This is a genomic window from Cellulomonas uda (assembly GCF_006538705.1).
In the GTDB taxonomy this organism is placed as follows: Bacteria; Actinomycetota; Actinomycetes; order Actinomycetales; family Cellulomonadaceae; genus Cellulomonas; species Cellulomonas uda.
Map to the genome: position 1 here is coordinate 1 of NZ_BJLP01000006.1, position 57,671 is coordinate 57,671.

A 57,671-nucleotide genomic window follows, 5' to 3' on the forward strand; every position below is an offset into this window, starting at 1 on the left:
GGGCACGCGCCCAGGTTACCCGCGCGTGCCCACCGACCCGCCGCGTCTACCAGCGGGCGAGACGTCGTCGGCGCGTCACCCGCAGGTGAGCGCCAGGGACGACGGCGCGTTGCCCGTCCCGACGAACCCGAACGTCGTCGACGCGCCCGGTGCGAGCGAGCCGTTGTAGGACTCGTTCGCCACGACGAGCGACGAGCCCGACCCCGTCGACCGGCCGTTCCAGACGTTCTGGACGCCCGAGCCGGACGACAGCGTGCCGCGCACCGTCCACCCGGTGACGCCGCTCGACCCGGCCTTCACGGTGACGTTCGCCTGGAACCCGCCGCCCCACGACCCGACGAGCGCGTACGTCGCCGAGCACGAGCCGGACGAGCCGCCCGGCGGCGGCGTGGTCTGGGTAGGCGGCGGGGTGGTCTGCGTCGGCGGCTGGCCGTTGCCCGTGACCGAGAAGTCCGTCACCGCCAGACCCGTCCCGCCGATCCACGGCTCGAAGCCCGCCTGGACGCTCGTAAGGTACCAGGACGACTGCCCGTAGCCGCGCGCGAGCATGTCGTCGAAGAACGTCTTGACCGAGAAGCTCACGGAGCCGGCCGTCGAGGTGCGCACGTAGGAGACGACGTTCCAGCCGGTGTTGCCGAACCACACGTCCCACGTCGAGCCCGCGAGGTTCACGGTGGCCACCTTCGAGCCGATCGGCTGGATCGACCCCTGCCGGTTGAGCCAGATCATCAGCTCCGCGCCGTCGTTCTGGCCCGTCGTCGCGCTCGGTTGCGACCGGTGGAACCAGATGTCGTACGCCGCGTCGTACGTGCCGCTCGACGGGTACGTCATCGACACGCTCGTCTGGATCGACGCGAACCGCGAGTCGGACACCCGCACGCCGTTCGGGCCGATGACCTCTGAGCTCGAGCACGTGCCGTAGTGGCAGCCCGCGTAGATCGTCGGGTAGGACTTCGGGGCGCCGTTCGTCGCGGTCTGCCCGTCGGCGCGCGTGATGCGGAAGCCCCGGTCGTTGACCGAGATGCACTGCGTCGCGCTCGTGCCCCAGCGGTTGTTCCCGACGACGTAGCGGCCACCCTGGACGGTCGTCGTGCCGTACTGCTCGCAGATCTCGGTGTCCGCCGCGGCCGGCTGGGCCGTCGCGAGCGTGAGCAGCGCCAGCAGCGCGGCGAGCGCGACCGAGGCGGCCAGCAGACGTGGGCTGCGACGTGGAAGTGGGCTGATTCGTGGAGCGGGGCTGAGTCGTGGACTGCGGCTCATGGAGGAGTCCTTCCGTGTGACGCCCGCCGTGCACGGTGCCCGGAGACCGGTCCCCGACGGCGGTGTCGGGGCGCGGCGGACGCTCGGACCAACAGGTCCGAGACAAGCACCGCCGCACCCCGACCGCGGGACCCGGAATCGTTTAGCGCGACGCCGCCGCGCCGTCCGCCTCGAGCACGGCCCGCAGCCGCCCGCGCGCCCGCGACAGCCGCTGTCGCGCAGCCGCGGGCGTCAGGTCGAGCACCGTCGCGATCTGGTCGCCGGTCAGCCCGTCCCACGCGTCGAGCCGCAGGATCTCCTGGTCCGGCTCCGACAGGCGCGCGAGGGCGTCCCGCACCTGCTCGCCCACCTCGCTGCCGGGCCGCTGCGCCGCACGCACGACGATCTCGTCGCGCAGCCGTCGCACCAGCGCGTCGCGCCGTCGCGCGGCCCGTGCGCCGTTCGCCAGCGTGAGCCGCGCGACCCCGATCATCCAGGCGAGCGCCTCGTCGTCGTCCGACGGCACGTCGTCGCGGCGACGCCACACCGTCGCGAGCGTCTGCGAGAACAGGTCCGCGGCGTCCTCCCGGTGCCGCACGCGCCGCGCGAGGTAGCCCAGCACGCGCGGCCCGAACGTCCGCACGAGCACCGTGACCCGGTCGTCGGAGCGGGTCACGGCTGCGACCGGGGTCGCCGCCCGCTCGGTGCCATCGATCTCGTCTCGCGGCGCCACCAGGTGGCTGACCTGCGCACTCACCGGCCGTCCCCCGCGAGGCCGGCTCCCGCGGGGTCGAGCCCCGGGAGCTCGTCGGTCGTGGCGGGGTCGCCGTCCGCGCCGATCCGCTCGACGAAGTCCGCGACCCCGTTCGCCTCGAGGTCCTGGAGCATCGCAGCCGCGTCACCCGCGCGCACGTCGGCGACGAGCCGCTCCCGGCCCTTCCACGACTCCTCCTCCCACGCCCACCGCGTCGCCTCGAGCGCCGCCTCCCACGCGTCGAGCGCGCGAGCGGCCGACACGTCGTCGCCCGCCGCGCGGGCAGCGAACCACTGCGCCTGCCACGCGGCGCCCGCGACCGAGTGCAGGGAGGCCGTGATGCCGTCGGCGGACGTCACGCTCGGCTCGTCGACGGGCACGGGCAGGACGTACGCCGCGACCTCGTCCCAGGTCAGCCACGCCGGCAGCGGCTCGTCGCGCGGTGCGAGCGACGCGACCACCGCCGGGGCGTCGGGGTGCGACAGGTCGAGCATCTCGGACGTGTCGGTGCCGCTCTCGTTCCGGTACGTCACGCCGTCGACCACCAGCAGACCGTCGGGCGTGCCGCCCGCGTGCTCGCCGGTCCACGCACCCGACGCGACCCCCGCCGCCGTGAGCGCGAGGGCCACCGCGGTACCGGTGCCCGCGACGGCCCAGCGCCGCGCGTGGCGCAGCGGCAGGCGGGTCACCGGGGCGGGAGCGCGGTCGGCCGTCGCGTGCCGGGCCACGAGCGGGGCCAGCACGTCGTCGAGGTCCGGGGCGGACCACGGGTCCGCGGCCGCGAGGCGGGCGCGCAGGTCGTCGTCGGTCAGGGGCTCGTGCAGCGTCATCGTCGGTTCCTCCTGTGGTCGGTCGTTCACCACAGGGATGTCCGGGTTCGCGCCGCGTGTGACACGGGACCTCGACGACCCTCTCGACACGCCGCCGGGAGGGGCGTCGGACGGGCCGCCGGTCAGCGCTTGCGACCGCGCGCGAGCGCGCGCATCGCCTGCCACCGGGACATGCCGACGCTCGTCACCACGCCCGGCACCGCGGAGGCCTGCTCCGAGCCCAGCAGCAGGTCCTCGAGCACGGGCGGGGCGTCCGCGAGCACGAGCCCCGCGGGCAGCTCGTCGTCCCGTGCGCCACCGACCCACCGCGCCGCGGCGATCTGCCCCTCGCGGCGCGTCAGCAGGACGACCGGCGTCTGGCGCAGCAGCTGCGAGATCGCGGCCGCGCCCGCGTCGGCGGCGGCCGGGTCCCGCAGGACCGCGACCGCGCCCACGGGCGTCGGGACCGCGTCGATCTCGACGTGCGCGATCGCGCACGCGGCCGCGAGCGGCTCGGGCGCCGCGACCTGCGTCACGACGAGCGCGACGGTGGGCTCCTGCGCAGGGTCGTCGAGCAGCCCCGACAGGTCGTCGGGCACGACGAGGTCGCCCAGGCCCTCGAGGTCGTCGCCGGTCGCCGCCGCCTCGTCCGAACCGCCCGACGTCGCGGGCTCGCGTGGCTCGTCGGGTCCGGCCTCACCGGGACGCGGGGTCTGCGACGCGCTCACAGCGCGCCCTTCGTCGAGGGCACGCCCTCCACCCGGGGGTCGAGCTGGACGGCGAACCGCAGCGCCCGCGCCAGGGCCTTGAACTGGGCCTCGACGATGTGGTGCGGGTCGCGCCCCTCGAGCACCCGCACGTGGATCGAGAACGCCGCGTGGTGCGCGATCGACTCCAGCACGTGCCGCGTGAGCGAACCTGTGAAGTGGCCACCGATCAGGTGGTACTCCTGCCCGGGCGGCTCGCCGGTGTGCACGAGGTAGGGCCGCCCGGACACGTCGACCACCGCCTGCGCGAGCGCCTCGTCGAGCGGCACCAGCGCGTCGCCGAACCGCGAGATGCCGCGCTTGTCGCCGAGCGCCTCGCGCAGCGCCTCGCCGAGGCAGATCGCGACGTCCTCGACGGTGTGGTGCGCGTCGATGTGCGTGTCACCCGTCGCCTTGACCGTCAGGTCGATGAGCGAGTGCTTGCCGAGCGCGGTGAGCATGTGGTCGTAGAAGGGCACGGTCGTCGAGATGTCCGTGCGGCCCGTGCCGTCGAGGTCGAGCTCGACCACGACGCTCGACTCGCTCGTGGTGCGCTCGATGCGTGCCGTGCGGCGCGTCCGGCTCGAAGGGTCCGTCGAAGGGCTCACAGTCCTGCCACCTCCACCAGGGCGTCCTTGAACGCCTGCGTCTCGTCCGGGGTCCCGACCGACACCCGCAGCCATCCCGGCGGTCCGACCTCTCGGACCAGGACGCCACGGTCGAGCAGACCCTGCCACACCGCGCGCCGGTCGTCGAAGAGGCCGAACAGCACGAAGTTCGCGTCGGAGTCCGCGACCTGCAGCCCGCGCGCGCGCAGCCAGACGACGAGGGCGTCCCGCTCCTCGCGCAGCGCGCCGACCTGCGCCATCAGCTCCGCCGAGTGCGCGAGAGCGGCCCGCGCGACCGCCTGCGTGACCGCCGACAGGTGGTAGGGCAGCCGGACGACGCGCAACGCGTCGACGAGCGCCGGCGCCGCGGCGAGGTAACCCACCCGGGCGCCCGCGAGACCGAACGCCTTGGACATCGTGCGGCTCACCGCGAGGTGCGGGTACGCGGCCAGCAGCTCGAGCGCGGACGGCGTCCCGGTCCGCCGGAACTCGCCGTACGCCTCGTCGACGACGACGACGCAGCCGCCCGGGACCTGCGCGGCCGCGTCGAGCACCGCGCGGACGGTGTCGAGCGGCAGCGCCGTGCCCGTGGGGTTGTTCGGGCTCGCGAGCAGCACGACCGACGGCGCGTGCTCGGCGATCGCGGCCCGCGCGGCCCGCGGGTCGAGGCTGAAGTCCTCCGCGCGACGGCCCGCGACCCACTCCGTGCTCGTGTCGCGCGCGTACTCGGGGTACATCGAGTACGTGGGCGCGAACGACAGCGCGGTGCGCCCCGGCCCGCCGAACGCCTGCAGCAGGTGCAGCATGACCTCGTTCGAGCCGTTCGCCGCCCAGATCTGCTCCGGGCCGAGAGCGACGCCCGACTCCGCGAGCAGGTACGCCGCCAGGTCCGAGCGCAGCGCCTCGAAGTCGCGGTCCGGGTACCGGTTCAGCCCGCGCGCCGCGTGCGCGACGGCCGCGGCGATGTCGGCCACGACCTCGTCGGACGGCGCGTACGGGTTCTCGTTGACGTTGAGCAGCACGGGCACGTCGAGCTGCGGCGCGCCGTACGGCTCGAGCCCCGCGAGCTCGGGCCGGATCGGCAGGCGCTGCGCGCCGGACGTGCTGGTCGACAGGTCGGTCACGGCGGCGATCCTAGGCCGACCGCCCCCGGGCCGGTCGGCGCGGTCCACGGCGCCCACCGGCGCTCAGAACCGCGCCCGCACGGCGTCGCCGTGCGCGGGCAGACCCTCGGCGTCCGCGAACGCGACGATGCGGTCCGCCACGGCCCCGAGCGCGTCCGCGTCGTACTCGATCACCTGGACCGCGCGCACGAACGAGTGCACGCCGAGCCCGCTCGTGAAGTGCGCGCAGCCACCGGTCGGCAGGACGTGGTTCGAACCCGCCATGTAGTCGCCGAGCGACACCGGCGAGAACGGTCCGACGAAGATCGCGCCCGCGCTCGTCACACGCTCCGCGACCGCCGCGGCGTCGGCGGTCTGGATCTCGAGGTGCTCCGCGCCGTACGCGTTCACCACCGCGAGCCCCGCCTCCAGGTCGTCGACGAGCACGATCGCGGACTGGGTGCCGGACAGGGACGTCGCGACGCGCGCCCGGTGCGTCGTCGCCTCGACGAGGTCGACGAGCTTCGACTCGACCGCCCCCGCGAGCTCGATGCTGGGCGTGACGAGCACCGAGGCCGCGAGCGGGTCGTGCTCCGCCTGGCTGATGAGGTCCGCCGCGACGTGCACGGGGTCGGCCGTGCCGTCGGCGAGGACGGCGATCTCGGTGGGACCGGCCTCGGAGTCGATGCCGACCACCCCGCGCACGAGCCGCTTCGCGGCCGCGACGTAGACGTTGCCCGGGCCCGTCACGACGTCGACCGGCTCGCACAGCACGTCGCCGTCCGCCGCGGTCTCGCCGACCGCGCCGTACGCGAACATGGCGACCGCCTGCGCGCCGCCCACGGCGTACACCTCGTCGACGCCGAGCAGCGCGCACGTCGCCAGGACCGTGGCGTCCGGCAGCCCGCCCCGGTCCTTCTGCGGCGGGCTCGCGACAGCGAGCGCACCCACGCCGGCCTCCTGCGCCGCGACCACGTTCATCACGACGGACGACGGGTAGACCGCGAGACCGCCCGGCACGTACAGACCGACGCGCCGCACCGGGATCCAGCGCTGCCGCACCTGCGCGCCCGGGGCCACCTCGACCGTGAAGTCGGTGGGCCGCTGCGCGGCGTGCACCGTCCGGACGCGGACGATCGTCTCCTCGAGCGCGGCGCGGACCTGCGGGTCGAGCTGGTCGAGCGCGTCCGCGAGCGCCTGCGCGGGGACCCGCAGGTACTCGGGCCGCACGCCGTCGAACCGCTCGGCGAGGTCGCGCAGCGCAGCGGCACCCTGGTCCCGGACCGCCTCGAGGATCGGCGCGACCTGCGCGCCGGCGTGCTCCACGTCGACCTCCGCGCGGGGCAGCTCGGCGAGGAGCTCACGTCGGGACAGCGTGCGACCACGCAGGTCGATGCGGGAGATCATGCCCCCGAGTCTAGGTCGCGCGCGGTGCCGCGTCGGGGCCGTCCGGGCTGCGGTCGTCCGGGCTGCGGTCGTCCGGGCTGCGGTCAGACGTCGTAGCGCGCGCGACGCTCGTCGTACAGCGCGTCCCAGGCCCGAACGGGCCGTCCGGCGCGGTCGTCGTCGAGCTGGTCGAGCACGACGTGCCAACCGCCGCCGTAGCCGCGGGCGGCGGCGGGCTCGAGACCCGTGTGGACGAGCGTGAGCACGGCCCCGTCACCGGCCGCCTCGAGCTGCGCCCGCACGTGCGACGTCCGCTCACCGGGGAAGGACCATGTGAGCTCCAGCACGTGAGGCGGCTCGCACACGAGCACGTCGCCGTGCGCGACGTCGTCCGCGTCGGGGTGGTCCTCTCCCATGCGCAGCTCGTAGGAGCCGCCGGCCCGCAGGTCGCCGTGCAGCGCGCCGAGCCACCGGCGGGCACGCGCCGGTTCCGTGATCGCCGACCACAGGTCCTCGGGCGTGCAGGGGTAGCGGCGCCGGAACTCGACGCGCGCGCCCTCCGCGTCGACGTGCACGGTGCCGTCCGGGCCGAGTGCCTCCGGCGTCGGGTTGCCGGGTGTGCGTGTCATGCGTCCTCCTCGTGCGGTGTGGTGGTGGGGCGCGCCGCGCGCGTGTCGTCGCGGACCCGTGTCTCGCGTCGTCCCCGGGCGACCTCGGTCGCGAGCGCGTCGAGGCGCGGCCGCCACGCCCGGACGAGGTCGTCGGCCCAGCGCGCCACCTCGTCGACGGCCTGCGGCCGCAGCGCGTAGAGGCGGACCGTCCCGCGCGGACGGGACTCGACCAGACCGGCCTCGCGCAGGACGCGCAGGTGCCGGGACACCGCGGGCTGGCTGATCCCGAACTCGTCGCCGACGGCCGTGGCGAGGTCGCCGGCCGGCCGCTCGCCCGTGCTGACGAGCTCCACCAGGCGGCGGCGGACCGGGTCGCCGAGCGCGTCCATCGGGTGCATCCCGCCATATTTGCACGACGCGTTATATAACGCAATGGTGATATGTAGTCGCCCGCCGCGCCGTGCCGCACACTGGGCACGTGGGTACCACCGACGAGCCGATCCGACTCGGCCAGTTCCTCAAGCTCGTGAACCTCGCCGAGTCCGGCGGGCACGCCCGCGCGCTGCTCGACGACGGCGCCGTCACGGTCAACGGCGAGCCGGAGACGCGCCGCGGCCGCCAGCTGCGGCCCGGCGACCAGGTCGAGGTCGACCTCCCCGGGGGCCCGCAGCGCGTGACCGTGGAGCTCTGAGCCGGAACACCCGCCCCGGGGGTCACCCCGTGAGGCAGCCCGGGCCCAGCAACGCCTTGAGGTCGCCGAACAGGGACGGGTTGCGCGTCACGCGCAGGCCGTCGTCCAGCCGCATGACCGTCGCGCGCCCCGGCTGCGTGAGCCGCAGGTGCACCTCGGTGACCCCCGGGTGCGTCGTCAGGACCTCCTTGAGGCGCTCGACGACCGGCTGGGTGCAGCGCGCCACGGGCAGCGTCACGACGACCGGCGCGTCGGCCGCGACGTCGATGTCCGGGAGCGTGACCTCCATGGCCTGCAGCTGCATGGTCTCGTCGCGCCGCCGCACGCGGCCCTTGATGACGACGACCGCGTCCTCCGCGAGGACCGTGGAGTACGCCACGTAGGTCTCGCCGAAGAACATGACCTCGACCGAGCCCTCCATGTCCTCGATCGTGACGGCCGCCCACGCGTTGCCCTGCTTCGACATCTTGCGCTGCAGGCTCGTGATGAGCCCTGCCACGACGACCGTCGAGCCGTCCGGCCGCTGCTCGTCGGCGTTGAGCGTCGCGATCGACACGTCCGCCGACTGCGCGAGCACGTGCTCGAGCCCGGACAGCGGGTGGTCGGACACGTACAGGCCGAGCATCTCCCGCTCGAACGCGAGGCGCTGCTTCTTGTCCCAGTCCGGCAGGTCCGGGATCGCGACCTGGAAGCCCGCCTCGTCGTCGCCCCCGAAGACGTCGGCGAACAGGTCGAACTGCCCCTCGGCCTCCTTGCGCTTGACCCCGATGACCGCGTCGACCGCCTGCTCGTGCACCAGCAGGAGCGCCTTGCGCGCGTGGCCCAGCGAGTCGAACGCGCCCGCCTTGATGAGCGACTCGATGGTCCGCTTGTTGCACACGACCGCGGGCACCTTGTCGAGGAAGTCCTGGAAGGACGTGTACGCGCCCTTCTCCTCACGCGTGCGCACGATCGCGTCGACGACGTTCGCGCCGACGTTGCGGATCGCGGTGAGCCCGAACCGGATGTCCACGCCGACGGCCGTGAAGTTCGCCGACGACGAGTTGACGTCCGGCGGGAGGACCGTGATGCCCATGCGCCGGCACTCACCGAGGTACAGCGCCGACTTGTCCTTGTCGTCGCGCACGCTCGTGAGCAGACCCGCCATGTACTCGGTCGGGTAGTTCGCCTTGAGGTAGGCCGTCCAGTACGACACCAGGCCGTACCCGGCGGAGTGCGCCTTGTTGAACGCGTACCCCGCGAACGGGACGAGCGTGTCCCACACCGCCTGGATCGCCGCGTCGGAGTAGCCGCGCTCGGACATGCCCTGGTGGAAGGGCACGAACTCCTTGTCGAGGATCTCCTTCTTCTTCTTGCCCATCGCGCGGCGCAGCAGGTCGGCCTGACCCAGCGAGTAGCCCGCGAGGATCTGCGCGGCCTTCTGCACCTGCTCCTGGTAGACGATCAGGCCGTACGTCTCGTCGAGGACCTCCGCGAGCGGCTCGGCCAGCTCCGGGTGGATCGGCTCGATCTGCTGCAGCCCGTTCTTGCGCAGCGCGTAGTTCGTGTGCGAGTTCATGCCCATCGGGCCGGGGCGGTACAGCGCGATGACGGCCGAGATGTCCTCGAAGTTGTCGGGCCGCATCTGGCGCAGCAGCGCGCGCATGGGACCGCCGTCGAGCTGGAACACCCCCAGGGTGTCGCCGCGGGCGAGCAGCTCGTACGTCGCCGGGTCGTCGAGCGCGACCTTCTCGATCTCGACGGGGTCCTTGCCGTTCATCACGATGTTCTCGAGCGCGTCGTCGAGGATCGTGAGGTTGCGCAGCCCCAGGAAGTCCATCTTGATCAGGCCGAGGCCCTCGGACGTCGGGTAGTCGAACTGCGTGATGATCGCGCCGTCCTGCGGGCGGCGCATGATCGGGATGATGTCGATCAGCGGGTGACTCGACATGATGACGCCCGCCGCGTGCACGCCCCACTGGCGCTTCAGCCCCTCGATGCCCTTGGCGAGCTCGACCACGCGCTGCGCGTCCGGGTCCGCGGCGTGCAGCTGGCGGAACTCCTCGGCCTCCGCGAAGCGCGGGTCCTCCGGGTTGAAGATCCCGCCCAGGCTGATGTCCTTGCCCATCACCGCGGGCGGCATCGCCTTGGTGAGCTTCTCCCCCATCGCGAACGGGAAGCCCAGCAGGCGCGACGAGTCCTTGAGGGCCTGCTTGGCCTTGATGGTGCCGTACGTGACGATCTGCGCGACGCGGTCCTCGCCGTACTTCTCCGTGACGTACCGGATCACCTCACCGCGCCGACGCTCGTCGAAGTCGACGTCGACGTCGGGCATCGAGACGCGCTCCGGGTTGAGGAAGCGTTCGAAGATCAGACCGTGCTCGAGCGGGTCGAGCTCCGTGATCCCCATGCAGTACGAGGCCATCGACCCCGCCGCGGAGCCACGGCCCGGCCCGACGCGGATGCCCTGCTCCTTGGCCCAGTTGATGAAGTCCGCGACCACGAGGAAGTACCCCGGGAAGCCCATCTGGAGGATGACCTCGGTCTCGTACTCCGCCTGCTTGCGCGACGCGTCCGGCACGCCGCCGGGGTAGCGCCGGTGCAGGCCGCGCTCGACCTCCTTGACGAACCAGCTGACCTCGTCCTCGCCGTCCGGCACCGGGAAGTGCGGCATGTAGTTCGCCTTGGTGTCGAACGACACCTCGCACTGCTCCGCGATCCGCAGCGTGTTGTCGCACGCCTCGGGCAGCTCCGCCCAGATGCGGCGCATCTCCTGCGCCGACTTCACGTAGTAGCCGGTGCCCTCGAACGCGAACCGGTTGCCGCCCTGCTCGTAGCTGGGCTCCGTCAGCGCCGAGCCCGAGTTGATGGCGAGCAGCGCCTCCTGTGACGAGGCGTCCTCCTCGCGTACGTAGTGCAGGTCGTTCGTCGCGAGCAGAGGCGCCCCGATGGCCTCCGCGAGCCGCAGCAGGTCCTTGAACACGCGGCGCTCGATGTCGAGCCCGTGGTCCATGAGCTCGACGTAGAAGTACTCCTTGCCGAAGATGTCCTGCAGCTCACCCGCGGCACGCACGGCCTCGTCCCACTGCCCGAGACGCAGGCGCGTCTGGACCTCCCCCGACGGGCAGCCCGTGGTCGCGATCAGGCCCTTGCCGTACGTCTGGAGCAGGTCCCGGTCCATGCGGGGCCACTTGCCCATCTGGCCCTCGAGCGAGGCCAGCGAGCTCGCGCGGAACAGGTTGTGCAGACCCTCGTTGTTGCGGGCCAGCAGCGTCATGTGCGTGTACGAGCCGCGCGCCGAGACGTCGTCGGACTCCTGCCCCTGCTGCCCGAACCGCACACGCGTCTGGTCGAACCGGCTGGTACCGGGCGTGACGTAGGCCTCCACGCCGATGATCGGCTTGACGCCCGCCGCCGTGGCCTTGGACCAGAAGTCGAACGCGCCGAACAGGTACCCGTGGTCGGTCGTCGCGATCGCCTTCTGCCCCAGCCGCTCGACCTCGGTGAACAGCTGGCCCAGCCGCGCGGCACCGTCCAGCATCGAGTACTCGGTGTGCACGTGGAGGTGCACGAAGGACGGGTCCTGCACTGCTGCTCCTGCTGCCACGCGCCCGAGTCTAGGTCGCGCCGGGGACACCCCGGCCGCCCGCGCCGGGCGAGTCAGCGATACCCGGCGGAGATCACGTCGAGCGCGTGCTGCAGGTCGTCCGGGTACCGGCTCTCGACCTCGAGCCACCGCCCGGTGCCGGGGTGCTCGAAGCCGAGCCGCACCGCGTGCAGCCACTGCCGCTCGAGCCCGACACGGCGCGCGAGCGCGGGGTCGGCGCCGTACGTGAGGTCGCCCACGCACGGGTGGCGCAGCGCCGAGAAGTGCACGCGGATCTGGTGCGTACGCCCCGTCTCGAGGTGCACCTCGACGAGCGACGCCGCCGGGAACGCCTCGAGCAGCTCGTAGTGCGTGACGGACGGCTTGCCGCTCGCGACCACGGCGAACTTCCAGTCGTGGCTCGGGTGCCGGCCGATCGGCGCGTCGATCGTGCCCGACGTCGGCTCCGGGTGGCCCTGCACGAGCGCGTGGTAGACCTTGTCGACCGTGCGCTCCTTGAACGCGCGCTTGAGCGCGGTGTAGGCGTGCTCGCTCTTCGCCACGACCATGAGCCCGCTCGTCCCGACGTCGAGACGGTGCACGACGCCCTGCCGCTCGGCCGCGCCCGACGTCGAGATCCGGTAGCCCGCCGCGGCGAGCGCGCCGACGACCGTGGGTCCGGTCCAGCCCGGCGACGGGTGGGCCGCGACGCCCACGGGCTTGTCGACGACGACCACGTCGTCGTCGTCGTGCACGATCGCCATCCCCGGCACGGGCTCGGGCACGACCTCGGCCACGGCGGGCGCCGCCGACGGGATCTCGACCTCGAGCCACGCACCGGCCACGAGCCGGTCGGACTTCCCGACCGCGCGCCCGTCGAGCTGCACGCCACCGGCCTCGGCGATCTCCGCGGCGCGCGTGCGCGACACGCCGAGCAGCCGCGACAGGCCGGCGTCGACCCGCTCGCCCGCGAGCCCGTCGGGCACCGGCAGGCTCCGGACGTCAGCCACGGGCCCGCTCCGCGTCCTCGGCGGCACCCGGGTGCGCGTCGTGGTCGGACTCGCGTGTGCCGTCGACGCGCACGCCACGGGCGACGAGCAGCACGACCAGACCCGCTGCGACGACGATCGCGATGTCGGCGACGTTGCCCACGAACCAGTCGAGGTACGCGATGAAGTCGATGACGTGCCCGCGCGCGAAGCCCGGCTCGCGCGCCAGACGGTCGACGAGGTTGCCCACCGCGCCGCCCAGCAGCAGCCCGAGCGCGACCGCCCAGGCGGTGGAGCCGATCCGACGCGCCACGCGCACGATCACGACGACGACGGCGACCGCGACGAGCGTCAGCACCCACGTCATGCCCTCGGCGATCGACAGCGCCGCGCCCTTGTTGAACACGAGCTGCAGACCCAGGAGCGAGCCGAGCACGTCACGCCGCTCGGCGTCGAGAACGCTCAGCGCCCACGCCTTCGTGAGCTGGTCGACGACGAGGACGCCGACCGCCAGACCCAGGAGCAGCGCGACGAGCCGACGGCGCCGCTCAGGGGCCGAGACGGGCTCGACGACGCGCTCGGCACCGGACTCGTCCGTCACGGGGGCGACCCCCACGCCCGTGTCGGCGGTGGACTCGTCCGGGAGGTCCCCGTCGGGGAGGGTGGAAGGCACCGCAGGAGTCTACGGGCGCCGGGCCGGCGGACGACGCGTCAGCGCCGCTCCTCGCGCTGCTTGCACTCGACGCACAGCGTCGCGCGCGGGAACGCCTGCAGGCGCGCCTTGCCGATCGCCTTGCCGCACGACTCGCACGTCGCGAACGAGCCCGCGCTGATCCGCTGGAGCGCGTGCTGCGTCTGCGCGAGCATGTCCCGCGTGTTGTTGACGAGCGTGAGCTCCTGCTCGCGCTCGAGCGCCGACGAGCCGGAGTCGGCCTGGTCGTCCCCCGCGCCGTCCCCCGAGTTGCGCAGGAGGTCGGACAGCTCGGCGTCCGCGACGGCGAGCTCGCTCGTCAGGCGGTCGATGTCGGAGACGAGGTCGTCGGCGACGTCCTTGACCTCACGCGCGGTCCACGGCTTCTCGCCGTCCCGGACCGGGAACAGCTTGGCGAGCCGCGAGAGCTCCTTGGTGTCGTCAGGGACGACGACGGTGCTGCTGAGCGAGTCGTTCACCACTGGCCAGCCCCCTGTCTGTGAGGTCACGTGACTGTAGACGTGCATACGGGTCGGCACAACAGGACACGCCGGGTGAAAACCCGGCGTGCCATGGCGCTGACCAGCGCAGACGACCGACAGTACCCCGGCTGTCGGCCGTCCGCGCGGCGGGACCCGCGCGGACCGCGCGAAAGACCCTTTACAGGTTGTGACCCTCGCCCACCGGCTGCGCGGCGGACGAGCGCGGCGGCAGCGCGTTGCCGCGGTTGTCGAGGTCGCCGAGCAGGTTCTCGAGGTAGCTCTTGAGGCGCGTGCGGTAGTCCCGCTCGAACACCCGCAGCTCGTCGATCTTGCGCTCGAGCAGGGACCGCTCCTGCTCCAGCTGGCCGAGCGTGCGCTGCGACGTCTCCTCGGCCTCCCGCACGATGCGGTTCGCCTGCGTCTTGGCCTCGCCGATGAGCCGCTCGGACTCCTCCTGGCCGCTGCGCACGTAGTCGTCGTGGAGCTTCTGGGCGAGCTGGAGCATGCCGGTCGCGGACTCGGGCTCGCTCGAGTGCACGGGCGACGGCGCGGCCGCGACGGGCGCGGGCGCCTGGACGACGGGCTCGGGCACCGGCTCGGGCTTGGGGGGCTGCACGGGCGCGGCGACGGCCTGCTGCGCACCGGCACGGCTCAGCTCGGCGATGCGCCGCTCGGCGGCCGCGAGCTTGGTCTTGAGGTCCTCGTTCTCGCCCTGGAGGTCACGCAGGGTGTTGACCACCTCGTCCAGGAAGTCGTCGACCTCGTCCTGGTCGTAACCCTCGCGGAACTTCGTCGCCTGGAACTTCTTGTTCAGGACGTCGTCTGCGGTCAGCAGTGCCATCGTCGTCACCTCGATCGGTCGTGCGGGGTAGGTGGAGCTGGTGGCCGGCAGTGACTCGTCCACCTCGGCCACCGTAGCGGACGGATCACGTCAGGGACGCGCGTGCACGGTCTCTAGAACCGCGCGGCGAGCGCCGGGAGCACGGACAGCAGGATGCTGCACAGCAGGAACAGCACCAGGAACGCGAGGTCCAGACGGACCGGACCCAGCGTGATCGGAGGCAGCACGCGGCGCAGTGCGCGCAGCGGCGGGTCCGTCACCGTGTACGTCGCCTCCGCGACGACCAGGGCGACCCCGTGGGGTCGCCACTGGCGCGCGAAGAACAGCACCCAGTCCAGCACGAGGCGGACGAGCAGGAACAGGAAGAAGACGAAGACGACGAACGTCAGCAGGTTCAGGACGAGGGCCACGCGTCAGCTCTGGTTGTAGAACCCCGCGCGGCTCGCGGCGCCGGCCGCGGAGTCGCCCGAGACCTCGACGTGCGCCGGCGACAGGAGGAACACCTTGTTGGTGACCCGCTCGATCGCGCCGTGCAGGCCGAAGATCAGCCCCGCGGAGAAGTCGACCAGACGCTTGGCGTCCGCGTCGTCCATGTCGGTCAGGTTCATGATCACGGGCGTCCCCTCACGGAACGCCTCACCGATCTTGCGCGCGTCGTTGTACGAGCGCGGGTGGATCGTCGTGATCCGCCGCAGCTCGGACACCGGCTGCGGCTGCTCGACCGCGGCGACGCGGGTCGGCCGGAACGGCGTCACCTGCGCCTCGTGCTCCTCGTGCTCCATCGGCACGTCCGCCCCCTCGAACTCGTCGGGGTACTCGCCGTTCGCGGCGCCGTCATCGGCCAGGCCGAGGTACAGCATCGTCTTGCGCAGCGCTCCGGCCATGGCCCCGCTCCTCCCCCGGACGTCGTCCGGACCTGCTCGTCGTCCCACCTCTGCCGCGGCCCGTCACCGCGACGACCGTGGGCCGTCCTTCTCCGCTGGTCACGCTAGCAACGTGCGCCGGATCGCTCATCTCGCGACACGCCGTTTCTGATGACGCTCTCGTGCTCGTCTGTCAAGAGCGGATCCGCACAGTCGTCCCATGTCGGACATGTCAGACAAGTCGCACCACTCCGGCGAACCGGCCCGTCCTGCCCCCGTCGGCCGCGTTCGCGCGGTACGAGAACAGCGTGCCGTCCCGCAGGGTGTCGCGCGACGACCGCACCACCCGCTGGACGCCGGCCGCACGCAGCTGCGCCTCGACCCCCGCCGGCAGGTCGAGCGCCGGCGTCCCCCAGGACGTCGTCGCCGCAGCGGCCGGGACCACGCCCACGACCTCGTCGCGCAGCGCCGACGGGACCTCGTACGAGGCGCCGGCCACGGCGGGCCCGATCGCGGCGCGCACGCGCCCGACCTCACCGCCCCGCGCGACGAGCGCGTCCAGCGCCGCGGTGACCACCCCGTCGACGAGCCCCCGACGACCGGCGTGCGCCGCGGCGACGACGCGCGCGGCCGGGTCCGCGAGCAGGACGGGCACGCAGTCGGCCACGAGCACCGCGAGCGCCAGCCCCGGGCTCGTCGTCACGAGCGCGTCCGCCGTCCCGACGGGCTCGAGCACGTCGTCGGGAAGATCGCCGGGCCCCACTACGAGGACGTCCGCGCCGTGCACCTGGTCGACGAACGCGACCCGGCACCCGAGGCGCGCCGCGAGGCGACGGCGGTTCTCCGCCACGGCCCGCGGGTCGTCGCCGACGTGCGCGCCCAGGTCGAGCGCGTCGAACGGCGGCCGGCTCACGCCACCGCGGCGGTCGGTGAACCCGGCGACGACGCCGGGGCCGAGATCGACCTCGTCGAGGTGGATCTCGGCCCCGCCGCGGTCGGTCACGAGCGGGACGTCACTTGAGGAAGTCCGGCACGTCGAGCTCCTCGCGCTCGCGCTCGCGCCGCGGCTCGTCCTCCGTGAAGATCCGCGGCACCTCGAGCGCCCCCGTCACGGGGCGGGGCTCCGCCTCGGTCGAGAGGAACGCCGGCACCGCGGGGACCGGCGCGGTCGCGGCCGGGGCGGGGGCGAACGCGGGCGCCGCGTCGACGACCTCGGGACGCGGCGCGGGCACGTTCGGGACCTGGCGCGGTGCTGCGCCGCTGACCTGGCCGAGCGCGCGGGAGTCGCGCCGCACGACCGGCGAGCCCCCGTCGAAGCCCGCCGCGATCACGGTCACACGCACCTCGTCGCCCAGCGCGTCGTCGATCACCGCGCCGAAGATGATGTTCGCCTCGGGGTGGGCAGCCTCCTGGACCAGGCGTGCGGCCTCGTTGATCTCGAACAGGCCGAGGTCCGAGCCGCCCTGGATCGAGAGCAGCACGCCGTGCGCACCGTCGATGCTGGCCTCGAGCAGCGGCGAGCTGATCGCCATCTCGGCGGCCTGCACCGCGCGGTCGTCGCCGCGCGCATACCCGATGCCCATGAGCGCCGAGCCCGCGCCCTGCATGACCGACTTCACGTCGGCGAAGTCGAGGTTGATGAGACCCGGCGTGGTGATCAGGTCGGTGATGCCCTGCACACCGGAGAGCAGCACCTGGTCGGCCGAGTGGAACGCGTCGAGCACCGACACCGAACGGTCCGAGATCTGGAGCAGGCGGTCGTTCGGGATGACGATGAGCGTGTCGACCTCGGCGCGCAGGGCGTCGATGCCCGCGTCGGCCTGCACGGAGCGTCGGCGGCCCTCGAACGTGAACGGGCGCGTGACGACGCCGATCGTCAGCGCGCCGAGCGACCGTGCGATGCGCGCCACGACCGGCGCACCGCCGGTGCCCGTGCCGCCGCCCTCACCCGCGGTGACGAAGACCATGTCGGCGCCGCGCAGGACGTCCTCGATCTCCTCCGCGTGGTCCTCGGCGGCCTTCTTGCCGACCTCCGGGTCGGCGCCGGCGCCGAGACCGCGCGTGAGCTCGCGGCCCACGTCGAGCTTGACGTCGGCGTCCGACATCAGCAGGGCCTGGGCGTCGGTGTTGACGGCGATGAACTCGACACCCTTGAGGCCGACCTCGATCATGCGGTTCACGGCGTTCACGCCGCCGCCGCCGATCCCGACGACCTTGATGACCGCCAGGTAGTTCTGCGGAGCTGCCACGGTGGGTGCCTCTCGTTTCGTGCCGATCGTGCGAGCCTGTCGGGCGCGGGCCCGGTGGTGTCGTGGGCGGCGAGCCGCTCCACCGACGTCCGCCCCCGCGACACGCCGCGGCGACGACCGCTCAAACCTTCACCCTCTACTTGAGGGTTATAGTTATGTCAGGTGTCCTGTCAGGGCGTGACGCTAGGTCGCGGCCACCGCCGGATCAACGACCGCGCGCGCGTGTCGCGCCGCGGGTTGCGCACATCCGTGCGTCGGGCTCGCGCGGGTCGCGGACGGGCGTCCGCAGGCACCCGCGACCGCGGTCCGACCCGTCACTCGATGATGGGCATGCGGGGTGCCGAGACGTCGACGACCTTCGCCCCCTCGACCGCGTCCGACCCCAGCAGCGTCGTGAGCACCGCCGCCTTCAGCGGCGTCTGCGCCGAGCTCCCCCAGTCGACCCGCAGACCACCGCGCAGCTTCATCGACACCGTGTCCTGCGTCTGCGCCGAGACCGAGCCCACGCGCGCCGCGAGCGGCGCCGGCAGCTGCTCGACGACGTCCAGCACCGCGCCGAGCGTGCGCGCGTCGCCCGCCGGCACGTCGACCACCGGCAGAGACTCGGGCGCCTTGGCGACGTGCCCGACCTGCACGCCCGCCACGTCGAGCAGCGTGAACCCCTTGCGCCCGTCGGCGGGCACGGCGGCCACCGGCTCCCGCGCGACGATCGTGATCGTCAGGCCGTGCGGCCAGTCGCGCGAGACCGCGACGTCCCGGACCCCGGGGACGTCGAGGACGTCCTGGCGGATCGCCCCCGTGTCGAGCCGCGGCAACGGCGTCTCGTCGCGGGCCTGCACCACCGCGCGCACCTCGTCGGCAGCGACGACCGAGTTGGCGCCCTCGATCTCGATGGTCAGCTCGCGCGCGTCGAGCGCCAGCACGGGCGAGAAGAACAGCACCCACGCGAGCGCGCCGAGCACGACCACCGCGCCCGCCAGCCCGACCGCCTGCCGGCGGGCGAGCGTGCGGCGCATGCGGGCCCGTTCCTCGAAGCGGGCGGCCGAGGTGGTGGACACGACCGGCGGGACCCGGATGGCCACGCTCGGCGGGCCCCCGCGGCCCGCCGCTGCGCTCACGGACCGTGCCGGCGTGCGGGCCGGGCTCGGTGCGGTCTCAGGTGCTGCGGTCTCGGGTGCTGCGGGCTGGGGTGCTGCGGGCTTCGGTGCTGCGGGCTTCGGTGCTGCGGGCTTCGGCGCAGCCGTCCGCGCGGGCGTGGACGCCGGGACCGCCCCGTCCGGAGCCGCCGGGTCGGCCGGTCGCGATGTCACGACCCGCGGCGTCGGACGCGGGCGCGGCGACGGGCGCGGGACGGGCGGCCGCGGCGGCCGGGACGGGCTCATGACGCGTCCCGCTCCCTGGCGGCGAGGTGCTCGAGGATCTCCGGGCCGAGCGTCGTGACGTCGCCCGCACCGACCGTCAGCAGCAGGTCACCGGGACGTGCCGCGTCCGCGACCGCGCGCGCCGCGGCGTGCCGGTCCGGGACGAAGCTCGCCTTGCCGGGCGTCGGCACCCGGTCGACGACGAGCGCGCCCGACACGTCCGGGTCCGGGTCCTCGCGCGAGGCGTAGACGTCGGTCACGACGACGAGGTCCGCGAGGTCGAACGCCGCCCCGAACTCGGTCGCGAACGTGCGCGTCCGTGAGTACAGGTGCGGCTGGAACAGCGCGAGCACCCGGCCCGTGCCGGCGACGGCCCGCGCGGTGCGCAGCAGCGCCGCGACCTCGGTGGGGTGGTGCGCGTAGTCGTCGACGACGCGCACGCCCCCGACGGTGCCCCGGTCCTCGAACCGTCGCCCCGTCCCCCGGAACGCGCCGAGCGCGTGCGCGGCGTCGGGCCCGGGCACGCCGAGGCGCACGAGCACGGCCCACGCGGCGGCCGCGTTCAGCGCGTTGTGCGTGCCGGGCACCGCGAGCATGACCGTGGTCGCGCCCGTCGCGTCACGCGGCGTGACGTCGAACGTCCAGCGTGCGTCCTCCTGCGCGACGAGCTCGCCGACACGCACGTCCGCGTCGGCGGACCGGCCGTAGGTCAGCACGTCGACCCCCCGGGACGCGAGGTCGTCGGTCACGCGAGCGACGAGCCGGCGCGAGCCGTCGTCGTCCGCGCAGGCGACGAGCAGCCCGCCGGGGCGCACCCGCGCGGCGAACGCGACGAACGCGTCCTCGAACGCCTCGCGCGTGCCGTAGTGGTCGAGGTGGTCGGGCTCGACGTTGGTCACGACCGACACGAGCGGCGCGTACGCGAGGAACGAGCCGTCGGACTCGTCGGCCTCCGCGACGAACGCCGCGCCGGCGCCGTCGTGCCCGCCGCCCACCGGGCCCGCCTCGGTCAGGACGGTCCCGCCGATCGCGAACGACGGGTCCGCGCCGACCGCGAGGAGAGCCGTCGCGACCATCGCCGACGTCGTCGTCTTGCCGTGCGCGCCCGCGACCGCGACTCCGGCACGGTCCGCCATGAGGGACGCGAGCGCCTGCGAGCGGTGCAGGACCCGCAGCCCCGCGGCGCGCGCGGCGGCCAGCTCGGGGTTGGTCTCGCGCACGGCGGAGGAGACGACGAGCGTGTCGACGTCGGCGACGAGCGCCGCGTCGTGGCCCACGTGCACGTCCACGCCCGCGGCACGCAGGCCGGGCAGGGCGGGTCCGTCGGCCGCGTCCGAGCCGCTGACGGCGAGCCCCCGTGCGGCGAGCAGCAGCGCGACCGCGGACATCCCCGCACCCCCGACGCCCACGAGGTGGACCCGTCCGAGGTCGCCGACTGGGACCGGCGCCGCCTGCTCGGGCGCGGTCACGCGGCACCGCCGTCGACCAGCTGCGCCTCGACGAGGTCGACCACCCGGCCCGCGGCGTCGGGCACGCCGACCGACGCGGCCGCCGCGGCCATGCGCCGGCGCGCCGGCGCGGACCCCGGTCCGACGAGCAGCGCGGGCAGGTGCGCGGTGATCCACGCGGCGTCCAGCTCGTCGTCGGCGACGAGGAGCGCACCGCCCGCCGCGACCACGGGGCCGGCGTTGCGACGCTGCTCGCCGTTGCCGATCGGGAGCGGCACGTACACCGCGGGCAGGCCGAGCGCGGCCACCTCGCACACCGTCCCGGCACCCGAGCGCGCGAGGACCACGTCCGCGCACGCGAGCGCCAGGTGCATCTCGTCGAGGTACTCGAGCACGTGGTACCGCGCGACCTGCTCGGCCGTGAGACCACCCTCCCGCGCGAGCGCGTCCCGCGCCGCGACGACGGGCCCGGACTTGTCGCGGCCCGTGAGGTGCAGCACCTGCACGCCCGCCGCGAGCAGGTCGCCGGCCGCGGACGCGACCGCCGCGTTGATGCTCGCCGCACCGAGCGAGCCGCCGGTGACCAGCAGCGTCGGGAGGTCCGGGTCGAGCCCGAGCACACCCGCCGCGCTGCGCCGCGCGGCCGCCGCGTCCGCCGCACGGTCGGCGACCAGCGCCGCGACGGGAGCGCGCAGCGGGAGCCCCGTGACCACGGCGCCCGGCAGCGACGTGCCCGGGAACGTGACCGCGACCGCGCGGGCCCACCGCGCGCCCAGCCGGTTCGCGAGGCCCGGACGCGCGTTCTGCTCGTGCACCACGACGGGGACGCCGCGCCTGCGGGCCGCGAGGTACGCGGGCGTCGCGACGTAGCCGCCGAACCCGACCACCACCTGCGCGTCGTTCTCGTCGATCGCGCGTCCGGCCGCGGCGATCGCCGCGCGCAGCCGTCCCGGCAGCCGGAGCAGGTCGAGCGACGGCCGCCGGGGCAGCGGCACGCGCGGCACCACCGCGAGCGGCAGACCCGCGGCGGGCACGAGGCGCGCCTCGAGCCCCTCGGCGGTGCCGAGCGCCGTCAGGGTCGCCCCGGGGTGCCGGCGGCGCAGCTCGTCGGCCACCGCGACCAGCGGGTTGACGTGACCGGCGGTGCCGCCGCCCGCCAGGAGAACGGACACGGGGCGTGCGTCAGGCACGTCCACCACCTCTCGACGTCGTGGAAGATGCGGCCGTGCGCGACCGGTCGGCGCGCGCGGGGCCCCGGCCGAGCCCGACGACCGCGAGCGAGCGTCGCACGGCGCCCGCGCGCGCCGCGAGCGCGTCCGCCGCCCCGGGCTCGTCGCGCGCGAACGCGATGACGACGCCGAGCGCCGCGAGCGTCATGATGAGCGCCGAGCCGCCCGCCGACACGAGCGGGAGCGGTACGCCGATCACCGGCGCGAGGCCGATGACGACCGCGATGTTGACGAACGCCTGGCCGACGATCCACGCGAGGACCGCGCCGGTGGCGACCTTGACGAACGGGTCGGGGTGGCGGCTGATGACGCGGATCATCGCGAACGCCAGCAGGCCGAACAGGCCGAGCACGATGAGCGTGCCCACCAGGCCCAGCTCCTCGCCGAGGATCGCGAAGATGAAGTCGTTGTGGGCCGCGGGCAGGTACGACCACTTCTCGCGGCTCTGCCCGAGCCCCAGCCCGCCGATCCCGCCGCTCGCCAACCCCCAGCTGCCGTGCAGCGTCTGGTAGCAGTCGGCCGACGCCGAGCACTCGTCGCCCCCGAGCCAGCTGCCGATGCGCTGCATGCGGTTCGGGCTGAGCAGGACGAGCGCCGCCACGGCGGCCCCGGCGAGCGCGCCCGCCACCGCGAACATGCGCAGCGGCACGCCCGCGACGAACATCGCGCCCGCGACCAGGACGCACAGCACGAGCGCGGTACCCAGGTCGTGCCCCAGCAGGACCGCGCCGATCGCGAGCCCCGCGACCGGGACGGCCGGGACGAACACGTGCTTCCACTGCTCGAGGTACGGCTGCTTGCGCGCGAGCACGGCACCGAGCCAGAGCGCGAGCGCGAGCTTGATCGTCTCCGACGGCTGGGCGGTGATGCCGCCGGGCAGTCGCACCCAGTTGGTGTTCCCGCCCGCGCCGGTGCCCAGCCCGAGGAACACGAGCGACTGGAACGCGACCGCGGCACCCAGCGCCGGCCACGCGATCCGCTTGAAGAACCGCACGGGCAACCGCGACAGCACGATCGCGATCGGCAGCCCCACGAGCGCGAACTTCGCCTGGTCGAGGAACACGGCGTACGCGTTGCCGTTCTTGTCCAGGGACTCGACGCTCGAGCTCGACAGGACCATGACCAGGCCGATCACCAGCAGCAGCGCGCTCGCACCGATGAGCACGTAGTAGCTCGTGACGACGCTGTTCCAGTGGCCGAGCAGCGAACCGCGCGCGCGGGCGGTCGCCGTCTCGGCGGCGGCGTCCTGCGGCACGGCGCTCACGCGCGTCCGCCCGTCCGCTCGCCTCCCTCGCCCACCGCCGCACGTGCGGCCGCGGCGAACGCGTCACCGCGCGCGGCGTACGAGGCGAACTGGTCCATGGACGCGCAGGCGGGCGCGAGCAGCACGGTCGTGCCGGTCGCTGGCCCGGGACGCACGAGGGTGCGCGCGGCGGCCACGGCGGAGGTCATCACGTCCCCAGTCTCACCGGGGACGATCTCGACCACGGGGACCTCGGGCGCGTGTCGGGCGAGCGCGTCACGCAGCGGCTCACGGTCCGCACCGATGAGGACGACTCCCGCGAGGCGGTCCCGACGCGCGCGCACGAGGTCGTCGAACCGGGCGCCCTTGGCGAGCCCGCCCGCGACCCACACGACGCTCCCGGGCGGGAACGCCCCGAGCGACGCGGCCGCGGCGTGCGCGTTCGTGGCCTTCGAGTCGTCGACGTAGCTGACGTCCACGGACCGGCCGTCGACCGTGAGCGCCTGCCTGGCGACCGTCTCGATGCGGTGGTGGCCGGGGGCGAACGCCCGCAGTCCCTCGCGCACGTGCGCGGGCTCGACGCCGTGCGCGAGCGCGAGCGCCGCGGCCGCGAGCGCGTCGGCGACGACGTGCGGCGGCACCGTGGCGTCGGGTCCGGCGAGCGCCGCGAGGTCGTCGAGCGTGCCGAGCTCGGCGGCGTGCGTGTGCCGCAGCCGCGCGAACCCGCGGTCGACGAGCACGTCCTCGACGAGGCCGATCTGGCCCACGGCGGGCGTGCCGAGCGTGAACCCCACGGCGACCGCGCCGTCGACGACGTCCGCGTCCCGCACCATCTGCTCCGTGCGCGGGTCGGCGACGTTGTAGACGCACGCGAGCTGCGCGCGCTCGTAGACACGGGCCTTGTCGGCCGCGTACGCCTCGAGCGAGCCGTGCCAGTCGAGGTGGTCGGCCGCGACGTTGAGGACGGCGGCCGCCTGGGCGGACATGCTGTGCGTGTAGTGCAGCTGGAAGCTCGACAGCTCGACCGCGAGCACGTCGAACGTCGGGTCCGTCACCGCGTGCACGATCGGCGTGCCGACGTTGCCGACCGCGAGCGCGTTGCGCCCCGCGGCCGTCAGGACCGACTCGAGCATCCCCACGGTCGTCGTCTTGCCGTTGGTGCCCGTGAGCGCGAGCCACGGTGCGGGTGCGCCGGACGGCCCGGGCACACGCACCCGCCACGCGAGCTCGACCTCGCTCCACACCGGCGTCCCCTGGGCGGCGGCGGCCGCGAGCAGCGGGTGGTGCGGTGCGAGCCCGGGCGAGGTCACGACGAGGTCCGCACGCGCGAGCCCACCGCCCGCGAGGTACTCGGCGCTCGAGACGGCCTCGTCGGACGCGTCGTCGACCGGCACGACGCGCGCGCCGCGCGCCGCGAGCACCTCCGCCGCCGCGCGCCCGGACACCCCCATGCCGGCGACGACGACGCGAGCGCCCTCGAGGTCGAGCGGGCGCCGCGCCGCGGTGTCGGGCCCCGCCTGGTCAGGTCCCTGCGTCACCTAGCCGGCCACCCACTCGCCGTAGAAGATCCCGACCCCGAGCGCGACGAACAGCCCGGCGATGATCCAGAACCGGATCACGATCGTGACCTCGCCCCAGCCGCCGAGCTCGAAGTGGTGGTGCAGCGGCGCCATCTTGAACACGCGCCGCCCGGTCATCTTGAAGAACCCGATCTGGATGACGTCGGACAGCACCTCGAGCACGAACAGGCCGCCGACGACCGCCGCGAGGATCTCGGTGCGCGTGAGGATCGACAGGCCCGCGAGCGCGCCGCCGAGCGCGAGGGAGCCCGTGTCGCCCATGAAGATCTTGGCGGGGCTCGCGTTCCACCACAGGAACCCGAAGCACGCACCGGTGATCGCCGCGGCGACGACCGCGAGCGCGAGCGGGTCGCGCGTCTCGTAGCAGCGCGGTCCCGCGGAGCCGAGGATCTGGCACGACTGGTTGAACTGCCACACGCAGATGACGACGTACGCGCCGAACACGATGAGCGAGACACCCGTGGCGAGACCGTCGAGACCGTCGGTGAGGTTCACCGCGTTGGACCACGCCGTGATGAGGAAGTTCGCCCAGATCACGAACAGGATCAGGCCGATCGTCGCGCCCGCGAACGCCAGGTCGATGCCCGTGTCGCGGATGAACGAGATCTTGGTCGAGGCGGGCGTGCGGAACAGGTCGTTCGGGAACTGCAGCGCCGCGACGGCGAACGCGACCCCCACGAGCCCCTGACCGACGATCTTCCACCGGGCCTTGAGGCCGAGGCTGCGCTGCCGGCTGATCTTGATGAAGTCGTCGAGGAAGCCGACGAGCCCGAGCCCCGTCATGAGGAACAGCACGAGGATCTCGGACACCGACGGCTTGGTGCCGGTGAGCAGCAGCGCGGCCGCCCAGCCGAGCAGCGTCGCGCCGATGATGACGACGCCGCCCATGGTCGGCGTGCCGCGCTTGGTGAAGTGCGCGGTCGGTCCGTCCTGGCGGATGAACTGCCCGTACTGCCGGCGCACGAGGAACCGGATGAACAGCGGCGTCCCGAGCAGCGCGACGAGCATCGCGACGCCGCCCGAGATGAGGACGGCCCTCACGAGCCGCTCACCCCCGCCGGTTCGCCCGTCCCGGCCGTCGCGGCCGGGTCGGCCGGGTCGGCCGGGTCGGCCGTGAGGATGTCACCGAGCCGCCACAGGCCCGCGCCGTACGACGACTTCACGAGCACGACGTCGCCCGCGCGCAGCTCGTCGGCCAGGAACGCCGCTGCGGCGTCCACGTCGTCCGCGAGCGCGACCTCGTCGCCCCAGCTGCCCTCGTGGTTGGCGCCGTCGCGGATCGCCCGCGCGCCCTCGCCCACCACGACCGTCAGACCGATGTTGAGGCGCACCGCGAGCCGGCCGATCGCGTCGTGCGCCTCGCGCGAGCCGTCACCGAGCTCGAGCATCTCGCCGAGCACGGCGATGGAGCGCCGGTCCCGGCCGGCGACGACCGCGAGCGCCTTGAGCGCGGCGCGCATCGAGTCGGGGTTGGCGTTGTACGAGTCGTCGATGACCGTCACGCCGTCGGCGCGGTCGACGACGTGCATGCGGTGCGGCGACAGCGCGTCCGCGCCGGACAGCCCGGTCGCGACCTCGTCGAGCGTCAGACCAGCGGTGAGCGCCGCGGCCGCGGCCGCCAGCGCGTTGTGCACGTGGTGCTCCCCCACGAGCCGCAGCGCGACGTCCGCCTGCGCGCGCTCGGGCGTCCCGTCGCCGACGACGAGCGTGAACCGCGCACGGCCCGCGCGGTCGACGCGCACGTCGGTGGCGCGCACCCAGGCACCCTGGGACTGGCCGAACGTCACGACCTCGCCGGGTGCGAGCGCGGCCATCGCGACGACGCGCGGGTCGTCCGCGTTGAGCACCGCGACACCCTCGGGCAGGAGCCCCTGGACGATCTCGGACTTCGCCCGTGCGACGTCCTCGATCCCGCCCCCGAACCCGCCGAGGTGCGCGTGGCCGACGACGAGCACCACGGCGACGTCCGGCGGCGCGATGCGGGTGAGGTACGTGAGGTGACCCGGGCCGGAGGCGCCCATCTCGAGCACCAGGAAGCGGGTGCTCTCGTCGGCGCGCAGCACCGTCAGCGGCAGCCCGATCTCGTTGTTGAAGGAGCGCACCGGTGCGACCGTCGGGCCGGCCGCGCCGCACAGCTGCGCGAGCAGGTCCTTCGTCGTCGTCTTGCCGACGGAGCCCGTGACGCCGACGACGCGCAGCCCGGAGCCGCCGGGCGCGAGCGCCGCCTCGCGCAGCTGCGCGAGCACGTCGCGCGCGAGGTCGCCCAGCGCGACCTCGACGTCGGGCACGACGACCGTCGGGAGCGCCGAGCCGTCCTCACCCGTGAGGGGACGCGCGGCCAGCACCGCGGCGGCGCCCGCCGCCACGGCCGCGGCCGCGAAGTCGTGACCGTCCACGTGCTCCCCGGGCAGCGCGACGAACAGCCCGCCCGGCTCGACGTCGCGCGAGTCCGTGACGACGGCGCCCGCCACCACCTGCGCGTGCGCGACGCCGTGCAACGTCCCGCCGGTCGCCTCCGCGATCTGCGCGGCGGTCAGCGCGATCACGCGGCACCGCCCGCGGCGGGCAGCGGCGGTGCGTCCGCCAGGCCGTCGGCGACGGCCTGCAGGTAGACGTCTCGGTCGTTGTACCGGTGGAACACTCCGGCGATCTCCTGGGTCGGTTCGTGGCCCTTGCCCGTGACGATCACGGTGTCCCCCTCGCCCGCGAGCGCGACGCCGAGGCGCAGCGCCTGGGCGCGTGGGGACACCTCGTGCACGTCCGCCAGGTCGGGCCGCACCTGACGCACGCCGGCCAGGATGGCGGCGCGGATCTCGCCCGGGTCCTCCGAGCGAGGGTTCTCGTCGGTCACGACGAGGACGTCGGCGAGCCGGGCGGCGATCTCGCCCATGATCGGGCGCTTGCCGCGGTCCCGGTCGCCGTCGGAGCCGAACACGATGACGAGGCGGCCGGGCGTGATCGGCCGCACGGCCTCGAGCGCGAGGACGAGCGCGTCGGGCGTGTGCGCGTAGTCGACGATGCCCAGGGGGCGGCCGGGGGCGCGCTCGATGACGCGCTCCATCCGGCCGGGCACGGCGTGCGCGCCGCCGACCGCGTCGACCGCCGTCGCCAGGTCGACGCCCGCCGCGTGGGCGAGCACGATCGCGAGCGCGGCGTTGGACACGTTGACGAGGCCCGGCAGCGGGCTCGCGGCCACGTGCTCGGTGCCGTCCGGGCCGCGCAGCGTGAACGTCGAGCCCACGCCGTCGAGCCCGACGTCGGCCGACACGACCGCCCAGTCCGCCTCCGCCGCAGCGGGGTCGCCCACGTGCGTGGCGAGGGACTCCACCGGGATCCGCGCCTCGCGCACGAGCCGCCGGCCCCACTCGTCGTCGACCACGACGACGCCGCGACGCGCCTGACCCGGCTCGAACAGCCGCGCCTTGTCGCGGAAGTAGCCCTCCATGTCCCCGTGGAAGTCGAGGTGGTCGCGCTGCAGGTTCGTGAAGCCGACGACGTCGAACGTCGTGCCCGCGACGCGGTGCAGCGCGAGCGCGTGCGACGAGACCTCCATCGCGACGGCGGTCGCGCCGCGCTCGACGGCGAGCGCCAGGACGTGCTGCAGCACGGGGGCCTCGACCGTGGTGCGCGGGCTCTCGATCGCCTGCGACCCGATGCGCAGCTCGACCGTACCGAGCACGGCCGTGGTGGGGTGGACCGCCCGCAGGGCCGCGTCGACGAAGTAGGTCGTGGTCGTCTTGCCGTTGGTACCCGTCACGCCCACCGTGCGCAGGTGCTGCGCGGGGTCCCCCGCGACGTACGCGGCGAGCGGTCCGGCGAGCGCGCGCGGGTCGTCGGCGAGCAGGACGGGGACCCACTGCGCGAGGTCCCCCAGCTCGGCCACGCCCGCGGCGTCGGTGACGACCGCCACGGCCCCGGCGTCGACGGCCTGCGCCGCGAACCGCGCCCCGTGCACGCGTGCGCCCGCCACGGCCACGAACAGCTCACCGGTGCCGACGTCGTCGGACGCCATGGTCACGCCGTGGACCGTGGTGCCCGCGATGTCCGCCCCGACGCTGACCAGCGAGAACGCGTCCACCAGAGCAGCGAGGGGGAGGTCGGCGGGACGCGTGGGTCGCATCCGTGCCGTCGAGGTCATGGGGAGGAATCTACCGTGGACACCGTCCCCCGACGCGCCGCCGGCCACCGCCGTGGCCGGGCTCACCACGTCGTGGGGAACAGCGTGGCCTTGGTCCCCGAGGGCGGGACGCCCAGCTCGCTCAGCGCGTACGCACCGATCTTGCTGAACACCGGCGCCGCGACGACGCTGCCGTACTCCGAGGTCCGCGGGTTGTGCAGGATCACGCTGATCGCGAGCCGCGGCTCGTCCGCGGGGACGACCCCGATGAACGACGCCGTGATGCCCTGCTTGCCGCCGTTGATCCAGTTCTGCGCCGTGCCGGTCTTCCCGGCCACGCGGTAGCCCGGGATCGACGCCGTCGAGCCGGTCCCCTCGTCGACGACCGACTCGAGCATCGTCATCACCGTCGCCGCGGTCTCCTGGGAGATGATGCGCGTGCGGGCCGCCTTCTTGGACGCGGTGAACGTCCCGTCGGGCGCGGTCCAGCCCCTGACGACGTGCGGCTGCACCCGGACCCCGTCGTTCGCGACGGTCGCCAGCACCTGCGTCGCCTGGATCGCGTTCACCGAGACGCCCTGCCCGAAGAGCACCACGTACGGCGTGCGCGCGTTGTTGCGGTCGCCGAACAGGCCCGCGGACTCCCCCGCCAGGTCGATGCCCGTCCGGGAGCCGAACCCGAACCGCTCCAGCCACCGGTAGCGCTGGTCGACGGTCAGCTTGGAGCCGATCTGCACCGTGCCGGTGTTGGAGGACTCGGCGAGCACGCCCGCGGTCGTCAGGTGCTGCGTCTCGTGCTCGTGCGAGTCCTTGAACGTCTGGCCGTTCTCGACCGTCAGCTTGTACGGCACGGTCCACCGGTCCGTCGGCGTGACGAGACCCTCCTCGAGCACCGCCGCCATCGTGATGACCTTGCCCGTCGAGCCCGGCTCGAACACGTTGGAGACGGACGGTGCGAGCGAGCCGCCCGCCGAGTCGCCCGGCTTGTTCGGGTCCCGCGAGCCGGAGTCGGCGAGCGCGAGCACCTCGCCCGTGCGCACGTCCATCACGACGATCGTGCCGGAGTCCGAGCCGGTCGCGGCGACCTGCTCGTTGAGCAGGCTCTCCGCCTTCCACTGGATGTCGGAGTCGATCGTGAGGGTCGCGGAGTCTCCCTGCGTGGCCGGAGTGCCCTCGAAGTACCCGCCGGGGACCTGCTGGCCCTTGGCGCCGCGCTCGAACACCTCGGTCCCCGGCGTCCCCTTGAGACGGTCGTCGAGCGACGCCTCGAGCCCCTCCAGCCCCTGCCCGTTGGAGTTCACGAAGCCGATGATGTTCCCCGCGAGCGGACCGTTGGGGTACACGCGGTCCGCGACCTTGTCCACGTTGATGCCCGGCAGCCGCATCGCGAAGATCTCGCGCGCCACCTGCGGGAGCACGCCCTTCTGGAGGTACTTGAAGCTCCGCGTGCCGACGAGCTCGCCCCCCAGCACCGCGGCGTCCGCCCCGAGCAGCGGCGCGAGCCGCTTCGCGACGCCCAGCGCGCCGTCCGGGTCGTCGGGCGCACCCTTGCCGCGGTACTCGCCCACCAGGCGCTGGTTCACCGAGATGTCGTACCGCTCCACGGACGTCGCGAGCGCGACGCCGTCCCGGTCCGTGATCTGCCCCCGTGCGCCGATGATCGAGATGGTCGACAGGCGCTCGTCGCGCGCCTGCTGGGCGACGGACGGCCCGCGGACCGCCTGCACGTACACCAGCCGTCCGGCGAACACGGCGACGACCAGGACGACCGCGACGGCGAGCACGACGAGGCGGGCCCGCCGCCCCGCGCGTCCGGGCCGCGGCGGCCGCGGGACCACGATCGGGGGGCTCGTCGCCCCCCTCCCCCGCGGCGCGGCGGCACCCGGACGCGCCCCCGCGCGGACGGTCTCGACCGTCTCGCGCGTGGGCTGACGCCCGGCGGGCGGCCGACGCGCCGTCGTGGAGCTCACGGAGCCACTGTGCCTGCTGGCGGTCCGGGCGCCCGGACCGCCACGCGGGGTACGGGAACCCGGCCGCGCGGAGACGTCCGTCATCAGCGCCCGCCGGCGGCGCCCTGCACCGTGCCGTCGGAGAGCCGGATCCAGCCCGTGCCCTCCGACGGGACCATCCCGAGCGCGCCCGCCGACTTCGCGAGCTCGGCCGGCGAGCCCTTCGCGTCGAGCGCCGCGGACAGGTCCTTGGCGTCCTGGTCGAGGCGACCCAGCTCGATCCCCAGGTCGTACTTCTCGTACGAGTTCTTCGCCATCTGCGTGTTGAGCAGCAGCGCACCGAGCAGCGCCGCGGCGAGGACGCCCATGCACACGAGCACGAACGGCACCCGCGTGCGGGCGTGCGACGGCGCGCGCACGAGCCGCAGGCGCGGCGCCGCCGGCTGACGTGCGGGGGCCGGCGCGGCGGTGGCGCCGTACGGGCGGGCCGGAGCGGGGTACGCGCGTGCTGCGCTGCTGGCGCTCATGCTGCCCTCCTCGGTGCGGGACGCAGGTGGTCCGGTGTGGTGCGAAGACGTTCTGCCGCGCGCAGCCGCACCGACTGCGAACGGGGGTTGCGGGCGAGCTCGGCCTCGTCGGCCTCCTCCGCTCCGCGGGTCACCAGCCGCAGGTACGGCTGGTGCGTGTCCGGGACCACCGGCAGGTCGGGTGGCGCGCTCACGCTCGCGCCGAGCGCGAACGCCTGCTTCACCATCCGGTCCTCGAGCGACTGGTACGCCTCGACGACGATCCGGCCGCCGACCGCGAGGGCCTCGACCGACTCGGGCAGCGCCCGCGCCAGCGCGTCGAGCTCGTGGTTGACCTCGATGCGCAGCGCCTGGAACGTGCGCTTGGCCGGGTGGCCGCCGGTCGCGCGGGCCGCCGCGGGGATCGCGGCGCGCACGAGGTCGACGAGCTCGCCCGTGCGTGCGAGCGGTGCCGTCGCGCGTGCCCGCACGATCGCCCGGGCGATCCGCGGGGCGAACCGCTCCTCGCCGTACGTGCGCAGCACGCGCGCCAGGTCGCGCTCTTCGTACGTGTTGAGGACGTCCGCGGCGGTCGGGCCGGTCGTGGCGTCCATGCGCATGTCGAGCGGCGCGTCCTGGGCGTAGGAGAAGCCGCGCTCGACCTCGTCCAGCTGCAGCGACGAGACGCCGAGGTCCATGAGCACGCCCTGCACCGCGGGGATCGACAGGTCCGCGAGCACGTCGCGGATCTCGTCGTACACCGCGTGCACGCCCGTGAACCGGTCGCCGAACGGCGCGAGCCGCTCGCTCGCGAGCGCGATCGCCTGCGGGTCCCGGTCGAGGCCGACGACCCGCACGTGCGGGAACCGGCGCAGCACGCCCTCGGTGTGCCCGCCCATGCCGAGCGTGGAGTCGACCATGACCGCGCCCTCGACCTCGAGCGCGGGGGCGAGCAGCTCCAGGCACCGCTCGAGCAGGACGGGCACGTGCCGCTCGGCCGCGCCGCGTGCGTCGGGGTTCGTCGGGGTGTCCACGTGCTCCTCCTCTCGTCGGTCGCGGGTGCGGGTGCGGGTGCGGGTCGTGGTTGTGGGTGGGTGATGGTCGGGCGGCCCCTCCGCCGTCCGACCAGATCCCCCACCGGCCCTCTGCCGCGGGGAAGTGCGGCAGAGCGGTCGGGAGGAGATCTCGTCGGGCGGGAGCCGGGCACGTGCGGGACCGGTGGGTCACCACCGCCCTTGCGGGAAGACCTCCTCGGTCGCGTCGGCGTAGCCGGCCTCCTGCTCGGCGAGGTAGGTCTCCCAGGCCTGCAGGTCCCAGATCTCGACGCGCGTCCCGGCGCCGATCACGGCGACGTCGCGGTCGAGGCCCGCGTACTGGCGGAGCATCGGCGGGATCGACACGCGCCCCTGCTTGTCGGGCAGCTCGTCGTTCGCGCCGGACAGGAACACGCGCAGGTAGTCGCGGGCCTGCTTGCTCGTCACGGGCGCCTGCCGGAGCTGGTCGTGGTAGCGGCGGAACTCGTCGAGCGGCAGCAGGAACAGGCACCGCTCCTGACCCCGCGTCATGACCAGACCCTGTGCGAGCTGGGGCCGGAACTTGGCCGGGAGGATGAGCCGCCCCTTGTCGTCGAGACGCGGCGTGTAGGTGCCCAGGAAAGGCATGCCGGAGCCGAGGACGCCGACCGTCTCATGCGACACCACGCCTCCCTCCGAGCAGTCGACGCGGCGGCGGGGGAACCGCCCGGAGGGGACCCGCTCCCCGCCTCACCACGTGCCTCCACGGTACTCCACTTCCCTCCACAAGCACGTCGAAAATCGGCGGTTTCACCCTCGCGGCGCAGCGTTTGCGCAGGTCAGCACGGGTGGTGAGGAGTGGAGGAAGATTTCCGACACGCGTCCTGTTTCGCCGGGCACGTGCACCCCTGGCCTGCCGTCAGGACCGCCTCGTCCCACTCTGTCCGGGTATGTCCCGGGCCCCGGCTGCGTGTCGGGGTGCGCACGTGGAGGGAAGTGGGGACCCACCCCCGGGTGGAAGTCCGCCCGAGTCGTCCCGCGACCGGCGAGCCGCACCGTAGGCTCGGACCCGACCGCAAGGAGGCGCCCATGCTGCAGTCCGTTCCCTCGTCCGACGAGCTCACCGACCTCGTCGGGACGACCGACCGGATGCGTTCCGCCATCGAGCACGTCGTGACGGGACGGCCCGAGCTCGTCCGCACCACGCTCGCCGTGCTGCTGGCCGAGGGGCACCTGCTCCTCGAGGACGTGCCCGGGGTGGGCAAGACCACGCTCGCCAAGGCCCTGGCCCGGACGATCGACTGCACCGTCGGACGCATCCAGTTCACGCCCGACCTCATGCCGAGCGACCTCACGGGCGTCAACATCTTCCGGGCGCAGACCAACGAGTTCGAGTTCCGGCCCGGCCCGGTCTTCGCGCACGTCGTCATCGGCGACGAGATCAACCGCGCATCGCCCAAGACGCAGTCCGCGCTGCTCGAGTGCATGCAGGAGGGCCAGGCCACCGTCGACGGCCGCACCTACCGCCTGCCGCGGCCCTTCTTCGTCGTCGCGACGCAGAACCCCGTCGAGATGGAGGGGACCTACCCGCTCCCCGAGGCGCAGCGCGACCGGTTCATGGCGCGCCTCACGGTCGGGTACCCGAGCGTCGAGGCCGAGCTCGCCATGCTCGACCAGCAGGAGGCGTCCGACCCGCTCGCCGGCCTCAAGCCCGTCACCGACGCGGAGCACGTCGCCCGGCTCGTCGACGTCACGCGTCGGCTGTACGCGTCGGCCGCCGTCAAGCGGTACGTCGTCGACCTCGTCGGCGCCACGCGCGAGGAGCCCGGGCTCCGCCTCGGCGCGTCGCCGCGCGCCGCGATCCAGCTCCTGCGCGCCGCCAAGGGGCTCGCGGCGATCGACGGCCGTGACCACGTGCTCCCCGACGACGTGCAGCAGCTCGCGCCGTCCGTGCTCGCCCACCGGCTCCTGCCCAGCACCGAGTCCCGGCTGTCCGGACGGTCGACCGAGTCGATCGTCGAGGGCCTCGTCGCGCGCGTCGCGGTGCCGACCGCCGACGTCGCGGGCGTGGGCGCGCGGCGCGCGGTCTGACATGCGGCTGCAGCCCACGCTGCGCGGCTGGGCGCTCGGCGCGACCGGTCTGGTCCTCGTCCTGCTCGGGATCGGCGCCGGGTCGCGCGACCTCGTCCGCATCGGCGCGGTCGCGCTCGTCGTCGTCGCGGCGGCCGCCGGGCTCGTCGCCTGGCTCGACGCGGGCGGCACGCGGCGCCCCCTGGGCGTGCGGCGCGTGGTGACGCCCAACCCGGTGCACGCGGGCGAGCGCGTCGGCGTCGAGGTCCACATCACCTCCTCGGACCCGTCGGGACGCGCCCGGCTGGCGGGGCTGAAGTTCGCCGAGCAGGCCGCCACCGAGCTGTCCGCGGGACGCCCGCTGCGCGCCCGGGTGCACCGCTCCCCCGGCTCGGTCGTCGTGTCCTACGGCGTGCAGACGGCACGCCGCGGACGGTGGCCGCTCGGACCGCTCGTCGTGACCAGGACCGACCTGTTCGGCACCCCCGCGAGCACCACCACGCTCGGCGAGCAGGCCGAGGTCACCGTGTGGCCGACGGTCGTCCCGCTGCCGGCGCCGACCGACGTGCTCGTCGGCGAGCCCGACCGCGTCGCGCTCGGCGCCCGCTCCCCGTCGACCGACGACGCGTCCCTGCGCGACTACCGCGAGGGCGACGACCTGCGCCGCGTGCACTGGCGCAGCAGCGCGCGCCGCGGCGAGCTGCTCGTGCGGTCCGACGAGCGCGCCGGGATGCGCCCCGTGTCCGTCCTGCTCGACCTGCCGTACCGCGGCACGCACCTCGAGTGGACGATCTCGCTCGCGGCGTCCATCGCGCTCGCGATGCTCGACGCGGGCCACCCCGTGCGCCTCCTCGACGGCGTCGGCGCGCACAGCACCACGACCGGCGTGCCGTTCCTGCACACGCGGCACGACGGCGCGCGCGCCGCGCTGCTCGACCGCACGGTCGACCTCGAGGCGCCGCGCACCTCCAACGAGGCTCAGGCGCGGCTCGTCGCGGGGGCGCACCTGCTCGAGAGCACCGAGGCCGGGGGCGAGATCGTCCTCGGCGTGCTCGGGCCGCTCGGCGCCGGCGCCCGCAGCGCCCTCGCGCACGTCGCGGACACGGCGCAGGGCTGGGCCGTCGTGCGCAGCGACCCGCAACAGACCGGCGGGCAGCGCGACGCGCGAGCGACCGTCGACGCGCTGCAGCGCGCCGGGTGGCGCGCGTGCGAGGCCGCCCCCGGCGAACCCCTGCCCGACTGCTGGCTGCGACTGCTCGGGAGCGCGCGATGAGCCCCCTGCACACGACCCCGCCGCGCGGGTGGCGCGCCGTCGCCACCACCGCCCTGTGCGTGCTCGGGACGATCGCGTCCCTGCACGCGCTCACCAACCTGCTCGGCACCGTGCCGTGGCGCGGGCCCGTCGTCCTGCTCCTGCTCGTCACCGCCGCAGCGGTCGCCGTCGTGCGGTCCGTGACCCGCACCGTGTGGGTCCCGACCGTGGTCGGGCTCGTCGTCGCCACCGTCGCCGTGCTGCTGCGCTACGGGGCACCGCCCGGACGCCTGCAGCTCGTGCCCGACCTCTCGTCGTGGGAGCGCACCAGCGCCCTGTGGTCGCAGGGTGTGCACCTCGTCGAGGTCGCGGTCGTCCCCGTCGACGTCGTGCGACCGCTCGAGCTGCTGCTCGCGGTCGGCGCGCTGCTCGTGTTCCTCGCGGCCGACCTGCTCGCCGTCGGCCTCGCGATGCCCGCGCTCGCCGGCGTCGCGTTCGCCGCGATGTGGACCCCGACGATCGTGCTCGAGTTCCCCGGCCGCGGCTCCGCGATCCTCTGGACCGGCCTGGTCTACCTGCTCCTGCTCGCCCTGAGCGTCGCGCCCCAGCAGACCCGCGCCGACAACGCCCGGCGCGCGGGGCGGGCGACCGCCTCCGCGGTCGCGGTCGTCGCCGTCGCGCTCGTCGCAGGCCCCGTGCTCGCCGCCCTGCCCGGCTGGTCGGCGTGGGGGCTGCCGCAGTTCGGCTCCGGCGCGGGCGGCCCCGTCGACCTCGCGGCCGACCTCGACGTGCGCGCGAGCCTCGGCGGACGCACCGACCGGGCCGTGCTGCTCTACCAGGTCCACGCGCCGGGCCAGGACGACGACGCACCCGCCCCCACGCCGAGCACCACCGCCGCGCCCGCCGTCAACGCGAACTCCGTCGGCCCGCTGCGCGCCATGACGCTCCTGTCCTTCGACGGACGCTCGTGGCACGCCGACTCCGACTCCGGCCGGTCGCTCGAGATCGGGGCGCTGCCCGGCCTGCTCTCCCCCGACCCGGACCGCCTCGGCACCGAGCCGGACGCCGAGCGCGGGACCCTCGCCGTCGTCGATGTGGAGGTCGGCGCGCTCGAGGACGACCAGCTGCCCATCCCGGTCTTCCCGCGGACGCTCATGATCGACGGTGACTGGACGTACGACCCCGTGCGCGACCAGGTCGACGGGTCGGGCGACACGTACGAGGGCCAGCAGTTCTCCATGGTCGTCGAGATCCCGTCCCTCACCGCCGACGACCTCGCCGACGCCCGCGTGGGCGACCCGGGCGACCCACGCGCTCTCGAGGTGCCCACGAGCTCCCACGCCGGGGACATCCGCGACCTCGCCGTCGAGCTGACCCGCGAGGCCGACACGCCCTACGAGTCCGCGATGGCCCTGCAGTCGTACCTGCGCTCCGCGGCGAACTTCACGTACGACACCCGCGTCGCCCCCGCCCGGACCGACGACGCCGTCTGGGACTTCCTGGAGTCCCGTCAGGGTTACTGCGTGCAGTTCGCGACCGCGATGACCGTGATGGCCCGCTCGATCGGCATCCCCGCGCGCGTCGGCGTCGGGTTCCTGCCCGGCTCCTCCGACGACGGCACCTACGTCATCACCGGTCAGCAGTCGCACGCGTGGCCCGAGCTGTACTTCGAGGGCCACGGCTGGGTGCGGTTCGAGCCGACGCCCGCCATCCAGACCGGCGCGCCGCCGCCGTGGAGCGACCCGCTCCTCAACGCGGGTGGCGGCGCCCGTCCCACGCAGGAGGCGCTGCCCACCGCCCAGCCCGGTCCCGCCGCGACCGGCCAGGCCACCGCCGCACCGCGCACCGGGAGCGCCACGCAGGACGACACCTGGGTCCCCGTCGCCGTGACCGTCGCCGTCGTCCTCGCGCTCGCCGCGCTGGTCGTCACGCTCATCACCCGGCGACGCGCGCGCGTGCTCGCCGACCTCACCCCCGAGCAGGCCTGGGCGCGGCTGCGACGCTCGCTCGGACGGTTCGGGGTCCGCTGGTCCGCCGCGACCACACCGCGCTCCGCCGTGGCGTCCGTGCAGCGCCAGGTCTCCGCGCTCGCCGGGCAGCCGCTCGGCGACGACGCGCTCGCGGCGCTCCATGAGCTCGCGCACGCGCTCGAGCTCTCGCGCTACGCCCCCCAGCCGCCGGTGGCGACCCCCGGTGCTGCGGCCGGGGACGTCGAGCGGGTCCTGGCCGGTGTGCGTGCGGCCGGCGTGACCCGCTCCGGCGCGGTCGCGCACACCGTGCGCTCCCTCCCCGGTGCCGCCTGGCTACTCCGGCGACGCGTGCGGCACTCGCGCGCGGCACAGCGACCGGCCGAGCGCGCCGAGGCGCACACCGGTTGGGGCGACTGACACCGCGCGTCCGCTGACACTGCGGAGCGCCCGCCTCCGGGTCACCGGGGGCGGGCGCTCATGCCCGTCGGTCCGCCGACTCCCAGACGTCCCGAGGGCCGTGAAGAGTGCGGGAAGGAGGTGCGCCGGGTTCAGAGGCCGCCGTGCTCGCCGCGGCGGCGGTCCCAGCGGTCCTCCATGCGTGCCATGAAGCCCTGCCCCTTGGGCCGGCGCCCCTGCGACTGCTTGTGTCCCGACGCCTTGCGCACGGAGCCGTCGTCGGCGACGACCCCGGTGGGCCCCGAGGCGCGGTGCGGGCGCGCGAACGCGTACGCGACCGCCGCGAACATGACGATGAAGCCGAGCACGCCGAGGAGGGGCAGGCTCCCGGCAGCGCCGATGACGAGCAGCAGGAGCCCGAGGGCCGCACCGATCCCGGCCACGACGTAGCGCCCCACGGCCCGCCGACCGCGCTGGGTGAGCGTGTTCGCCAGGCGTGGGTCGTCGGACGCGAGCTGGCGCTCCATCTGCTCCAGGACGCGCTGCTCGTACTCAGAGAGAGGCATCCCGACCCCCGATGGTCTGTGTCGACGAACGTGTCGGGTTCAGGATAGATCCGCCACCTGGAAGGTGGTAGTCGAGCGGTCGGTGGACGGCGCGTCGAGAGCCGCCCCGGAGCGGATCGCGAGCGTCCCGAACCGGTCCCGCACCTCGTCCATCGCGCGCTCGGCCTCCCGCCGCGCCTGCGCCGGACCTGGGCCCTCCCCGGCGACGTCGTCGAGCGTCGGCTGAAGCGCCGCCTCGGCGACCGCGGACAGCGAGTCGACCCGCACACCCACCAGCCGTACGGGCAGTCCCCGCAGGTCCACGCCCGCCAGGAGCGTGCGCGCGGCGAGGTAGATCTCGCGTCCGACGTCCGTGGGGGTCGCGAGCGTGCGCGAGCGTGTGAGCGTACGGAAGTCCGACGTGCGGACCTTCACGGTCACCGTCCGCCCGACCAGCCCGCGCTGCCGCAGGCGACGCGCACACCTGTCGGAGAGGTCCAACGCCTTCGCCTGGACGACCCCGAGATCGTGCTCGTCCGTGACGAACGTCTCCTCCGAGCCGATCGACTTCTCCTCGCGTCCCGGCTGGACCGGCCTCGGGTCCCGGCCCCACGCGAGGTCGTGCAGGTGTGCCCCGGCGACCTTGCCGATCGCCCGCTGCACCGTCGCGACGTCGCAGTCCGCGAGCTCCGCGACCGTCGTGATCCCCCACCGCGCGAGCGCCGACTCGGTGCGCTCGCCGACGCCCCAGAGCGCACCGACGGGGAGCTCGCGCAGGAAGGCGACGGTCGCGGCCTTGGGGACGAGCAGGACGCCGTCGGGCTTGGCGTGCCCCGACGCGAGCTTGGCGACGAACTTGGTCGCCGCGATGCCGACCGAGCACGTGATCCCGTAACGCCGGTGCACGGTCTCGCGCACGGCTGCGGCGATCTGCGTCGGCGGGCCGAGCCGGCGCCGCGCGCCGGAGACGTCGAGGAACGCCTCGTCGACGCTCACCTGCTCCACGAGCGCCGTGACGTCCGACAGCACCTCCATCACGCCGACCGACACCTCGTGGTAGGCCCGGTGGTCGGGTGGCACGACCACGGCCTTCGGGCACAGCCGCAGCGCGGCCGTCATCGGCATCGCCGAGTGGACGCCGTACGCCCGTGCCTCGTACGTCGCGGCGAGCACCACGCCACGCGCGGCGCCGCCCACGATCACGGGTCGGCCGCGCAACTGGGGTCTACGGGCGAGCTCGACCGACGCGAAGAACGCGTCCATGTCGACGTGCAGGACCGAGCACCCGTCCTCGCTCGACCCCCAGTCGCGCCGGACGTGCTCCGCGCGCGGACCGCGGCTCATGACGCCCGCACGGCGAGCATCCGAGGACCGGTGCCGATCTCGGCCTCCGCGTCCTCCGCGAGCACGAGCTCGCGCGCGGCGTCGACGAGGTCCTCCGCGGCGCACAGCGTCCGCTCCGCGCGCTCGTCGTCCACGAGGTCGAACCGGCCGGCGTCGACCGCGGAGCGCAGCGCCGCACCGTCGGCGAAGAACTGCGCGAGCGGGGCGAGCTCCGGGGCCACCCGGGTGAGCATCCCCCAGACGGTCCGCGGCGCGCCGCGCCCGGACGGGGTGCCCCGCCGCGCGAGGACCGCCGCACCGGCACGCAGACCGGCGAGGTGCGCGTGACCGAGCCGCTCCCACGGCTCGGTCGAGTACTGGGCGGCGAGCAGCTCGGCGTCGGCACGCCCCAGCAGCTCCTGAGCGCGTCCGCTGTGGATCACCGCCATGCCCGCCACCTCATCTCTCACCGCCCACCTGTGGAACCAGTATCGAACGCCTGTTCGAGTCCCGTCAACCCCGGCGGTCGCGGTCCGCCCGCCTAGAGTCGGCACCATGCCCGACCGAGCACGACGCCCAGGCTCCCACCGACCTCCGACACCCCGTCCGCTGCCCGGACGCGGTCGCGGCCGCCAGGGTGCCCGCACGCTGCGCGAGACCTGGCCGGTCGGGCCCGTCGAGATCCCCACGGGCACCGTCGAGGTCGTGCCGGACCCGGACCACGCGGCGGGGGCCACGCTGCTCGTCAACGGCGTGCCGAGCTCCTACGTCGACCTCGACGACCCCGGCGTGCTGGCGTTCGAGTACATGCAGCAGATGGCGCTCGTGGTCGACGCGCTGCGCCCCGGCGAGCCGCTCGACGTCGTGCACCTCGGCGCCGCGGGCTGCGCGCTCGCGCGCGCCATCGACTGGACGCGGCCGGGCTCGCGCCAGGTCGCGGTCGAGCTCGACGCGCGTCTGCCGGAGCTCGTGCGCACCTGGTTCGGGCTGCCGCGCTCCCCCGCGCTGCGCATCCGCGCGGGGGACGCACGCGCCCAGCTCGCGCTGCTGGGCGGCGCCTCGGCCGACGTCGTCGTGCGCGACGTGTTCGCGGGCGACACGACACCGGCGCACGTCACGACCGTCGAGATGGTCCGAGACGTGGCGCGGGTCCTGCGTCCCGGTGGCGCCTACCTCGTCAACTGCGCCGACGGTGCCGACCTCGTCCGCGCACGCGGCGAGGCGGCGACCCTCACCGAGGTGTTCGCCGACGTCGTGGCGATCGCGGAGCCCGCGCTGCTGCGCGGACGGGGGTACGGCAACGTCGTGCTGGCCGCGAGCGACGACCCCGACCTGCTGGCCGTCGCCGGGCTGGCGCGCGCGGTCCGCAGCCTCCCGGCCCCCGCGCGCCTGCTGCGCGGCGACGAGCTGCGCGCGCTGGTCGGGGACGCGGCCGTGCTCCGGGACCCACCACCGGACCCGCAGGACGCCGCCTGACGAGCACCGGGCGGGCGGCGAGGGCGCACCCGCTCCGCGGACCCGCTCGGGGGACCTGGCCGAAAGGACCCGTGCGGAGGACGACGAAGGGGCCGCCGTGACGGCGGCCCCTTCGCGGAGTCGTGCACGCGCCAGGGCGCGGCGGCACTCAGAGGGGGCGGACCTCCTCGGCCTGCGGACCCTTCTGGCCCTGCGTGATCTCGAACTCGACGCGCTGACCCTCCTCGAGGGAGCGGTAGCCCTGCGACTGGATCGCGGAGTAGTGGACGAAGACGTCGGCGCCGCCGCCGTCCTGGGCGATGAACCCGTAGCCCTTCTCAGCGTTGAACCACTTGACAGCACCCTGTGCCATGTCTTGCTTCCTTGTCGTTCCACTCGGTGACGCGTGCGGACCTGCTCCGCACGCGCTGCCGCAATGCCTCACGTCCTGCACCGGGTGGGCCAGCCTCGCGGCTGGTGGGACACCCGCTCCCGAGCCGGGCAGACCCCGGGGAGCGAGGGCACCGGTCAAGCGATCACGCCACTGCAACGGCCCGATCCTTGCACCGGGGATGTGTGCTGCGCCACGCCTGGAAGCGCCCGTCCGCCCACGATTCGACAACGATTGGGTAAACACCCGGGGCACGCTGGTCCTATCGGGTGACCAGGCGTGCCGCGCGTCGGGCTCCCTCAGTCGGTCGTGTCGTCGCGCTGCTGCGCCAGGAAGCGCTCGAACTCGGCGCCCAGCTCGTCGGCCGTCGGCAGGTCCGACGCCTGCGCCAGCAGGCTCGTGCGGCCCGCGCTGCGGCTGAAGGCGTCGTACTGCTCCTCGAGCGCGGACACCAGCTGGCGCACCTCGTCGGACTGCTCCACCTGACGCTCGATCTCGAGGGTCGCGTCGGTCGCGGCCGCCTCCAGCTCGCCCGTCCGCAGGTCGAGGCCGGTCGCGCGCTCCACGGCGCGCAGCCCCGCGATGGTCGCCTGCGGGTACTGCGACTGCGCCAGGTAGTGCGGCACGTGCACCGCGAAGCCCACCGCGTCGTGACCGGCCTGCCCGAGCCGGTACTCGAGCAGTGCTCCCGCGCTCGCCGGGACCTGGACGGTGCCGAACCAGGACGGGTGGTCCACGACGAGCTCGTCGCGCGTCGCGTGGGCGGTGAACGACACGGGCCGCGTGTGCGGCAGACCCATGGGGATGCCGTGCAGCCCGACGGTGAGGGGCACGTCGAAGCGCTCGACGAGCTCGCGCACCGCCGCCACGTACCGCTCCCACTGCACGTCCGGCTCGTGGCCGTGCAGGAGCAGGAACGGCACGCCCTCGGCGTCGCGCACCAGGTCGACGACGAGCTCGGGCTCGGCGTACGCCGACCACGTGCTCGCGTCGAACGTCATCATGGGGCGGCGCGAGCGGTAGTCGACGAGCTGGTCGGTGTCGAACGTCGCGAGCCGCGTGTGCGCGAGCTCCTCGACCAGGTGCTCGACCGCGAGCTGCCCGGCGGCGCCCGCGTCGACGAACCCGCGCACCGCGTGCACGAGCACGGGGCCCGAACCCTGCGCCAGGGAGCGGGCGCGGACCTCGGCAGCGACCGCCGGGTCCACCTGGTAGATCTCGCTGGGGTCCAGCATCGTCGTGGGCGCTCCTGTCGTCCTGAGGTCTGCCGGCCGTCGGCCGGACGTCTGCGCACCTCAACGCGTGCGCCCCGGCGAGGATTCCCACCGGGGCGCACGACGAGACCGCGCCCGCGGGGCGCGCGGCGTCAGGAGCGGTCAGTGCTGGGGCAGCCGCACGACCTCGACGAAGAACTCGTCGATCTGCCGGACGACGGTGATGAACGCGTCGAAGTCGACCGGCTTGGTGACGTAGGCGTTCGCGTGCAGCGCGTACGACCGCACGACGTCCTCCTCGGCCTCCGACGTCGTGAGCACGACGACCGGGATCGCCCGCAGCCGCTCGTCGGCCTTGAGGGCCTGCAGGACCTCGCGCCCGTCCATGCGCGGCAGGTTGAGGTCGAGCAGGACCAGGTCCGGCGTGGGCGCGTCCGCGTGCTCGCCCTCCTTGCGCAGGTAGGCGAGCGCGCTGACGCCGTCGGCCATGACGGTCAGGGTGTTGCGCACCTTGTTGTGCTCGAAGGCCTCGCGCGTCATGAGCACGTCGCCGGGGTCGTCCTCGACGAGCAGGACGTCGATGGTCTTGCGTGGCATCAGGTGCTCCGTTCGGGGCCGGTGTTGTGTCAGGTCTCGTCGGCGGCGGGTGCTGCGGACTGTGCCGAGTCGGGCGGCGCGGTCTCGACCAGCTCCCCCGGACGGTTGTGCGGGAGGGTCCAGCACACGCGCGTCCCGATGCCGGAGGCCGGCTGGTCGATCCAGATCCGCCCGCCGTGGAACTCGACGATCTTCTTGCACAGCGCCAACCCGATCCCGGTGCCCTCGTAGACGTCCTTGGCGTGCAGCCGCTGGAAGATCACGAAGACGCGCTCGGCGTACGGCGGGTCGATGCCGATGCCGTCATCCTCGCACGCCAGCTCCCACCCCTCGTCCGTCTCGCGCGCGTAGACGTGCACGCGCGCGGGACGGCCCGGGTGGCGGAACTTGACCGAGTTCGCGACGAGGTTGGCGAACAGCTGGACCAGCAGCGGCTCCTCACCGACGACGACGGGCAGCGGGTCGTGCGTGACGACCGCGCCGGCGTCCGTGATCGCCTCCGACTGCTGCTCGACCGCCTCGGCGAGGGCCGTGGTGAGGTCCACCTCGGTGAGCTCCTTGCCGACCCGCCCCACGCGCGAGAACCCGAGCAGGTCCTGGATGAGCCGCTGCATGCGCTTGGCACCGTCGACGGCGAACTCGATGTACTGGTCGGCGCGCTCGTCGAGCTTGCCGCCGTAGCGCTTCTGCAGCAGCTGCGTGAAGCTCGCGACCTTGCGCAGCGGCTCCTGCAGGTCGTGCGAGGCGACGTAGGCGAACTGCTCCAGGTCGCGGTTCGAGCGGCGCAGCTCCTCGGCCTGGGTCGCGAGCTGCGCGTGCGCGAGCTCGACCTCACGCTGCGCGTCCCGCGTCCGGCCCATCTCGTCGACGAGAGTCGTGCGCATCTGCTCGACGTCGGCGGCCAGCGTGGCGACCTCGCCCGGTCCGCGCACCGTCACGGGGTGGAGCAGGTCCCCCGACGCGACCGCGCGCGCGTCCGCGCCGACGACCTCGAGCGGCTCGATCACCCAGCGTCGCAGCGCGATCCACGTCCCCACGCCCAGCACGACGATCGTCCCGACCAGCACGGGAACCACGAGCGTCGCGAGGCGCGTCCAGGTGGTGAGCTCGTCCGCGACGTCGGCGCGCAGCCCCCGCAGCTCGTCGACGAACGCGACGGCGGCCGCCCGGACCTCGTCGAACCGTGCACGTCCCTGCACGACCTGCGCGTCCTTCACCGACTCCGGGCCACGTGCCTCGATCTGCGCGACCAGGGGTGCGGCGTAGTCGTCGTACCAGGCCTGCGCGAGGTCCTGGGCGCGCTGCGCGGCCGCGGTCGTACCCGGGTCCTCGCGCACGCGCGCCACGTCCCGCGCGATGTCGACGAAGCCGATCGGCCGCTCGCTCGCGGCCTCGTACGGGTCGAGGAACCGCCGCTCGCCCGTGAGCGCGAACCCGCGCAGGCCCGTCTCGGCGTCGATGAGCGCGATGTACGCGGTGTCGGTCTCGGTGATCGCGTCGAACAGGTCCCGCGTGACGATCTCCTGGCGCTGCACCTGCTGGGAGTACGCGACCGCGGCGAGCGCGACGACGAGCACGAGCAGCACGCCGACGACCGAGAACCACCCCCGCAGCCGTTCGCGCAGCGTCTGCTCTCCCCGCGAGCCGGCGGAAGCGGTCGCCGCGGCGGCGAGCGCGGGGCTCACGCGTGCCACCCCACGACGACGACGGCGGCGTCGTCGACGAGGTCGCCGCCGTGCGCGGCGCGCACGCCCTCGATCACCCGGTCGACCAGCGCCGGTCCGTCCGGCTCCCGCGCGCACGCGGCGAGCGACTCGTCCACGACCGCCAGCAGGCCGGCCTTGCCGATCCGGTCGGACGAGCCCGCGAGCGTCGCCTCCATCAACCCGTCGGTGTGCAGCAGGATCCCCCAGTCGTCGCCGAGCTCGAGCCGCAGCGGCTCCCAGCCTCCCCTGACCGGGATGCCCAGCGCACGGCCGCGGCGCGCGCCGCTCACCATCGTCGAGGGCGGCCCGAGCAGGAACGGCACGGGGTGCCCCGCGAGGTACACGTCGGCGGCGGCGCGGTCCGCGTCGACCGCGACCATCGCGAACGTCGTGAAGATCTCGGGCGACGGGCGCTCCGACTCGAGCACCCGCTCGAGGAGGCCCAGCAGCTCCCGCGTGGGCACCTCGGCGAGCACGAGCGTGCGCCACGCGGTGCGCAGCGTGGCGCCGAGCGCGGCCTCGTCGGGCCCGTGCCCGCACACGTCGCCGACGATGGCCAGCACGGTGCCGTCGGGGCGGGCCACCGCGTCGTAGAAGTCACCGCCGAGCACACCGTCGCGACCCGCGCGGTATCCGACGGCCAGCTCGATCGTCCCGTCGGGCACGGCGGGCCGCGGCAGCAGCGCCTGCTCGAGGCGCGTCGTCTCCTGCTCCCGCACGACGCTGCGGTACAGGGCACGGTCGGCGTCCTCGAGCCGACGACGCGCGATCGCGTAGCGCACCGACCGGACGAGCCGCTCGCCGTCGACGTCGCTCTTGTCGAGGTAGTCCTGGGCGCCCGCGGCGACCGCGGCGACGCCGGCGTGCGCGTCGGCCAGCCCGGTGAGCACGACGACGGCCGGCGCGCCCGCCGCGAGCAGCCGCTCGAGCGCCGGGAGCCCGGCCGCGTCCGGCAGGCCGAGGTCGAGCAGCACGCAGTCGACGTCGAGCATGGTGACGGCCTCGTCGAGCGTGCGCGCGCGCCGCAGGTCGGCGTCGAGCCCGGCGTCCGCGAGGTGCTCGGTGGCGAGAACCCAGTCGCCCTCGTCGTCCTCGACCACGAGCACGCGCAGCGGCCCGGGCTCCGCGCCCGCGGGGGCGTCCACCTCGATCACGGCTGTCTCCTTCCTCGGCCCTGCGCAGCGTACGGGGCGTACCGCGACCGCGCAGGTCAGCAGGTCGGGTGGGTGGGGCGGGGACGCCAGGTCCGTGGCGTGCGGGTGGAACGGCGGCGCGCTCGTCGCGGACGGCGCTGTCCAGGTGGAACAATGGACGGCCCTCGTCCGGCGCCGACGCCCGCCCGGACAGGTCCACCCACTGCCAGGAGGACGCGCGCGTGACGACCACGGACGACGAGATCGCCCTCGAGCAGCGACAGGTCGACGTCGTCTACGGGCGGCTCGACGAGCTGCGCGCGCAGACCCGGGCGCGGCTCGCGGCGGTGCGCCGCCAGGGGCCGTCCGGCTCGCCGCAGAACCGCAGCGAGCGCGACGCGTTCGCGACGCTCTACGAGGACCGCGTCGCACAGCTCGAGGCGGTCGAGGAGCGGCTCGTGTTCGGCCGGCTCGACCTCGACGACGACTCGACGCGCTACGTCGGGCGCATCGGTCTCACGGACCCCGAGCAGACGCCCCTGCTGACCGACTGGCGCGCGCCCGCCGCGCGGGCCTTCTACCGCGCCACCGCCGCGCACCCCGACGGCGTGCGGCGGCGCCGGCACGTGGTCACGCGCGGACGGACCGTCACCGGCGTCGAGGACGAGGTGCTCGACCTCGACCTGCTCGACGGTGACCCCGACGCGCTCGCCGGCCTGTCCGGGGAGGGCGCGCTGCTCGCCGGGCTGCGCGCGGGCCGCACGGGCCGCATGGGCGACATCGTCTCGACCATCCAGTCGGAGCAGGACGCGATCATCCGCTCGGAGCTCACCGGCGCGCTCGTCGTGCAGGGCGGCCCGGGCACCGGCAAGACGGCAGTGGCGCTGCACCGCGCCGCGTACCTGCTCTACGCGCACCGGCGCGTGCTCGAGCGCTCGGGCGTGCTCCTGGTCGGACCGTCGCGCACGTTCCTGCGGTACATCGACCAGGTCCTGCCGTCGCTCGGCGAGACCGGTGTGGTCACCACGACGATCTCCGACCTCGTCCCGGGTGTCGTCGCGAGCGGCACCGAGCCCGACGAGGTCGCGGCGGTCAAGGGGCGCGCGGTGATGGCGCAGGTCATCGCGCGTGCGGTGCGGGACCGTCAGCGCGTCCCCGCCGGGCCGACGAGCGTGCGCCTCGACGGCCGCACAGTCGTCGTGCGTCCGTCGGACGTGAGCCAGGCGATCGCCCGCGCGCGGCGCCTGCACCGCCCGCACAACCTCGCGCGCGTCGCGTTCGTGCGCGACATGCTCGGCCGGCTCGCGTCGCAGTACGTCGAGCAGCTCGCGTTCGAGGTGCCCGCCGACGAACGCGGGGAGATCCTCGAGGAGCTGCGCACCACGCGCGAGATCCGCATCGCGCTCAACCTCGCGTGGATGCCGCTGACGCCGCAGAAACTGCTGGCCGACCTGTACGCCAAGCCGTGGCGGCTCGAGTCCGCCGCTGCGCAGCTCTCGCCGCGCGAGCGCGCGCTGCTCGCGCGCGACGCCGACGCCCCCTGGACCCCGGCGGACGTCCCGCTGCTCGACGAGGCCGCGGAGCTGCTCGGCGAGGACGACCAGGCCGCGCGGGCGCAGGCGCGAGCGGCCGCCGACGCGCGCCAGCGAGAGGTCGCCTACGCCCGGCAGGTGCTCGAGCAGACCGGCGGTGGCGCGTTCGTCTCCGCCGAGCTGCTCGCCGACCGGTTCGCGTCGGGCGGTCCCGCGCTGACGACCGCCGAGCGGGCTGCCGCCGACCGCTCGTGGACGTACGGGCACGTCGTCGTCGACGAGGCCCAGGAGCTGTCCGCGATGGCGTGGCGCGCGCTGCTGCGCCGCGTGCCGACCCGCTCGCTGACGATCGTCGGCGACGTCGCGCAGACGTCGTCCGCCGCGGGCGCCCGACGCTGGGCCTCGATGCTCGACCCGGTGCTGCGCGGCTCGTGGCGCCAGGCGGAGCTCACGGTCAACTACCGCACGCCCGCGCAGGTCGCGGACACCGCGGGCCGGGTCGCGGACGCCGCCGGGCTGGCCCGCTCGCCGCTCACGTCGGCGCGTGAGGTCCCCGACGCGCTCGAGGTGTCGAAGGTCGCTCCCGACGAGCTGACCGACGCCGCGGTCACGGCGGCCGCGACGGCGTCCCGGACGGTGCACGACGAGTCGGGCGCGGGGCGCGTGGCGGTCGTCGCGGCGCCCGGGCGTGTCGCGGCCCTGCGTGCCGCGGGCGCGGACGCGGGCCTGGCGCTGCCGGCCGCCGGGACGGGGCTCGACCTCGACGCGCCGGTCGTCGTCCTCGACCCGCGCGAGGCCAAGGGGCTCGAGTTCGACGTCGTCGTGCTGGTCGAGCCCGCGGAGGTGCTCGAGCAGTCGGCGGGCGACCTCTACGTCGCGATGACACGCCCGACGCGCGCGCTGCACGTGGTGCACTCGCGAGACCTCCCCGCGGGATTCTGAGCGGCCGTCGCACGGGACCGGGCCCGGACGTGGGTCCGAGGTGTCCGCGAGTCGGACGGCGACGCGCCCAGCACCCGGACAGGCGCACGATGTGCCCGTGCCCAAGGCCCTTCTTCTCGAGAACCTCCACCCGCAGGCCCGCACCATCCTGGAGTCGGCCGGCTTCGACGTGACGACGCGGACCGGCGCGCTCGACGAGTCCGAGCTCGTCGACGCGCTGCAGGGCGTCGAGCTGCTCGGCATCCGATCCAAGACGCAGGTCACCGCTGACGTCCTCGCGCAGGCGCACGACCTCGTCGCCGTCGGCGCCTACTGCATCGGCACCAACCAGATCGACCTGCGCGCCGCCGCGTCCCTCGGCATCGCGACGTTCAACGCGCCGTTCTCCAACACGCGCTCGGTCGTCGAGATCGCGATCGCCGACATCATCGCGCTCACGCGCCGCCTCACCGTCTTCGACAAGGAGATGCACGAGGGCGTCTGGAACAAGTCCGCCACCGGGGCCCACGAGGTCCGCGGCCGCACGCTCGGCATCATCGGCTACGGCAACATCGGCACGCAGCTGTCGGTGCTCGCGGAGAACCTCGGCATGTCCGTCGTCTTCTACGACACCGCCGAGAAGCTCGCGCTCGGCAACGCACGCCGCGCGTCCTCGCTCGACGAGCTGCTCGAGACCGCCGACGTCGTGACGCTCCACGTCGACGGCCGGCCCGGCAACGCCGGCTTCTTCGGCGCCGCGCAGATCGCCCGCATGCGGCCCGGCGCGATCCTGCTGAACCTGTCCCGCGGCTTCGTCGTCGACCCCGCCGCGGTGCGCGACGCGATCGTGTCCGGCCACCTCGCCGGCGCCGCGATCGACGTGTTCCCCGTCGAGCCCAAGCGCAAGGGCGATCCGTTCGACTCCGAGCTGCTCGGCCTGCCGAACGTCATCCTCACCCCGCACACGGGCGGGTCGACCGAGGAGGCACAGGAGGCGATCGGCCAGTTCGTCTCGAACAAGGTCCGCGACTACCTCGCCACCGGCTCGACCACCCTGTCGGTGAACCTGCCGAACGTCGCGCTCGACCAGCCGCCCGGCGTGCACCGCCTCGCGTACCTGCACCGCAACGTCCCCGGCGTGCTCGCCAAGGTCAACGCGACCCTCGCCGAGCACGGCGTGAACATCGAGGGCCAGCTCCTCGCGACCCGCGGCGACCTCGGCTACGTGGTCACCGACGCGGGCTCGCCCGTCGACGACTCGCTCGTGACCGCGCTGCGCGCGCAGCCCGAGGCGATCCGCCTGCGTCTGCTGTCCTGAGCGCACCGCGCTACCGTCGCCCGGCGGCGCGGGCACGCACGGAGCAAGGCCCCGACCGGACACCCGGTCGGGGCCTTGCTCGTCGTTCGCTGCGGGTCGCCGTCAGGCGGAGCCGGACTTGCGCTGGAACCGGCGCTGGGCCGGGCCCGTCGTCTCGGACCCGTGCACCGCGCCCGTGTTCGACTGCCCGTCCGCCGTGCGGTGCGCGGCACCCTTCTTGCGCTCCAGCGCCTCGCGGAACTTGGCCTTCGCGTCCTCGCTCACGGCCGCCTTCGTGTCGTCGTGCGCCATCGGCACCTCCTCGTCGTCGAAGCCCCAGCGTGACGGACTCGTCGCGCCGGTGCCAACTCCATACCTCAGGCCACGTCCCGCGACCGCGAGCCGACCGGCAGCCAGCGGTCCCACCAGCGCAGCACGTGCTCGAACCGGGCGACGCGGTGCGACGGCCGGCCCGAGCGCGTGAGCTCGTGCCCCTCGCCCGGGAACAGCAGCAGCTCGCTCGGCACCCCGCGGCGGCGCAGCTCGACGAACCAGCGCTGCCCCTGCTCCACCGGGCAGCGCCAGTCCTGCTCGGAGTGCACGACGAGCGTGGGCGTGGCGACCTCGCCGACCCGCGCCATGGGCGACTGCGCGGCGACGAGCTCCGCCTCCGTCGCCGGGTCGCCGAGGCACTCCAGCCCGAAGAACCAGCCGATGTCGCTCGAGCCCGTGAAGCTCACCGGATCCAGGAAGCCGCGCTCCACGATCGCGGCCGCGAACCGCTGCGTGCGCGTCGTGAGCCACGCCGTGAGGTACCCGCCGTACGAGCCGCCCATCACGCCCGTGCGCTGCGGGTCGAGCCGCGGATCCGTGAGCGCCTCGTCGAGCAGCGCTAGCACGTCGTCCGCGTCGACCGTCCCGAACGCGCGTCGGATCGCCCGGCCGTGCGCCCGGCCCCGGCCCGACGAGCCGCGCGGGTTGCCGTGCACCACGGCGTAGCCCGCCTCGGCGAGCGTCTGCACCTCGTCGAACAGCGCGTGCGTGTACTGCGCGAACGGGCCGCCGTGGATCAGCAGGATCGTGGGGTGCGGACCCGCGCCGTAGCGGTCCGGGTCGGGTGTCGTGAGCCACCCCTCGACGCGGTACCCGTCGGGCGCGTGCGCGACGAGCGGCTCGGACACCCGCACACGGCCCGTCGCCCGCAGCGGCGCCGACCAGTCGGTCAGGGCCCGGCCCGTGTCGACGAGCACGACGTCCCCCGCGGAGTCCGGCGTCGCACGGACCGCGACGACCGCGCCGCCCGCCGCTGCTGCCGCGCCGACGACGACCGCGCCGTCGAGGAGGTCCCTCGACCCGCCGTCGGACCCCACGAGCGTCAGGTGCACGGCACCCGAGCGCAGCGGTGCGACGAGCACGCCGTCGCCGACCGGGACCAGCACACCCGGGTCGAGGTCCACCTCGTCGGGGTCGGTGACGCGCCGCGGAGAACCGGCGGGCCGGCCCTCGGCGGTCAGCGGCAGCTCGAACAGACCCGTGAGCGCCGCGACGAAGTCACGCCCGGACTCCCCCACGTCCTCGGCGAGCAGCCACACCCGCGCGCCGTCGGGCGCCGGGACCGCGCGGGACAGCGACAGGCTCGCGCCCGCGTCGGCGTCCGTGAGCGGCACGACCTGCGCGTCGCCCGACACGCCCGTCAGGTCCTCCGGCACGAGCAGCGCCACCGCGTCGCGGCGCAGGTCCTGCTCACGCGTGCCGTGCCGGCGCAGCAGCACCGCGACGGCACGGCCGTCCGGGAACCAGTGCGGCAGGTCCACGTCGTCGTCGGCGCAGGTCAGTGCGTACGACGCCGGGACGGGGACGGTGGAGCCCGAGGCATCCGGCACCTCGAGGACGAACACCTGGCGGACGCGGTCACGCAGGTGCCCGAGCCCGTCGGCACGGTTGCGCAGCTGCGTGATCAGCCGGGGCCGCTCGGCACCCGCGTCACCGTCCGCTGCGTACCGGCCCTCGTCCGGCACGCGCGCGACGTAGGCGATGCGCCGGCCGTCGGGCGAGAACCGCGGCTGGCCCGCCCCCAGAGGCTGGTCGGTGACCCGGAACGGCTCTCCCCCGCTCGTCTCGACCACGTACAGCTGCGGCTTGTCGCCCGTGGTGGACCGCACGAACACGACCCAACGACCGTCGGGTGACACGTCAGGCGCGGAGTCCGCGTGGCCGCGCGTGAGGACGCGCGGCGCCGAGCCGTCGAGCGGCACCAGCCAGAGGCCACCGCGGTACTCGTCCGCCTCCTCGTCGGGCTGCGAGAGAGCGACGACGGCCGCCGACCCGTCGGGGACGAGGGCGACGGATCCGGGCGTGCGCAGGTGGAACAGGTCGTGAGGGAGCATGGCTCGACCGTAACCCGCGGCCGACGGCCCCCCGGCACGTGCCCCACCGACCCGGGCCGACGAGCAGCCCGCGCCGGACCGCTGTCGTCCCTCGCAGCAGCTCCTCGGCGTGAGCCGGGACCGGTCAGCCGGCTCCGCCCGCTCCGGGAGCCGACCCGGCCGACTGCGCTCCGGAGCCCGCGACTGCGGCGGGTGCCTCGGTGCCGCCTGCTGCGGTGTCGGCTGCGGCGGTGTCGGCTGCCGCGGTGTCGGGCGTCGCGACGCCCGGCGCTGCTGCGTCCGCAGCCTCGTCACGAGCGCCCCGGTCGCGGTCGTCACGCTCCGCCCGGAGCACGGTGATCGCGGCCTCGAAGTCCTCGAGCGAGTCGAACGCCTGGTAGACGCTGGCGAACCGCAGGTAGGCGACCTCGTCGAGCTCGCGCAGCGGCCCGAGGATCGCCAGGCCGATCTCGTAGGCGTCGATCTCCGCGGACCCGGACGAGCGCAGCGTCTCCTCGACCTTCTGGGCGAGCAGCGCGAGATCGTCCTCGCTCACCGGCCGGCCCTGGCATGCCTTGCGCACGCCCCCGGCGATCTTGTCCCGGCTGAACGGCTCCGTGGCACCCGAGCGCTTCACGACCGACAGGCTCGTCGTCTCCACCGTGGTGAACCGGCGGTTGCACGACGGGCACTGACGGCGACGGCGGATCGACGCGCCGTCGTCCGAGGTGCGGGAGTCGACCACCCGGGAGTCCGGGTGCCGGCAGAACGGGCAGTGCACCCTGGAGCCTCCTGCTGCATCGCTGTCGTCGGGCCGCGCTCGCGCGCGTCGCCCACGCGACGGTAGGCCACGCCTCCCCCTGCCGCAAGGCAGTGACCCGCGAGGGCCGCGGCTCAGCCGCGCGGGACGACGAGCTCCTGACCGGCGTCGACGTGCGTGCCCGACATGCCGTTGACCCGGACCAGCTCGCGGACCTGGTGCTGCACCGACTCGCCCGCCGCACGAGAGGAGGCGGCGATGTCCCACAGCGTGTCCCCGGTGCGCACGACGTAGCGCTCGACCGTCGCGTCCGAGGTGGCACCCGCCGCGGCGTGCGACCCCAGCACGAACGCCATGCCGGACAGGGCGAGCGCGAGGACCGTGACGACCGCACGCCCGCGGCGCGTCAGCCGCAGCGGCGCCTCGCCCGCGGAGCGGCCCGCCGTCGGCGCGGCCAGAGCCGCTGCACGGTCGCGGGAGGCCCGTGCCGGACGACCTGCTCGACGACCCGCACCGATCATGTCGGGTCCGATCACCATCGCGCTCATCGCTCTCCCTCTCCCTGACATCCGTCCACCGCGCCACGCGTCCGGCCGATCGTGCCGCCGGTGCGCCTGCCGCGACTCCCGCGCCTCGTACGCGCGTTCGTCATACACGTGTTCGTCGTACGTCTGTACGAAGTTCTACCAGAGGCCTGCGACACGCGTCCAGAGATGTCGAACAGATGTTTGATATCGCCCGTCCACCTGCGTAGGCTTCCTGCCGAGGAACAGCGCACCACCGACCACTGACATCCCCCGCGACGAGGCCGTGGACCAGGGCCTTCACCGCCGGGGACGCCATCCGGCGGTGCGCACCGGGCGGCGGACCGACGACGCCCCGGAGAGGCCGGCCGACGGCGGTCGGTGGCAGGGCGGACTGGAGGGGTGGACGTGACGGACCAGCGAACCGAGGACGTGACCGGGCAGCAGCCCACCGGGGGCGACGCCACCGGCGGCTCCGTCGGCGGCGAGGGACGGCTGGGTACGGTGCACGAGCTGCCCGAGACCCCCCCGGGCCCGGACGGTCTGACGGCGCGTCAGCGCCTGGTCCTGCAGACGATCCGCGTCTCGGTCGAGACGCGCGGCTACCCGCCGAGCATGCGCGAGATCGGCGAGGCTGTCGGGCTGACGAGCCCGTCCAGCGTGAAGCACCAGCTCACGGCGCTCGAGCGCAAGGGCTACCTGCGGCGTGACCCCAAGCGCCCGCGGGCGATCGAGGTCGTGCACCCGGACGACTCGCGCGGCGTCCCGCAGTGGGGCGGCCAGGACGCCCCCTCGCAGGTGTCGCTCGGGGACGGGGGCGAGGAGCAGCTCTCGGCACCCGCGTACGTCCCGCTCGTCGGGAGGATCGCCGCCGGCGGCCCGATCCTCGCCGAGCAGGTGGTCGAGGACGTGTTCCCCCTGCCGCGCCAGCTGGTCGGTGAGGGCGAGCTGTTCATGCTCAAGGTCAGCGGCGACTCGATGGTCGACGCGGCGATCTGCGACGGCGACTGGGTGGTCGTGCGGCGTCAGCCCGTCGCGGAGAACGGCGAGATCGTCGCGGCGATGATCGACGGCGAGGCGACCGTCAAGACCCTGCGACGCGCGGACGGGCACGTGTGGCTCCTGCCCCACAACGCCGCCTACGCCCCCATCCCGGGCGACGACGCCACGATCCTCGGTCGCGTCGTCAGCGTGCTGCGGAGCCTGTGAACGCCGTGCCCGGCCGACTGCCCGACCCGCCACCGGGGCTCGGTCGCCGCCTGGCGCAGCGGCTCGCCCGCCCGTCCGACGACGAGCGCACGAACAGCGCGCGCACGGACGAGACGAACGACGCCAGCAGCACGGGCCGCACCGACAGCACCGGCAGCACCGAAAGCACCGACGAGGCAGCCGTCGCCGACGACCGCTGGGAGGACCGCACCTGGTCCGAGTGAGGCGCCACGACGACGGACGACGGCCCGCCCCCGCATCTCCCGGGCGGCGGGCCGTCGTCGTCCGTCAGAAGCCGAAGCGCCGGGCGACGTCCCGCACGGCCTGGGCGGAGGAGCGCAGGCCGGAGAGCTCGTCGACGGACATGGGCACCGGCAGGCGGTCGAGCACCCCGGGCGAGCCGACGATGGACGGCACGGACAGGCAGACGTCGTCGATGCCGTAGTACCCGGTCAGGAGCGAGGAGACGGGCAGGACCCGGCGCTCGTCCTTGAGGATCGCCTCGATGATGCGCGACCCGGCGAGCGCGACCGCGTAGTTCGTCGCACCCTTGCCCTCGATGATCCGGTAGGCGGACTCGACGACCTCGCGCGCGATCTCGTCGCGCACCGCGCTGGTGAGCGGCCCCTCGCCCTCGATGCCCTGCCACTCGAGGAGCGGGATCGCACCGATCGACGCCGAGCTCCACAGGGGCAGCTCGGAGTCGCCGTGCTCACCGGCGATGTACGCGTGCACGTTCTGCACGGCGACTCCGGTGTGCTTCGCGATGAGGTACCGCAGCCGGGAGGAGTCCAGCACGGTCCCGGACCCGAACAGCTGCGTGGGCGGCAGGCCGGAGATCTTGAGCGACGCGTAGGTCACGACGTCGACGGGGTTCGTCACCATCACGTAGACCGCGTTCGGCGCGACCTCGACGAGCGAGGGCAGGACCTTCCTGACGAGCCCGATGGTGGCCTCCGCGAGGTCCAGGCGCGTCTGGCCGGGCTTCTGCTTGGCGCCCGCGGTGAAGACGACCACGTCCGCGTCCGCGCAGACCGCGATGTCGTCGGACCCGACGACCTCGGCCATGGACATGAACTGGATGCCGTGGCCCAGGTCGAGCGCCTCGGCCTCGACCTTCGCCTTGTTGATGTCGAAGAGCGCGACGGTGCGCGCGGCGCCGCGCATCAGCGTCGCGTAGGCCATGGTCGAGCCGACGGCGCCGGCGCCGACGATCGCGACCTTCGACGTCCGCCGGTGGCTCGGGGCGCCGGAGAGGCTGGGCTCCTCGTCGGCGAGGCTCTCGGCGATCTGCTCGGACATCGTGGCGCCTCCTGGCATGGCGGTGGACGGGGGTGACGGGCCCATGACCTGCGCGTCCGCGCGCGGGGCCGTCCCTGGCAGGCTACCGGCTCAGGAGTCCCGCAGGCGCGTCAGCGCGGCGAGCGCGACGTCCCGGTCGGTCGTGCGCCAGAACGCCGGCATGGACCGGGCGAGGAACTCGCCGTACCGGGCGGTGGCGAGCCGCGGGTCCAGGACGGCGACCACGCCCTTGTCCTGCGGTCCGCGGACCAGGCGACCCGCGCCCTGAGCGAGGAGCAGCGCAGCGTGCGTCGCGGAGACGGCCATGAACCCGTTGCCCCCGGACCGGGCGACGACGTCGGCACGGGCGGAGCGAACGGGGTCGTCGGGACGGGGGAACGGGATCCGGTCGATGATCACGAGCCGGCACGCCCGGCCGGGGACGTCGACGCCCTGCCAGAGCGCGAGCGTCCCGAACAGGCAGGTCGGCTCGTCGGCGGCGAACCGTGCGACGAGGGTGGGCAGCTGGTCGTCGCCCTGCAGCAGCACGGGCACGTCGAGCCGCTCGCGCATCGCCTCGGCGGCGGCGTTCGCCGCCCGGCGCGACGAGAACAGGCCGAGGGTCGCGCCGCCGGACGCGCGCACGAGCGCCTCGATCTCGTCGAGCTGCGCGTCGGTCGCGGGCTCGCGGCCGGGTGGCGGCAGGCGCCGGGCCACGTAGCAGATCCCCTGCCGCGGGTAGTCGAACGGGCTCCCGACGTCGAGGCCGCGCCAGCGCACCGGTCCCGTCGCGTCGGCGGGTGCGGGGTCGGCGCCGGGCACGCTCGTCGGTCCGACCGGTTCTGCGTCGGGCCGCAGCTCCAGACCGACCGACCGCGCCATCGGGTCGAACGACCCGCCGAGCGCGAGGGTCGCGGACGTGAGCACCGCGGTGCGTCCGGCGAGCAGCTGCGTGCGGATGAGCCCGTTGACGGACAACGGTGCCGCGAGCAGGCGCGTGGTGGTCGCGCCCGAGCGGTCCTCGCCGCGTGCGCACCACATCACGGTCCGGGCGAGGTCCTCGGGAGTGCCGGTCATGCGCTCGGCGGTCTCGAACAGGGTGAGGACCGCGGACTGGGCGACCTTGCGCCCGCCGTCCGCGGGCGCGCCGCCTGCGCTCCCGCCGGCCTCGGGCCGCAGCAGGGACAGCAGCGTGCGGGCCGCGTCCCGCACCGCCGCGACCGCGTCGTGCACCGCGGGTGGCAGCCCGTCGCTGAACCGCCCCTCGGGCAACGGGACGATCGCGCCCGCGAGCGCCTCCCCCGCGGCCTCGAGGTCGCTGCCGGGGACGCCGCCGTGGCGGCGCGCGACGCGGGCGGCGTGCTGCACGACGGGCAGCGAGAGCTCCGCGGTGGCCTGCGCGGTCACCCGGTCGGCGAGCTCGTGCGCCTCGTCGACGACGAGCACCTCGTGGTCCGGGAGGACGTGCGGGGAGCCGGACGCTGCGATGCCGAGCATCGCGTGGTTCGTCACGACGACGTCGGCCTCGCGAGCGGACGCCCGCGCGCGCTCCGGGAAGCACTCGTCGAGCTTGGGGCACGCGGACCCGATGCACTCGAGCGACGTGACGGACACCTGCCGCCACGCGCGGTCGGTGACGCCGGGGACCAGGTCGTC

General features: G+C 74.4%; 53 protein-coding genes (1 of these 53 running past the window's edge). 9 read left to right on the top strand and 44 right to left on the bottom strand.

The window, feature by feature from the left end; all coding sequences use genetic code 11:
• Nucleotides 1–75 precede the first annotated feature (75 nt).
• The 9 genes from CUD01_RS16935 to CUD01_RS02840 all read right to left on the bottom strand — a co-directional run bounded on the left by CUD01_RS16935 (nt 76) and on the right by CUD01_RS02840 (nt 7,645).
• Nucleotides 76–1,260: a GH12 family glycosyl hydrolase domain-containing protein gene (locus tag CUD01_RS16935; protein ID WP_141318547.1), complete on the bottom strand. Its 1,185-nt coding sequence runs from the start codon at nt 1,258–1,260 to the stop codon at nt 76–78.
• 142 nt (nt 1,261–1,402) lie between these two features.
• A complete protein-coding gene (locus CUD01_RS02805; RefSeq protein ID WP_208405420.1) occupies nt 1,403–1,996 on the bottom strand; it encodes an RNA polymerase sigma factor in 594 nt (197 codons plus the stop codon).
• Nucleotides 1,993–2,823, bottom strand: a complete 831-nt coding sequence (locus CUD01_RS16725; RefSeq protein ID WP_174773807.1) for a hypothetical protein — start codon at nt 2,821–2,823, stop codon at nt 1,993–1,995. Before CUD01_RS16725 ends, CUD01_RS02805 begins: the two co-directional genes overlap by 4 nt.
• A 122-nt stretch (nt 2,824–2,945) precedes the next feature.
• On the bottom strand, nt 2,946–3,530 hold the full coding sequence (locus CUD01_RS02815; RefSeq protein ID WP_307722659.1) for a hypothetical protein: 585 nt from the start codon (nt 3,528–3,530) through the stop codon (nt 2,946–2,948).
• Complete coding sequence (hisB, locus tag CUD01_RS02820) at nt 3,527–4,156, bottom strand: imidazoleglycerol-phosphate dehydratase HisB (RefSeq protein ID WP_244937620.1); 630 nt, start codon at nt 4,154–4,156, stop codon at nt 3,527–3,529. Before hisB ends, CUD01_RS02815 begins: the two co-directional genes overlap by 4 nt.
• Nucleotides 4,153–5,280 (bottom strand): histidinol-phosphate transaminase, encoded by a 1,128-nt coding sequence (locus CUD01_RS02825; protein ID WP_244937621.1) that lies wholly within the window; start codon nt 5,278–5,280, stop codon nt 4,153–4,155. Before CUD01_RS02825 ends, hisB begins: the two co-directional genes overlap by 4 nt.
• Before the next feature lie 63 nt (nt 5,281–5,343).
• Complete coding sequence (gene hisD / locus CUD01_RS02830) at nt 5,344–6,666, bottom strand: histidinol dehydrogenase (RefSeq protein WP_094179834.1); 1,323 nt, start codon at nt 6,664–6,666, stop codon at nt 5,344–5,346.
• A gap of 83 nt (nt 6,667–6,749) precedes the next feature.
• Complete coding sequence (locus CUD01_RS02835) at nt 6,750–7,274, bottom strand: SRPBCC family protein (RefSeq protein ID WP_141318548.1); 525 nt, start codon at nt 7,272–7,274, stop codon at nt 6,750–6,752.
• Nucleotides 7,271–7,645 (bottom strand): ArsR/SmtB family transcription factor, encoded by a 375-nt coding sequence (locus CUD01_RS02840; protein ID WP_307722660.1) that lies wholly within the window; start codon nt 7,643–7,645, stop codon nt 7,271–7,273. The genes CUD01_RS02835 and CUD01_RS02840 overlap by 4 nt, the downstream gene beginning before the upstream one ends.
• An 89-nt stretch (nt 7,646–7,734) precedes the next feature.
• Between CUD01_RS02840 and CUD01_RS02845 the strand changes: the two genes are divergently transcribed.
• Nucleotides 7,735–7,947, top strand: coding sequence for an RNA-binding S4 domain-containing protein (locus CUD01_RS02845; RefSeq protein ID WP_166772119.1), 213 nt, complete (start codon nt 7,735–7,737; stop codon nt 7,945–7,947).
• Nucleotides 7,948–7,969: 22 nt separating this feature from the next.
• Here the strand turns inward: CUD01_RS02845 and dnaE are convergent, their stop codons facing one another.
• The 21 genes from dnaE to mraZ form a co-directional block, all read right to left on the bottom strand.
• Nucleotides 7,970–11,533: a DNA polymerase III subunit alpha gene (gene dnaE, locus CUD01_RS02850; protein ID WP_141318552.1), complete on the bottom strand. Its 3,564-nt coding sequence runs from the start codon at nt 11,531–11,533 to the stop codon at nt 7,970–7,972.
• 53 nt (nt 11,534–11,586) lie between these two features.
• Nucleotides 11,587–12,522 (bottom strand): RluA family pseudouridine synthase, encoded by a 936-nt coding sequence (locus CUD01_RS02855; RefSeq protein WP_141318554.1) that lies wholly within the window; start codon nt 12,520–12,522, stop codon nt 11,587–11,589.
• Nucleotides 12,515–13,174, bottom strand: coding sequence for a signal peptidase II (locus CUD01_RS02860; protein ID WP_371860746.1), 660 nt, complete (start codon nt 13,172–13,174; stop codon nt 12,515–12,517). Before CUD01_RS02860 ends, CUD01_RS02855 begins: the two co-directional genes overlap by 8 nt.
• Nucleotides 13,175–13,212: 38 nt before the next feature.
• On the bottom strand, nt 13,213–13,674 hold the full coding sequence (locus tag CUD01_RS02865; RefSeq protein WP_232514637.1) for a TraR/DksA family transcriptional regulator: 462 nt from the start codon (nt 13,672–13,674) through the stop codon (nt 13,213–13,215).
• A gap of 178 nt (nt 13,675–13,852) precedes the next feature.
• The gene (locus CUD01_RS02870; protein ID WP_094182107.1) at nt 13,853–14,515 is read right to left on the bottom strand and encodes a DivIVA domain-containing protein; all 663 of its coding nucleotides are present in this window, start codon (nt 14,513–14,515) and stop codon (nt 13,853–13,855) included.
• Nucleotides 14,516–14,628: 113 nt separating this feature from the next.
• The gene (locus CUD01_RS02875) at nt 14,629–14,925 is read right to left on the bottom strand and encodes a YggT family protein (protein ID WP_141318556.1); all 297 of its coding nucleotides are present in this window, start codon (nt 14,923–14,925) and stop codon (nt 14,629–14,631) included.
• A gap of 3 nt (nt 14,926–14,928) precedes the next feature.
• Nucleotides 14,929–15,399: a cell division protein SepF gene (locus CUD01_RS02880; protein ID WP_094179827.1), complete on the bottom strand. Its 471-nt coding sequence runs from the start codon at nt 15,397–15,399 to the stop codon at nt 14,929–14,931.
• Nucleotides 15,400–15,610: 211 nt separating this feature from the next.
• Complete coding sequence (gene pgeF / locus CUD01_RS02885; protein ID WP_141318558.1) at nt 15,611–16,381, bottom strand: peptidoglycan editing factor PgeF; 771 nt, start codon at nt 16,379–16,381, stop codon at nt 15,611–15,613.
• 10 nt (nt 16,382–16,391) lie between these two features.
• On the bottom strand, nt 16,392–17,627 hold the full coding sequence (ftsZ, locus tag CUD01_RS02890) for a cell division protein FtsZ (RefSeq protein WP_094179825.1): 1,236 nt from the start codon (nt 17,625–17,627) through the stop codon (nt 16,392–16,394).
• A gap of 314 nt (nt 17,628–17,941) precedes the next feature.
• Complete coding sequence (locus CUD01_RS02895; RefSeq protein WP_244937632.1) at nt 17,942–18,685, bottom strand: cell division protein FtsQ/DivIB; 744 nt, start codon at nt 18,683–18,685, stop codon at nt 17,942–17,944.
• Nucleotides 18,686–19,005: 320 nt separating this feature from the next.
• The gene (gene murC, locus CUD01_RS02900; RefSeq protein ID WP_307722661.1) at nt 19,006–20,457 is read right to left on the bottom strand and encodes a UDP-N-acetylmuramate--L-alanine ligase; all 1,452 of its coding nucleotides are present in this window, start codon (nt 20,455–20,457) and stop codon (nt 19,006–19,008) included.
• A complete protein-coding gene (locus tag CUD01_RS02905; RefSeq protein WP_244937622.1) occupies nt 20,454–21,626 on the bottom strand; it encodes a UDP-N-acetylglucosamine--N-acetylmuramyl-(pentapeptide) pyrophosphoryl-undecaprenol N-acetylglucosamine transferase in 1,173 nt (390 codons plus the stop codon). The genes murC and CUD01_RS02905 overlap by 4 nt, the downstream gene beginning before the upstream one ends.
• Complete coding sequence (gene ftsW, locus CUD01_RS02910; RefSeq protein ID WP_141318642.1) at nt 21,619–22,920, bottom strand: putative lipid II flippase FtsW; 1,302 nt, start codon at nt 22,918–22,920, stop codon at nt 21,619–21,621. Before ftsW ends, CUD01_RS02905 begins: the two co-directional genes overlap by 8 nt.
• A 5-nt stretch (nt 22,921–22,925) precedes the next feature.
• Nucleotides 22,926–24,359, bottom strand: a complete 1,434-nt coding sequence (murD, locus tag CUD01_RS02915; RefSeq protein WP_218023829.1) for a UDP-N-acetylmuramoyl-L-alanine--D-glutamate ligase — start codon at nt 24,357–24,359, stop codon at nt 22,926–22,928.
• 87 nt (nt 24,360–24,446) lie between these two features.
• On the bottom strand, nt 24,447–25,529 hold the full coding sequence (gene mraY / locus CUD01_RS02920; protein ID WP_141318564.1) for a phospho-N-acetylmuramoyl-pentapeptide-transferase: 1,083 nt from the start codon (nt 25,527–25,529) through the stop codon (nt 24,447–24,449).
• Nucleotides 25,526–27,034, bottom strand: coding sequence for a UDP-N-acetylmuramoyl-tripeptide--D-alanyl-D-alanine ligase (locus CUD01_RS02925; RefSeq protein WP_141318566.1), 1,509 nt, complete (start codon nt 27,032–27,034; stop codon nt 25,526–25,528). Before CUD01_RS02925 ends, mraY begins: the two co-directional genes overlap by 4 nt.
• Entirely contained in the window at nt 27,031–28,626 is a 1,596-nt protein-coding gene (locus CUD01_RS02930; RefSeq protein WP_141318568.1) for a UDP-N-acetylmuramoyl-L-alanyl-D-glutamate--2,6-diaminopimelate ligase, read from the bottom strand. The genes CUD01_RS02925 and CUD01_RS02930 overlap by 4 nt, the downstream gene beginning before the upstream one ends.
• A 62-nt stretch (nt 28,627–28,688) precedes the next feature.
• Nucleotides 28,689–30,575 (bottom strand): peptidoglycan D,D-transpeptidase FtsI family protein, encoded by a 1,887-nt coding sequence (locus CUD01_RS02935; RefSeq protein ID WP_244937623.1) that lies wholly within the window; start codon nt 30,573–30,575, stop codon nt 28,689–28,691.
• Nucleotides 30,576–30,658: 83 nt separating this feature from the next.
• Entirely contained in the window at nt 30,659–31,081 is a 423-nt protein-coding gene (gene ftsL / locus CUD01_RS02940) for a cell division protein FtsL (protein ID WP_094179819.1), read from the bottom strand.
• Nucleotides 31,078–32,094: a 16S rRNA (cytosine(1402)-N(4))-methyltransferase RsmH gene (gene rsmH / locus CUD01_RS02945; protein ID WP_141318570.1), complete on the bottom strand. Its 1,017-nt coding sequence runs from the start codon at nt 32,092–32,094 to the stop codon at nt 31,078–31,080. Before rsmH ends, ftsL begins: the two co-directional genes overlap by 4 nt.
• A gap of 189 nt (nt 32,095–32,283) precedes the next feature.
• A complete protein-coding gene (gene mraZ, locus CUD01_RS02950; protein WP_094182104.1) occupies nt 32,284–32,721 on the bottom strand; it encodes a division/cell wall cluster transcriptional repressor MraZ in 438 nt (145 codons plus the stop codon).
• Nucleotides 32,722–33,162: 441 nt separating this feature from the next.
• Here mraZ and CUD01_RS02955 point away from each other — a divergent pair, with 441 nt between their 5' ends.
• From CUD01_RS02955 to CUD01_RS02965, 3 genes are read left to right on the top strand one after another with little or no spacing between them, the layout of a single operon-like run.
• Nucleotides 33,163–34,164, top strand: a complete 1,002-nt coding sequence (locus CUD01_RS02955) for an AAA family ATPase (RefSeq protein ID WP_141318572.1) — start codon at nt 33,163–33,165, stop codon at nt 34,162–34,164.
• A 1-nt stretch (nt 34,165) separates the two neighbouring features.
• Nucleotides 34,166–35,416, top strand: a complete 1,251-nt coding sequence (locus CUD01_RS02960; RefSeq protein WP_141318574.1) for a DUF58 domain-containing protein — start codon at nt 34,166–34,168, stop codon at nt 35,414–35,416.
• Nucleotides 35,413–37,782, top strand: coding sequence for a transglutaminase domain-containing protein (locus CUD01_RS02965; protein ID WP_141318576.1), 2,370 nt, complete (start codon nt 35,413–35,415; stop codon nt 37,780–37,782). The genes CUD01_RS02960 and CUD01_RS02965 overlap by 4 nt, the downstream gene beginning before the upstream one ends.
• 131 nt (nt 37,783–37,913) lie before the next feature.
• Here CUD01_RS02965 and CUD01_RS02970 read toward each other — a convergent pair whose 3' ends face one another.
• Genes CUD01_RS02970 through CUD01_RS02980 form a run of 3 tightly spaced genes read right to left on the bottom strand, consistent with a single transcriptional unit; the run spans nt 37,914 to nt 40,078 of the window.
• Nucleotides 37,914–38,327, bottom strand: coding sequence for an SCO2097 family morphological protein (locus tag CUD01_RS02970; RefSeq protein ID WP_094179814.1), 414 nt, complete (start codon nt 38,325–38,327; stop codon nt 37,914–37,916).
• Between the two features lie 39 nt (nt 38,328–38,366).
• Complete coding sequence (locus CUD01_RS02975) at nt 38,367–39,650, bottom strand: DNA polymerase IV (protein ID WP_141318578.1); 1,284 nt, start codon at nt 39,648–39,650, stop codon at nt 38,367–38,369.
• On the bottom strand, nt 39,647–40,078 hold the full coding sequence (locus tag CUD01_RS02980) for an SAV_6107 family HEPN domain-containing protein (RefSeq protein ID WP_094179812.1): 432 nt from the start codon (nt 40,076–40,078) through the stop codon (nt 39,647–39,649). The genes CUD01_RS02975 and CUD01_RS02980 overlap by 4 nt, the downstream gene beginning before the upstream one ends.
• A 106-nt stretch (nt 40,079–40,184) precedes the next feature.
• Between CUD01_RS02980 and CUD01_RS02985 the strand changes: the two genes are divergently transcribed.
• Nucleotides 40,185–41,105 (top strand): spermidine synthase, encoded by a 921-nt coding sequence (locus tag CUD01_RS02985; RefSeq protein WP_141318580.1) that lies wholly within the window; start codon nt 40,185–40,187, stop codon nt 41,103–41,105.
• Nucleotides 41,106–41,253: 148 nt separating this feature from the next.
• On the opposite strand, the gene CUD01_RS02990 is transcribed toward CUD01_RS02985, so the two are convergent.
• From CUD01_RS02990 to CUD01_RS03010, 5 genes are all read right to left on the bottom strand, one after another.
• Nucleotides 41,254–41,457: a cold-shock protein gene (locus CUD01_RS02990; RefSeq protein WP_094179810.1), complete on the bottom strand. Its 204-nt coding sequence runs from the start codon at nt 41,455–41,457 to the stop codon at nt 41,254–41,256.
• A 317-nt stretch (nt 41,458–41,774) separates the two neighbouring features.
• Nucleotides 41,775–42,710, bottom strand: coding sequence for a proteasome assembly chaperone family protein (locus tag CUD01_RS02995; RefSeq protein ID WP_141318582.1), 936 nt, complete (start codon nt 42,708–42,710; stop codon nt 41,775–41,777).
• Between the two features lie 141 nt (nt 42,711–42,851).
• Nucleotides 42,852–43,286, bottom strand: coding sequence for a response regulator (locus CUD01_RS03000; RefSeq protein WP_094179808.1), 435 nt, complete (start codon nt 43,284–43,286; stop codon nt 42,852–42,854).
• Nucleotides 43,287–43,315: 29 nt separating this feature from the next.
• A complete protein-coding gene (locus CUD01_RS03005) occupies nt 43,316–44,971 on the bottom strand; it encodes a sensor histidine kinase (RefSeq protein WP_244937624.1) in 1,656 nt (551 codons plus the stop codon).
• A complete protein-coding gene (locus CUD01_RS03010) occupies nt 44,968–46,146 on the bottom strand; it encodes a PP2C family protein-serine/threonine phosphatase (RefSeq protein ID WP_141318584.1) in 1,179 nt (392 codons plus the stop codon). Before CUD01_RS03010 ends, CUD01_RS03005 begins: the two co-directional genes overlap by 4 nt.
• Nucleotides 46,147–46,367: 221 nt before the next feature.
• On the opposite strand from CUD01_RS03010, the gene CUD01_RS03015 reads away from it, so the two are divergent.
• On the top strand, nt 46,368–48,599 hold the full coding sequence (locus CUD01_RS03015; RefSeq protein ID WP_141318586.1) for a HelD family protein: 2,232 nt from the start codon (nt 46,368–46,370) through the stop codon (nt 48,597–48,599).
• Between the two features lie 97 nt (nt 48,600–48,696).
• Complete coding sequence (gene serA / locus CUD01_RS03020; RefSeq protein WP_094179805.1) at nt 48,697–49,896, top strand: phosphoglycerate dehydrogenase; 1,200 nt, start codon at nt 48,697–48,699, stop codon at nt 49,894–49,896.
• A 102-nt stretch (nt 49,897–49,998) separates the two neighbouring features.
• Here serA and CUD01_RS03025 read toward each other — a convergent pair whose 3' ends face one another.
• From CUD01_RS03025 to CUD01_RS03040, 4 genes are all read right to left on the bottom strand, one after another.
• Nucleotides 49,999–50,187: a DUF5302 domain-containing protein gene (locus CUD01_RS03025; RefSeq protein WP_141318588.1), complete on the bottom strand. Its 189-nt coding sequence runs from the start codon at nt 50,185–50,187 to the stop codon at nt 49,999–50,001.
• A gap of 65 nt (nt 50,188–50,252) precedes the next feature.
• Nucleotides 50,253–52,262, bottom strand: coding sequence for a S9 family peptidase (locus CUD01_RS03030; RefSeq protein ID WP_141318590.1), 2,010 nt, complete (start codon nt 52,260–52,262; stop codon nt 50,253–50,255).
• 124 nt (nt 52,263–52,386) lie between these two features.
• Nucleotides 52,387–53,022 carry a transcriptional regulator NrdR gene (gene nrdR / locus CUD01_RS03035; protein ID WP_166772117.1) on the bottom strand — a complete coding sequence of 212 codons (636 nt, stop codon included), beginning with the start codon at nt 53,020–53,022 and terminating at the stop codon, nt 52,387–52,389.
• A gap of 113 nt (nt 53,023–53,135) precedes the next feature.
• The gene (locus CUD01_RS03040) at nt 53,136–53,549 is read right to left on the bottom strand and encodes a LysM peptidoglycan-binding domain-containing protein (RefSeq protein WP_166772116.1); all 414 of its coding nucleotides are present in this window, start codon (nt 53,547–53,549) and stop codon (nt 53,136–53,138) included.
• A gap of 471 nt (nt 53,550–54,020) precedes the next feature.
• Between CUD01_RS03040 and lexA the strand changes: the two genes are divergently transcribed.
• Both lexA and CUD01_RS03050 read left to right on the top strand, forming a co-directional pair.
• Entirely contained in the window at nt 54,021–54,734 is a 714-nt protein-coding gene (lexA, locus tag CUD01_RS03045) for a transcriptional repressor LexA (RefSeq protein WP_208405522.1), read from the top strand.
• A 5-nt stretch (nt 54,735–54,739) separates the two neighbouring features.
• Nucleotides 54,740–54,958, top strand: coding sequence for a hypothetical protein (locus CUD01_RS03050; protein ID WP_141318595.1), 219 nt, complete (start codon nt 54,740–54,742; stop codon nt 54,956–54,958).
• A gap of 64 nt (nt 54,959–55,022) precedes the next feature.
• Here the strand turns inward: CUD01_RS03050 and CUD01_RS03055 are convergent, their stop codons facing one another.
• Complete coding sequence (locus tag CUD01_RS03055) at nt 55,023–56,036, bottom strand: L-lactate dehydrogenase (RefSeq protein WP_094179798.1); 1,014 nt, start codon at nt 56,034–56,036, stop codon at nt 55,023–55,025.
• Nucleotides 56,037–56,126: 90 nt separating this feature from the next.
• Nucleotides 56,127–57,671, bottom strand: the 3' portion of a protein-coding gene (locus CUD01_RS03060; protein WP_141318596.1) for an ATP-dependent DNA helicase. It continues 594 nt past the right edge of the window; only the last 1,545 of its 2,139 coding nucleotides appear in the window; its start codon lies off the right edge, out of view; it ends in the stop codon at nt 56,127–56,129.

Coding starts and splice junctions, on each gene's coding strand:
- CUD01_RS03025 (WP_141318588.1), bottom strand. CDS start 50,187: ATGGCGCACGACGACACGAAGGCGGCCGTGAGCGAGGACGCGAAGGCC.
- CUD01_RS02870 (WP_094182107.1), bottom strand. CDS start 14,515: ATGGCACTGCTGACCGCAGACGACGTCCTGAACAAGAAGTTCCAGGCG.
- CUD01_RS02880 (WP_094179827.1), bottom strand. CDS start 15,399: ATGGCCGGAGCGCTGCGCAAGACGATGCTGTACCTCGGCCTGGCCGAT.
- CUD01_RS16725 (WP_174773807.1), bottom strand. CDS start 2,823: ATGACGCTGCACGAGCCCCTGACCGACGACGACCTGCGCGCCCGCCTC.
- CUD01_RS16935 (WP_141318547.1), bottom strand. CDS start 1,260: ATGAGCCGCAGTCCACGACTCAGCCCCGCTCCACGAATCAGCCCACTT.
- CUD01_RS03040 (WP_166772116.1), bottom strand. CDS start 53,549: ATGAGCGCGATGGTGATCGGACCCGACATGATCGGTGCGGGTCGTCGA.
- ftsL (WP_094179819.1), bottom strand. CDS start 31,081: ATGAGCGCCAGCAGCGCAGCACGCGCGTACCCCGCTCCGGCCCGCCCG.
- CUD01_RS03055 (WP_094179798.1), bottom strand. CDS start 56,036: ATGTCCGAGCAGATCGCCGAGAGCCTCGCCGACGAGGAGCCCAGCCTC.
- CUD01_RS02970 (WP_094179814.1), bottom strand. CDS start 38,327: ATGCCTCTCTCTGAGTACGAGCAGCGCGTCCTGGAGCAGATGGAGCGC.
- CUD01_RS02835 (WP_141318548.1), bottom strand. CDS start 7,274: ATGACACGCACACCCGGCAACCCGACGCCGGAGGCACTCGGCCCGGAC.
- CUD01_RS02975 (WP_141318578.1), bottom strand. CDS start 39,650: ATGAGCCGCGGTCCGCGCGCGGAGCACGTCCGGCGCGACTGGGGGTCG.
- CUD01_RS02960 (WP_141318574.1), top strand. CDS start 34,166: ATGCGGCTGCAGCCCACGCTGCGCGGCTGGGCGCTCGGCGCGACCGGT.
- CUD01_RS02990 (WP_094179810.1), bottom strand. CDS start 41,457: ATGGCACAGGGTGCTGTCAAGTGGTTCAACGCTGAGAAGGGCTACGGG.
- murD (WP_218023829.1), bottom strand. CDS start 24,359: ATGGGGGTGTCCGGGCGCGCGGCGGCGGAGGTGCTCGCGGCGCGCGGC.
- mraZ (WP_094182104.1), bottom strand. CDS start 32,721: ATGCCTTTCCTGGGCACCTACACGCCGCGTCTCGACGACAAGGGGCGG.
- CUD01_RS02980 (WP_094179812.1), bottom strand. CDS start 40,078: ATGGCGGTGATCCACAGCGGACGCGCTCAGGAGCTGCTGGGGCGTGCC.
- CUD01_RS03030 (WP_141318590.1), bottom strand. CDS start 52,262: ATGCTCCCTCACGACCTGTTCCACCTGCGCACGCCCGGATCCGTCGCC.
- CUD01_RS02955 (WP_141318572.1), top strand. CDS start 33,163: ATGCTGCAGTCCGTTCCCTCGTCCGACGAGCTCACCGACCTCGTCGGG.
- CUD01_RS02985 (WP_141318580.1), top strand. CDS start 40,185: ATGCCCGACCGAGCACGACGCCCAGGCTCCCACCGACCTCCGACACCC.
- CUD01_RS02930 (WP_141318568.1), bottom strand. CDS start 28,626: ATGACCTCGACGGCACGGATGCGACCCACGCGTCCCGCCGACCTCCCC.
- hisD (WP_094179834.1), bottom strand. CDS start 6,666: ATGATCTCCCGCATCGACCTGCGTGGTCGCACGCTGTCCCGACGTGAG.
- CUD01_RS02840 (WP_307722660.1), bottom strand. CDS start 7,645: ATGGACGCGCTCGGCGACCCGGTCCGCCGCCGCCTGGTGGAGCTCGTC.
- CUD01_RS02995 (WP_141318582.1), bottom strand. CDS start 42,710: ATGCTGGACCCCAGCGAGATCTACCAGGTGGACCCGGCGGTCGCTGCC.
- CUD01_RS03000 (WP_094179808.1), bottom strand. CDS start 43,286: ATGCCACGCAAGACCATCGACGTCCTGCTCGTCGAGGACGACCCCGGC.
- CUD01_RS02965 (WP_141318576.1), top strand. CDS start 35,413: ATGAGCCCCCTGCACACGACCCCGCCGCGCGGGTGGCGCGCCGTCGCC.